53 protein-coding genes and 1 pseudogene (2 of these 54 only partly in view) are annotated in these 56,279 nt (G+C 70.2%); 24 read left to right on the top strand and 30 right to left on the bottom strand.

Annotated elements, in window-relative coordinates:
* Together AB0J06_RS06655 and AB0J06_RS06650 are read left to right on the top strand one after the other, a co-directional pair.
* Positions 1 to 88, top strand: partial view of a hypothetical protein gene (locus AB0J06_RS06655; RefSeq protein ID WP_357425363.1) — the final stretch only. The gene continues 467 nt to the left of window position 1, outside the view; only the last 88 of its 555 coding nucleotides appear in the window; the start codon falls outside the window, past its left edge; the stop codon is at positions 86 to 88.
* A gap of 251 nt (positions 89 to 339) precedes the next feature.
* A pseudogene (locus AB0J06_RS06650) lies at positions 340 to 1,503 on the top strand (MFS transporter); the annotation flags it as partial.
* 127 nt (positions 1,504 to 1,630) lie between these two features.
* Here AB0J06_RS06650 and AB0J06_RS06645 read toward each other — a convergent pair.
* The 5 genes from AB0J06_RS06645 to dnaA form a co-directional block, all read right to left on the bottom strand.
* Positions 1,631 to 2,194 (bottom strand): DciA family protein, encoded by a 564-nt coding sequence (locus tag AB0J06_RS06645; RefSeq protein ID WP_357425412.1) that lies wholly within the window; start codon positions 2,192 to 2,194, stop codon positions 1,631 to 1,633.
* Positions 2,195 to 2,219: 25 nt separating this feature from the next.
* Positions 2,220 to 3,353: a DNA replication/repair protein RecF gene (gene recF / locus AB0J06_RS06640; protein WP_357425361.1), complete on the bottom strand. Its 1,134-nt coding sequence runs from the start codon at positions 3,351 to 3,353 to the stop codon at positions 2,220 to 2,222.
* Between the two features lie 5 nt (positions 3,354 to 3,358).
* Complete coding sequence (gene gnd / locus AB0J06_RS06635; protein ID WP_357425359.1) at positions 3,359 to 4,234, bottom strand: phosphogluconate dehydrogenase (NAD(+)-dependent, decarboxylating); 876 nt, start codon at positions 4,232 to 4,234, stop codon at positions 3,359 to 3,361.
* A gap of 34 nt (positions 4,235 to 4,268) precedes the next feature.
* Positions 4,269 to 5,402: a DNA polymerase III subunit beta gene (gene dnaN, locus AB0J06_RS06630; protein ID WP_357425357.1), complete on the bottom strand. Its 1,134-nt coding sequence runs from the start codon at positions 5,400 to 5,402 to the stop codon at positions 4,269 to 4,271.
* 835 nt (positions 5,403 to 6,237) lie between these two features.
* On the bottom strand, positions 6,238 to 8,211 hold the full coding sequence (gene dnaA, locus AB0J06_RS06625) for a chromosomal replication initiator protein DnaA (protein ID WP_357425354.1): 1,974 nt from the start codon (positions 8,209 to 8,211) through the stop codon (positions 6,238 to 6,240).
* Between the two features lie 651 nt (positions 8,212 to 8,862).
* On the opposite strand from dnaA, the gene rpmH reads away from it, so the two are divergent.
* From rpmH to AB0J06_RS06585, 8 genes are all read left to right on the top strand, one after another.
* Positions 8,863 to 9,000, top strand: coding sequence for a 50S ribosomal protein L34 (gene rpmH, locus AB0J06_RS06620; protein ID WP_357425352.1), 138 nt, complete (start codon positions 8,863 to 8,865; stop codon positions 8,998 to 9,000).
* Between the two features lie 38 nt (positions 9,001 to 9,038).
* Positions 9,039 to 9,449: a ribonuclease P protein component gene (gene rnpA, locus AB0J06_RS06615; protein ID WP_357425350.1), complete on the top strand. Its 411-nt coding sequence runs from the start codon at positions 9,039 to 9,041 to the stop codon at positions 9,447 to 9,449.
* A gap of 44 nt (positions 9,450 to 9,493) precedes the next feature.
* Complete coding sequence (yidD, locus tag AB0J06_RS06610; RefSeq protein ID WP_357425409.1) at positions 9,494 to 9,742, top strand: membrane protein insertion efficiency factor YidD; 249 nt, start codon at positions 9,494 to 9,496, stop codon at positions 9,740 to 9,742.
* A complete protein-coding gene (gene yidC, locus AB0J06_RS06605) occupies positions 9,739 to 10,734 on the top strand; it encodes a membrane protein insertase YidC (RefSeq protein ID WP_357425348.1) in 996 nt (331 codons plus the stop codon). The genes yidD and yidC overlap by 4 nt, the downstream gene beginning before the upstream one ends.
* 119 nt (positions 10,735 to 10,853) lie before the next feature.
* A complete protein-coding gene (locus tag AB0J06_RS06600; RefSeq protein WP_357425346.1) occupies positions 10,854 to 11,546 on the top strand; it encodes a R3H domain-containing nucleic acid-binding protein in 693 nt (230 codons plus the stop codon).
* A gap of 7 nt (positions 11,547 to 11,553) precedes the next feature.
* On the top strand, positions 11,554 to 12,435 hold the full coding sequence (gene rsmG, locus AB0J06_RS06595; RefSeq protein ID WP_357425344.1) for a 16S rRNA (guanine(527)-N(7))-methyltransferase RsmG: 882 nt from the start codon (positions 11,554 to 11,556) through the stop codon (positions 12,433 to 12,435).
* A 387-nt stretch (positions 12,436 to 12,822) separates the two neighbouring features.
* Positions 12,823 to 14,196 (top strand): ParA family protein, encoded by a 1,374-nt coding sequence (locus tag AB0J06_RS06590; protein ID WP_357425342.1) that lies wholly within the window; start codon positions 12,823 to 12,825, stop codon positions 14,194 to 14,196.
* A 27-nt stretch (positions 14,197 to 14,223) separates the two neighbouring features.
* The gene (locus tag AB0J06_RS06585) at positions 14,224 to 15,282 is read left to right on the top strand and encodes a ParB/RepB/Spo0J family partition protein (RefSeq protein ID WP_357425340.1); all 1,059 of its coding nucleotides are present in this window, start codon (positions 14,224 to 14,226) and stop codon (positions 15,280 to 15,282) included.
* A gap of 1,682 nt (positions 15,283 to 16,964) precedes the next feature.
* On the opposite strand, the gene AB0J06_RS06580 is transcribed toward AB0J06_RS06585, so the two are convergent.
* Positions 16,965 to 17,090 (bottom strand): hypothetical protein, encoded by a 126-nt coding sequence (locus tag AB0J06_RS06580; RefSeq protein ID WP_357425338.1) that lies wholly within the window; start codon positions 17,088 to 17,090, stop codon positions 16,965 to 16,967.
* A 579-nt stretch (positions 17,091 to 17,669) separates the two neighbouring features.
* On the opposite strand from AB0J06_RS06580, the gene AB0J06_RS06575 reads away from it, so the two are divergent.
* On the top strand, positions 17,670 to 18,479 hold the full coding sequence (locus tag AB0J06_RS06575) for a hypothetical protein (protein WP_357425336.1): 810 nt from the start codon (positions 17,670 to 17,672) through the stop codon (positions 18,477 to 18,479).
* Here the strand turns inward: AB0J06_RS06575 and AB0J06_RS06570 are convergent.
* Together AB0J06_RS06570 and AB0J06_RS06565 are read right to left on the bottom strand one after the other, a co-directional pair.
* Complete coding sequence (locus AB0J06_RS06570) at positions 18,476 to 19,462, bottom strand: D-alanine--D-alanine ligase (protein WP_357425334.1); 987 nt, start codon at positions 19,460 to 19,462, stop codon at positions 18,476 to 18,478. The two genes, AB0J06_RS06575 and AB0J06_RS06570, sit on opposite strands and share 4 nt — an antisense overlap.
* 7 nt (positions 19,463 to 19,469) lie before the next feature.
* Positions 19,470 to 20,786: a PLP-dependent aminotransferase family protein gene (locus AB0J06_RS06565; RefSeq protein WP_357425332.1), complete on the bottom strand. Its 1,317-nt coding sequence runs from the start codon at positions 20,784 to 20,786 to the stop codon at positions 19,470 to 19,472.
* 268 nt (positions 20,787 to 21,054) lie between these two features.
* Between AB0J06_RS06565 and AB0J06_RS06560 the strand changes: the two genes are divergently transcribed.
* Complete coding sequence (locus AB0J06_RS06560; RefSeq protein ID WP_357425331.1) at positions 21,055 to 21,714, top strand: GNAT family N-acetyltransferase; 660 nt, start codon at positions 21,055 to 21,057, stop codon at positions 21,712 to 21,714.
* 34 nt (positions 21,715 to 21,748) lie between these two features.
* On the opposite strand, the gene AB0J06_RS06555 is transcribed toward AB0J06_RS06560, so the two are convergent.
* From AB0J06_RS06555 to AB0J06_RS06520, 8 genes are all read right to left on the bottom strand, one after another.
* The gene (locus AB0J06_RS06555; protein WP_357425329.1) at positions 21,749 to 22,912 is read right to left on the bottom strand and encodes an N-acetylmuramoyl-L-alanine amidase; all 1,164 of its coding nucleotides are present in this window, start codon (positions 22,910 to 22,912) and stop codon (positions 21,749 to 21,751) included.
* Positions 22,913 to 23,163: 251 nt separating this feature from the next.
* Positions 23,164 to 23,487 (bottom strand): thioredoxin, encoded by a 324-nt coding sequence (gene trxA, locus AB0J06_RS06550; protein WP_357425326.1) that lies wholly within the window; start codon positions 23,485 to 23,487, stop codon positions 23,164 to 23,166.
* Positions 23,488 to 23,519: 32 nt separating this feature from the next.
* Positions 23,520 to 24,473 (bottom strand): thioredoxin-disulfide reductase, encoded by a 954-nt coding sequence (trxB, locus tag AB0J06_RS06545; protein WP_357425324.1) that lies wholly within the window; start codon positions 24,471 to 24,473, stop codon positions 23,520 to 23,522.
* Positions 24,474 to 24,643: 170 nt separating this feature from the next.
* Positions 24,644 to 25,624: a hypothetical protein gene (locus AB0J06_RS06540; RefSeq protein ID WP_357425322.1), complete on the bottom strand. Its 981-nt coding sequence runs from the start codon at positions 25,622 to 25,624 to the stop codon at positions 24,644 to 24,646.
* Positions 25,621 to 26,334, bottom strand: coding sequence for an RNA polymerase sigma factor SigM (sigM, locus tag AB0J06_RS06535; RefSeq protein WP_357425407.1), 714 nt, complete (start codon positions 26,332 to 26,334; stop codon positions 25,621 to 25,623). Before sigM ends, AB0J06_RS06540 begins: the two co-directional genes overlap by 4 nt.
* A gap of 128 nt (positions 26,335 to 26,462) precedes the next feature.
* A complete protein-coding gene (locus tag AB0J06_RS06530) occupies positions 26,463 to 27,992 on the bottom strand; it encodes a protein kinase family protein (protein ID WP_357425320.1) in 1,530 nt (509 codons plus the stop codon).
* Positions 27,993 to 28,449: 457 nt separating this feature from the next.
* Positions 28,450 to 30,195 (bottom strand): murein biosynthesis integral membrane protein MurJ, encoded by a 1,746-nt coding sequence (gene murJ, locus AB0J06_RS06525; protein WP_357425318.1) that lies wholly within the window; start codon positions 30,193 to 30,195, stop codon positions 28,450 to 28,452.
* An 86-nt stretch (positions 30,196 to 30,281) separates the two neighbouring features.
* Entirely contained in the window at positions 30,282 to 31,292 is a 1,011-nt protein-coding gene (locus AB0J06_RS06520) for a hypothetical protein (protein WP_357425316.1), read from the bottom strand.
* A gap of 59 nt (positions 31,293 to 31,351) precedes the next feature.
* On the opposite strand from AB0J06_RS06520, the gene AB0J06_RS06515 reads away from it, so the two are divergent.
* Positions 31,352 to 32,821, top strand: coding sequence for a CCA tRNA nucleotidyltransferase (locus AB0J06_RS06515; RefSeq protein ID WP_357425314.1), 1,470 nt, complete (start codon positions 31,352 to 31,354; stop codon positions 32,819 to 32,821).
* Between the two features lie 70 nt (positions 32,822 to 32,891).
* Here AB0J06_RS06515 and AB0J06_RS06510 read toward each other — a convergent pair whose 3' ends face one another.
* Both AB0J06_RS06510 and AB0J06_RS06505 read right to left on the bottom strand, forming a co-directional pair.
* Positions 32,892 to 34,451 carry an SPFH domain-containing protein gene (locus AB0J06_RS06510; protein WP_357425312.1) on the bottom strand — a complete coding sequence of 520 codons (1,560 nt, stop codon included), beginning with the start codon at positions 34,449 to 34,451 and terminating at the stop codon, positions 32,892 to 32,894.
* Positions 34,452 to 34,483: 32 nt separating this feature from the next.
* Positions 34,484 to 35,008: an NfeD family protein gene (locus AB0J06_RS06505; protein ID WP_357425310.1), complete on the bottom strand. Its 525-nt coding sequence runs from the start codon at positions 35,006 to 35,008 to the stop codon at positions 34,484 to 34,486.
* A 116-nt stretch (positions 35,009 to 35,124) separates the two neighbouring features.
* Here AB0J06_RS06505 and AB0J06_RS06500 point away from each other — a divergent pair, with 116 nt between their 5' ends.
* Positions 35,125 to 35,604: a methylated-DNA--[protein]-cysteine S-methyltransferase gene (locus tag AB0J06_RS06500; RefSeq protein ID WP_357425308.1), complete on the top strand. Its 480-nt coding sequence runs from the start codon at positions 35,125 to 35,127 to the stop codon at positions 35,602 to 35,604.
* 53 nt (positions 35,605 to 35,657) lie between these two features.
* Here AB0J06_RS06500 and AB0J06_RS06495 read toward each other — a convergent pair whose 3' ends face one another.
* The 3 genes from AB0J06_RS06495 to AB0J06_RS06485 form a co-directional block, all read right to left on the bottom strand.
* Positions 35,658 to 36,104 (bottom strand): lamin tail domain-containing protein, encoded by a 447-nt coding sequence (locus AB0J06_RS06495; protein WP_357425306.1) that lies wholly within the window; start codon positions 36,102 to 36,104, stop codon positions 35,658 to 35,660.
* 236 nt (positions 36,105 to 36,340) lie between these two features.
* The gene (locus AB0J06_RS06490) at positions 36,341 to 37,420 is read right to left on the bottom strand and encodes an inositol-3-phosphate synthase (RefSeq protein WP_357425304.1); all 1,080 of its coding nucleotides are present in this window, start codon (positions 37,418 to 37,420) and stop codon (positions 36,341 to 36,343) included.
* Positions 37,421 to 37,443: 23 nt separating this feature from the next.
* Positions 37,444 to 38,070 carry a PadR family transcriptional regulator gene (locus AB0J06_RS06485; RefSeq protein WP_357425405.1) on the bottom strand — a complete coding sequence of 209 codons (627 nt, stop codon included), beginning with the start codon at positions 38,068 to 38,070 and terminating at the stop codon, positions 37,444 to 37,446.
* A 176-nt stretch (positions 38,071 to 38,246) separates the two neighbouring features.
* Between AB0J06_RS06485 and AB0J06_RS06480 the strand changes: the two genes are divergently transcribed.
* From AB0J06_RS06480 to AB0J06_RS06470, 3 genes are all read left to right on the top strand, one after another.
* Positions 38,247 to 38,726 carry a DUF5318 domain-containing protein gene (locus tag AB0J06_RS06480; RefSeq protein ID WP_357425302.1) on the top strand — a complete coding sequence of 160 codons (480 nt, stop codon included), beginning with the start codon at positions 38,247 to 38,249 and terminating at the stop codon, positions 38,724 to 38,726.
* Between the two features lie 197 nt (positions 38,727 to 38,923).
* Positions 38,924 to 41,767 carry a transglycosylase domain-containing protein gene (locus tag AB0J06_RS06475; RefSeq protein ID WP_357425300.1) on the top strand — a complete coding sequence of 948 codons (2,844 nt, stop codon included), beginning with the start codon at positions 38,924 to 38,926 and terminating at the stop codon, positions 41,765 to 41,767.
* 122 nt (positions 41,768 to 41,889) lie between these two features.
* On the top strand, positions 41,890 to 43,422 hold the full coding sequence (locus AB0J06_RS06470) for a glycosyltransferase 87 family protein (RefSeq protein WP_357425298.1): 1,533 nt from the start codon (positions 41,890 to 41,892) through the stop codon (positions 43,420 to 43,422).
* Positions 43,423 to 43,496: 74 nt separating this feature from the next.
* On the opposite strand, the gene AB0J06_RS06465 is transcribed toward AB0J06_RS06470, so the two are convergent.
* Positions 43,497 to 45,650 carry a hypothetical protein gene (locus AB0J06_RS06465; protein WP_357425296.1) on the bottom strand — a complete coding sequence of 718 codons (2,154 nt, stop codon included), beginning with the start codon at positions 45,648 to 45,650 and terminating at the stop codon, positions 43,497 to 43,499.
* A 32-nt stretch (positions 45,651 to 45,682) separates the two neighbouring features.
* Positions 45,683 to 46,459 carry a deoxyribonuclease IV gene (locus tag AB0J06_RS06460; RefSeq protein WP_357425294.1) on the bottom strand — a complete coding sequence of 259 codons (777 nt, stop codon included), beginning with the start codon at positions 46,457 to 46,459 and terminating at the stop codon, positions 45,683 to 45,685.
* 219 nt (positions 46,460 to 46,678) lie between these two features.
* Between AB0J06_RS06460 and AB0J06_RS06455 the strand changes: the two genes are divergently transcribed.
* The 5 genes from AB0J06_RS06455 to rplI all read left to right on the top strand — a co-directional run bounded on the left by AB0J06_RS06455 (position 46,679) and on the right by rplI (position 49,490).
* Positions 46,679 to 47,512 carry a hypothetical protein gene (locus AB0J06_RS06455; protein ID WP_357425292.1) on the top strand — a complete coding sequence of 278 codons (834 nt, stop codon included), beginning with the start codon at positions 46,679 to 46,681 and terminating at the stop codon, positions 47,510 to 47,512.
* A 321-nt stretch (positions 47,513 to 47,833) separates the two neighbouring features.
* Positions 47,834 to 48,124, top strand: coding sequence for a 30S ribosomal protein S6 (gene rpsF / locus AB0J06_RS06450; protein ID WP_357425290.1), 291 nt, complete (start codon positions 47,834 to 47,836; stop codon positions 48,122 to 48,124).
* A gap of 99 nt (positions 48,125 to 48,223) precedes the next feature.
* A complete protein-coding gene (locus tag AB0J06_RS06445) occupies positions 48,224 to 48,742 on the top strand; it encodes a single-stranded DNA-binding protein (RefSeq protein ID WP_357425288.1) in 519 nt (172 codons plus the stop codon).
* Between the two features lie 44 nt (positions 48,743 to 48,786).
* Positions 48,787 to 49,026, top strand: a complete 240-nt coding sequence (gene rpsR / locus AB0J06_RS06440; protein WP_007073789.1) for a 30S ribosomal protein S18 — start codon at positions 48,787 to 48,789, stop codon at positions 49,024 to 49,026.
* A 14-nt stretch (positions 49,027 to 49,040) separates the two neighbouring features.
* Entirely contained in the window at positions 49,041 to 49,490 is a 450-nt protein-coding gene (rplI, locus tag AB0J06_RS06435) for a 50S ribosomal protein L9 (RefSeq protein WP_357425286.1), read from the top strand.
* A gap of 64 nt (positions 49,491 to 49,554) precedes the next feature.
* Here the strand turns inward: rplI and AB0J06_RS06430 are convergent, their stop codons facing one another.
* The gene (locus AB0J06_RS06430; protein WP_357425284.1) at positions 49,555 to 50,535 is read right to left on the bottom strand and encodes a hypothetical protein; all 981 of its coding nucleotides are present in this window, start codon (positions 50,533 to 50,535) and stop codon (positions 49,555 to 49,557) included.
* A 43-nt stretch (positions 50,536 to 50,578) separates the two neighbouring features.
* Between AB0J06_RS06430 and AB0J06_RS06425 the strand changes: the two genes are divergently transcribed.
* The gene (locus AB0J06_RS06425) at positions 50,579 to 50,839 is read left to right on the top strand and encodes a hypothetical protein (protein ID WP_357425282.1); all 261 of its coding nucleotides are present in this window, start codon (positions 50,579 to 50,581) and stop codon (positions 50,837 to 50,839) included.
* 481 nt (positions 50,840 to 51,320) lie between these two features.
* Positions 51,321 to 52,727, top strand: coding sequence for a replicative DNA helicase (dnaB, locus tag AB0J06_RS06420; RefSeq protein ID WP_357425279.1), 1,407 nt, complete (start codon positions 51,321 to 51,323; stop codon positions 52,725 to 52,727).
* 137 nt (positions 52,728 to 52,864) lie between these two features.
* Here the strand turns inward: dnaB and AB0J06_RS06415 are convergent, their stop codons facing one another.
* The 6 genes in view from AB0J06_RS06415 to AB0J06_RS06390 are tightly spaced (at most 36 nt apart) and all read right to left on the bottom strand, a layout consistent with a single transcriptional unit that may run on beyond the window.
* The gene (locus AB0J06_RS06415; RefSeq protein ID WP_357425277.1) at positions 52,865 to 53,266 is read right to left on the bottom strand and encodes a zf-TFIIB domain-containing protein; all 402 of its coding nucleotides are present in this window, start codon (positions 53,264 to 53,266) and stop codon (positions 52,865 to 52,867) included.
* Between the two features lie 22 nt (positions 53,267 to 53,288).
* Positions 53,289 to 53,924 (bottom strand): phosphoribosyltransferase family protein, encoded by a 636-nt coding sequence (locus AB0J06_RS06410; RefSeq protein ID WP_357425275.1) that lies wholly within the window; start codon positions 53,922 to 53,924, stop codon positions 53,289 to 53,291.
* Between the two features lie 36 nt (positions 53,925 to 53,960).
* Positions 53,961 to 54,335: a fluoride efflux transporter CrcB gene (gene crcB, locus AB0J06_RS06405; RefSeq protein WP_357425273.1), complete on the bottom strand. Its 375-nt coding sequence runs from the start codon at positions 54,333 to 54,335 to the stop codon at positions 53,961 to 53,963.
* Positions 54,332 to 54,754, bottom strand: a complete 423-nt coding sequence (gene crcB, locus AB0J06_RS06400) for a fluoride efflux transporter CrcB (protein ID WP_357425271.1) — start codon at positions 54,752 to 54,754, stop codon at positions 54,332 to 54,334. The genes crcB (AB0J06_RS06405) and crcB (AB0J06_RS06400) overlap by 4 nt, the downstream gene beginning before the upstream one ends.
* Positions 54,751 to 56,091: a glycosyltransferase 87 family protein gene (locus AB0J06_RS06395; RefSeq protein WP_357425403.1), complete on the bottom strand. Its 1,341-nt coding sequence runs from the start codon at positions 56,089 to 56,091 to the stop codon at positions 54,751 to 54,753. The genes crcB (AB0J06_RS06400) and AB0J06_RS06395 overlap by 4 nt, the downstream gene beginning before the upstream one ends.
* Positions 56,091 to 56,279: the 3' end of a bifunctional diguanylate cyclase/phosphodiesterase gene (locus AB0J06_RS06390; RefSeq protein WP_357425269.1), read on the bottom strand. The gene runs 2,358 nt beyond the window's last position; 189 of the gene's 2,547 nt are visible here — the last part of the coding sequence; the start codon falls outside the window, past its right edge; it ends in the stop codon at positions 56,091 to 56,093. Before AB0J06_RS06390 ends, AB0J06_RS06395 begins: the two co-directional genes overlap by 1 nt.

Raw genomic sequence — 56,279 nt, 5'->3', positions numbered from 1 at the left:
GAGTTTCCCCCGATCCGAGCTGGCCGTGCTGTCCGGCTTCTACCGCCGCTGCGCGGACCGCGGTTTCGCCGTCTACGCCGACTTCTGAGCCCCGATCGCCGGATCGGCGCGCTCGGCGCAGCGCCCCTGACCGACCGTCGCCACCCTCTCCCCCGATCATCGCCGCCCGGTCACCCCGACGGTCCTCGTCGCGCCTGAACTGCGTGAGCCGGCTCACCGAGTCCCCACAAACCCGACCAGTCGGGGCCAGAATTGCGCCCGCTTGCCGAGATCCGGCAGCGAATTCAGGACGTCGTGGGCGCGTGCGCCGCCGTCCGAAAGTGAGGTCGGACGGCGCCGATGGGTACCACGTTCGCTGCCCTGCGGCATCGCAACTACCGGATCTGGGCGGCCGCCGGGTTCGTATCGATCATCGGCACGTGGATGCAGGTGCTCGGGGTCAACTGGTACGTGCTGCAGGAGACCGGGTCAGCCACGAAGATGGGCTTCGCCGTGCTGCTGCAGGCGCTGCCCACCCTGCTGCTCAGCACCTGGGGCGGCGCTCTCGCCGACCGACTTCCCGCGCGTCCGCTGCTGATCGCCAGCCAGGTGATCCACACGGCGCTGGCCGCCGGCCTGGCCGCCGTCGCCTGGTCGGACAGCGCCGGGCTCACCCTGGTCTACGCCATCTCCCTGGTCAGCGGCGCCGTCTCCGCCATCGAGGGCCCCGTCATGGGGCGCTGGGGCTCCACTCTCGTCGACCGGGCAACCCTCGGCAACGCCCTCGCCCTCGGCTCGCTCACGAACTCGGCCGGTCGCATCCTCGGCATGAGCGCCGGCGCGGTCGTCGTCGCCGCCGCCGGTCCCGCACCACTCTTCGCGATCAACGCGATCAGCTTCGTCGCGGTCGTCCTCGCCCTACTCGCCGTTCGCCAACAGGAGCTGCACAGCCACGACGTGGGCGACGCGGACCGGGCGCGCAGCGCGGCCGGAGTGCGGGCCGGCTTCGCGTACCTGCGGCGACAGCCGGTGATCCTCACCGCGCTCGGGCTCTCCTTCGTCCTCGGCAGTCTGGGACGCAACTACCAGGTCACCATGGCGGCGATGAGTGACGGACCGCTCCGATCGGGCGCCTCCGGGTACGGCGCGCTCTCCACCGTCTTCGCGGTCGGCACCGTCGTGGGCGCCCTCTTCGCCGCGCGGCGAAGAGAACTGACCTACCGCACCCTGGTGGGCGTCGGCCTGCTCGCCAGCCTGCTGCAGATCACCGCCGGTCTCGCGCCCGGCACCGGGAGCTTCGCCGCTCTGATCCTGCCGATCGCAGCCGGCGCCGTGGTCATCGACACCACCGTCGGCACCCGCGCGCAACTCGACACCGACGGCATGATGCGCGGCCGCGTGCTCGCCGCGCTGGCGGTGACCGGGTCGATCTCCGCGGCCGTCGGCGCGCCGCTGCTGGGGTGGCTGTCGGATCACATCGGGCCGAGGCAGACCCTCGTACTGGCCGGTGCCGTCGCGGCGGTGGCGACGATGCTGGCCGGTGCGATGCTCGGACGCCAGCGCGGGCTCGCGGTGCGGCCGGTGCAGTTGCGCATCACCCTGCGCGAGTCGATGGGCTGGGACGCCGCCCGTCTGCGGGATCGCGCGACGATCAGCCGTACGTGTCCCGCGGGCCACGTCCCCGCACCCGTCGCGGTCCACGCTGCCAGGAAGGCGCAGCCGGCCCATGAATGTGCAGCTTGCGCACCACGTTATGACCGACCTCGCCGGCGATCCGTCGCAGCAGCGATGCCGCCAGCAGCCGAAGTTGGGTCGCCCAGGCGGTAGATTCGGCCTCCACCGTCAGCTCGCCGTTCTCCAGCTTCACCGGCCGGCTGTGCTTCGCCACGTCCGGCCCGACCACCCGTTCCCAGGCGCCGAACACCGTCGCCTCGGCCGCGGGCTGCTGCCACCCGCGCGCCTTCATCAGCCGGTTCAGCACATCGCCGAAAAGCTGCGGATCGCGAGGATCCGGACCCGGTCCGGAGTAGCCGCGCAGGCGCCGCCGGGGCTGGCCGTCCGTGCCCGGCTCGCCGTCGCCCGACCCCCCACCCGGGGTACGCCGTCGTGGCCGGTTTCCGTCACGTCGAGCCTTCGCGGCGTCGATGACCGCCCGGGCGAGCTGTGGTCCGGTCGCCGGCGGGGGCAGGTCGACCCCCTCGGTCGACGGTCGCACCGGAACCTGCTTCTCCGGCCTGTCCTCATCCGGCACGGGACACCTCCCCCTCGCGTACCTCGAATCGGGCACCCCGCAACGCCGCCGGCACGTCTTCCGCGACAGCGCACGTCACGAGCAGTTGACTCGCCCCGCCGACGAGCTCGGCGAGCCGTTCCCGACGCCCCGCGTCGAGTTCGGCGAACACGTCGTCGAGGGCGAGCACCGGCTCGATCCCGTCCGCCCGCAACAGGTCGTACCCGGCCAGCCGCAGCGCCAGCGCGTACGACCAGGATTCCCCGTGGCTGGCGTAGCCCTTCGCGGGCAACGGCCCGAGTGTGAGCGTCAGATCGTCGCGGTGCGGCCCCACCAGCGTCACCCCCCGTTCCACTTCGGAGGGCCGGGCGTCGGCGAGCGCCGCGCTCAGCGCGCTCTCCAGCATGGCGCGGTCCGGCACGGGCTCGGCGAGCTCGAGCGACGGCCGGTACGTGACCCCGGCCGCACCCTTGCCGGCCGCCACCGCGTCGTACGCCTTCGTCACGTGCGGGGCCAGCGCGGCGACCAGCTCCAACCGGCCGGCGAGCAGCTCAGCGCCGTGCTGCGCGAGATGCGTGTCCCACACGTCCAACGTGGACAGGTCACCACCCCGCGAGCCGCCCGTCTTGCGGGCCAGGTACGCCGTGCGCAACAGAGCGTTGCGCTGTTTGACCACCCGGTCGTAGTCGGCGCGTACGCCGGCGAACCGGGGAAGCCGCGCGACCAGCAGATCGTCGAGGTAACGGCGGCGCTCTGCCGGGTCACCGCGAACCAGTTCCAGATCCTCTGGAGCGAAGAGCACGAGCCGGAGCGCGCCGAGCACATCGCGGGCCCGACGCACCGGCGACCGGCCGAGCCGTGCGCGGTTGGCCCGCCCGGGCACGATCTCCAACTCGACCAGGAGTTCGCGTCCCTCATGGGCGATCTCGCACCGGACCACGGCCGAGGTCGCACCGGCCCGGACCAGCGGGGCGTCCGTGGCGACCCGGTGACTTCCGAGCGTCGCGACGTAGCCCAGCGCTTCGACCAGGTTGGTCTTGCCTACCCCGTTGGAACCGATCAACACGTTGGCGCCGGGCTCGAACTGGAGCTCCACGCGCTCGTAGGAGCGGAAGTTGACCAGTTCGAGCCGCCGGACGTACATGCGAGCTACGGGTTCTTGTGGATGGCGTGCCCGCCGAACTGGTTGCGCAGCGCGGCGACCGCCTTCATCGCGGGCGAATCTTCCTGGCGCGAGGTGAACCGGGCGAAGAGCGAGGCGGCGATGACGTTCATCGGCACCGCGAGCCGGATAGCCTCCTCGACCGTCCAGCGCCCCTCGCCCGTGTCGTCGGCGTAGCCGCGCAGGCCGGCCAGCCGCGGGTCCTCGTCGAGAGCGGCGTCGAGCAGGTCGAGCAGCCACGAGCGGACGACGGTGCCCTCGCGCCATGACTTGATCACACCGGGCACGTCCGTGATGAGCTCGGACGCGGCCATCAGCTCGTAACCCTCGGCGTACGCGTGCATCAGGGCGTACTCGATGCCGTTGTGGACCATCTTCGAGTAGTGCCCGGCGCCGACCGGTCCGGCGTGCACGAAGCCGAACTCACCCTCCGGCTTGAGCGATTCGAAGATCGGCATCAGCCGCTGCACATGCTCGGCGTCTCCGCCCACCATCAGGGCGTAGCCGTTCTCCCGGCCCCACACGCCGCCGGAGACGCCGGCGTCGACGTAGCCGATGCCCTGCGCGGCGAGCCGCTCGGCACGCGGCCCGTCGTCGCTGAAGCGTGAGTTTCCGCCGTCGACGATGATGTCGCCCGACGAGAGCAGACCGGCGAGCTCGTCGATGGTGGCCTCGGTGACGCCCGCGGGCACCATCACCCAGACGGCGCGCGGCGCGGCGAGTTTGTCGACCAGCTCAGCGACGCTGGCGACATCGCTCACGTCCGGGTTGCGGTCGAAGCCGAGCACCTCGTGCCCCGCCGCGCGCAACCGCTCGCGCATGTTGCCGCCCATCTTGCCGAGCCCTACGAGGCCGAGCTGCATCTGAGTCCCCCTCCACTTCGCCGGTTCAACGCGCTCAGCGGGTTACCCGGATTGGCATGATCAGGTAACGGTAGCCAGGGATGATCTCCCCGTCCTCGTCGCACGGCGAGATCACCGCGGGCTTGAACGCGTCGACGAAGGAGAGCACCGCGGTCGGCGCGCCGAGGTTCTGCAGCCCGTCGATCAGGTACTGGGGATTGAAGCCGATGGTCAGCGGCTCACCCGTGAACGTCGCCTCCATCGCCTCGCTGGCGCGGGCCTCCTCCGTGCCGCCCGCCTCCACGACGAGGCCGTCGGAGCTGAAGCTCAGCAACACCGGGGTGGTGCGCTCGGCGACCAGTGCCACGCGACGGACGACCTCGATCAGCGCGGCGACGGAGACCCGGGCGTCGGCGTTGTGGGTGCTGGGGAAGAGCGAACGCACCGGCGGGTAGTTGGCGCCGTCGAGCAGCCGGCTCGTCGTGCGGCGGGTGCCCCCCGCGAATCCGATCATGCCCTCACCCGCAGCGCCCTGCGCGAGCGCCATCGTCACCACGCCGCCGAGTGGACCCATGGTCTTGGCGGTGTCAGCCAGGGTGCGGGCCGGCACGAGCGCGTTGAGGCTCACGTCCGGGTTGTCGGGGTGCCACTCGATCTCGCGCAGGGCGAGCCGGTAGCGGTCGGTGGCGAGCATCGCCAGCGTCGACCCGTTGAGTTCGATCCGTACGCCGGTCATCATCGGCAGCGTCTCGTCCCGGCCGGCGGCGATGGCGACCTGCTGCACGGCGGTGGCGAAGGCGGCGGCGTCGATCCGGCCGGCGCTGGCCGGCATGTCCGGCAGGCTGGGGTAGTCCTCGACGGGCATCGTCGGCAGCGTGAACCGCGCGCTGCCGCAGACCAGCTCGAGATGGGATCCGACCGCGGCGATGTCCACCGGCTTGGCGGGCAGCGCCTTGGTGATCTCGGCGAGGAGGCGGCCGGAGACCAGCGCGGCGCCGTCGGCGTCGCCCTGCACCTCGACCGTCACCTGGCTGGACACCTCGTAGTCGAAGCCGGAGACGTGCAGGCTTCCGTCGACGACCCGCAGCATCACACCGGCAAGCACCGGCACCGATGGACGGCTGGGCAGGCTCTTCGCCGTCCACGCCACGGCGTCGGCGAGCGCGTCGCGTTCCACTCGGAACTTCATGCCATGCCTCCGGGTCGACTCAGGGGGTCTGCCTCGTGTGCCGGCCCGTGTGAAAACAGGCGGCGAGCCACACGGGCCCTATTTAACTTTAGGGCGCGGGGTCAGCGGGCGCGCGCCCGGCCCCGGTGATTTGGCCTTTCGGTTGCATCCCGGTGGCCCACCTGTCCGGTGGATCCACAGAATCCCCAACCCTGATGATTGTTTTTTGTTTCTTTAGAAGAAATATCTCATCGTCTTCATCGGGGCTGTGCGAACTGTGGAGAACGTGAGTTTCCCCAGGCCAGACCCGTTATCCACCGGTGAGTTTCATGTGGAGAACCAGGGTGATAACTGCCGAAGATCTCCACAGGTAGCGGTGGTCACGCAGTTGTCCCCAGTTGTCCACCGGTCATCCACCGGTTATCCCCTGGGTTTCTCCCCACCTGTGGGGATGATCCAGCGGGCCGGGCGACAGTCATCCCCAGAACCTTCAACAGGACACCCACAGGCACAAGCGTTTCGTGGACAACTGATGTCATGGAAGACACTCGTCCCCAGAACCTTCAACAGCTCGCACACAGGCTCGTCCCCGCCCGTGGATATGTCGTCGCAGCCGTCGACCGTCCACACGTTGTCCCCAGGAGTTGTCCACAGGTTGTGGGTTGTGCGGAGAGACGGCACTACCGGTTGTCCACGGATGGTGGATAACCGGTAGTGGATAACGTGTGGACGGCTGTGGACGGCGGCGCGCGCAGTACGTCCGTCATGTGCACAGCGAAACGTGGAGCGGCGCCGCCACCGGAATCCGGTGCGGCGGTCAACGACTGACGCCGGGTGTGACGGAGCCGGGCGGTGGCTACGTGTTCTGCTTGATCCTGTTGGTCAGCTCGGCGATCTGGTTGTAGAGCGAGCGCCGCTCGGCCATCTGCTGACGGATCTTGCGGTCGGCGTGCATCACTGTGGTGTGGTCCCGGCCACCGAACGCCTGCCCGATGCGGGGCAGGGAGAGATCGGTCAACTCGCGGCACAGGTACATGGCGACCTGCCGGGCGTTGACGAGCACCCGCGAGCGCGAATGACCCTTAAGGTCGTCCATGCTGACGCCGAAGTAGTCGGCGGTGGTGACCATGATCTGGTCAGCCGTGATCTCCGGGCCGGCGCCGTCGGGAATGAAGTCCCGCAGCACCTCCTCGGCCAGGGCCAGTTCGACCGGCGAGCGGGTCAGCGAGGCGAACGCGGTGACCCGGATCAGCGCGCCCTCCAGCTCCCGGATCGAGGCGGAGATCCGCGAGGCGATGAACTCCAGCACGTCCGGCGGGGCGAAGAGACGTTCCTGCGCCGCCTTCTTCTGCAGGATCGCGATCCGGGTCTCCAGATCGGGTGGCTGGATGTCGGCGAGCAGCCCCCACTCGAAGCGGGTGCGCAGTCGGTCTTCCAGCGTCGCCAACTGCTTCGGCGACCGGTCCGACGTGATCACTAGCTGCTTGTTCGCGTTGTGCAGCGTATTAAAGGTGTGGAAGAACTCCTCCTGCGTCCGTTCCCGGTTCTCCAGGAACTGGATGTCGTCGATCAGAAGGATGTCCACGTCACGGTAGCGACGCTGGAACGCGCTGATCTTGTCGTCCCGCAGGGAGTTGATGAAGTCGTTGGTGAACTCTTCCGTGGAGACGTAACGCACCGACCGGGCGGTGCCCAGCGTCGTGGCGTAGTGCCCGATCGCGTGCAGCAGGTGTGTCTTGCCCAGCCCGGAGTGGCCGTAGATGAAGAGCGGGTTGTAGGCCTTCGCCGGCGATTCGGCGACCGCCACCGAGGCGGCGTGGGCGAAACGGTTCGACGATCCGATGACGAACGTCTCGAACATGTACTTGGGGTTGAGGCGGTTACCGCTGCCGGCGCTCTCCGTACCCGATCCGGGCCGCCGATCGTCGCGCCCTTGCTGGCGGTGATCGGCTGGCCCGCTGCGCCCCGGGCCACTGTCGGTCCGGCTGTCACGCGACAGGTCCCGCTGCATCGGCTCGTCACGGTGGCGGCGTTGCGTCTGATGCACATCCTCGCCGTAGCGGCGGTCCGGCTGCCGGTAGTCCACCCCACCCCGGTCGATGCCGTGATCCGCGTCGCGCGGCCCCATGCCCCGATGATCGCCGCCGTGCTGGTTCGGACTCCGGTGATCGCCGCCGTGGTAGTCGGGGGCGGGATAGTCCGTCGGCTGGTAGTCGTTGGGCGGGTAGTCCGGTCCGCGGTGGCTGTTCGCCCGGCGGTCGCCGCTCTCGCCGCCGTGCTCACGGCCGGGTGCGTCCGGTGCCGGGTACGGCGCCGCGAAGAGGGTGTCCTGACCGTTGCGGGCCGGCGGCACGACGCCGGCCGGGCCCATCGCCGCCGGCTGCGGGGCAGGGTGCGGCGGGCCGCCCTCCCGGCCGCCCGTGTGGGGCGGCTCGACCGGCTCGCTCTCCGCCCGGTGCGGTTCGGTCGTACGACCCGGTGCGTTCTGCGGGTAGCCGGGTTGCGTCGGGAATCCGCTGTCCGGGCTCACCGTGCCGTAGACCGTGCCGGTGGGCCGACCCTGGCCGTCTTCGGGTGGGCGCACGGTGACGGCCACCTGGATGGCGCGGCCGAGCCGGCGCGAGAGCGCTTCGGTGATGGCCGGCCGGAGCCGGGACTCGATGACGTCGCGGGTGAAGGAGTCCGGCACGGAGAGGAGCGCGGTGTCCTCGACGATGGCCCGCAACCGGGTCATGCGCAGGTAGGCGCGTTGCTGAGCCGAAACGATCTCGTCGGCGAGCTCGTCGGTCGCCGCCATCCACACTGCGGCAAGGTCAATCGTGTCGGCCACCGTCGCGCCACCCCCATCGCTTCCGATTTCCCGACCGCCGTTGCGCAGCCGAGGTGGCCATTTCGGCGCCTGCCCCGCTATCTACCAGGCACGACGCTTCGTGCCGCGGATTGCTCCGGACTGTTGTCCACAGGTTATCCACACCCTGTGTACCGACTGATCTCGGCCCCCGCCCGACGCTGACCTGCCGGTGGCTCGTCCGGTCCTGAAGCAGGTTCACCTTTCGAACGATCGACTGCCTCATCAGGTTCCGCTTCCGTGGAGGCGGGACCTGTGCTCTTGATGTCGACCGCAAACGGGCACGCTAACAGCGTTGTCCACAACCCTTCAACCGCTGGCCACGTCGCCCCTTGTCGGCATGCGCGAAAACCACCTTCGCGGGCGTACGCTGGTGGGCGGCGGATCCCACGGCGTGTCCCACCGTAGCGGTGTTTGACGGTGGTTGTCGCGGTGCGTAAGCTAGAGCGGCTGCTCCGTTGCCCTCTGATAGGGTGACGGTTGTTTGCTGCTCACGGCCGCATGTCACCGCAGCCGAGCGGCAAGGAGCACGGACATCATCGCGGCGGTCCGTCCCGGTGCAAGGGCCGACGCCAGACCACCACACGATCCCGGACGGCAGCGTTCGGGGCGTACGAAGACGGAGAGCCTGACGTGAGCAAGCGCACGTACCAGCCCAACAACCGCCGGCGCGCAAAGACCCACGGCTTCCGGCTGCGCATGCGCACCCGGGCCGGCCGCGCCATTCTCTCCGCCCGCCGCGCCAAGGGCCGCGACACCCTGTCGGCCTGAGGCCCGACGGTGTCCGGCCCGGGGAAAAAGTAGGCATCATGCTGTCCGCCGCTCAGCGACTGCGGCGCAGCATCGAGTTCGCCGCGGCGGTCCGCGGCGGTCGACGTGCCAGCCGGGGCGCGGTGGTTGTCCACCTCACCCTCCCGGACGCGGAACAACACGGATCATCGAAGCCGGCGCCTGTCGGGAGCGAAGCGTCACAGCTCCCCACACGCGCCGGCTTCGTCGTGTCCAAGGCTGTTGGCAACGCGGTGGTGCGCAACAGCGTCCGACGGCGGTTGCGGCACCTGGTCCGGGAGCGGCTCGCCGAACTGCCCGCCGGCGCCACGGTCGTGGTGCGTGCCCTCCCGCACGCCGCGGGCATGCCGTACGACCGGCTCGCGGCCGACCTCGACGCGGCGCTCGCCACGGCCCGCAGCCCGCGCAAATCTGCGAGACGTCCACGGTGACCGGCAACACGCCGCCGCCGCGGCCCACGACACTCGGTGGCCGCATACTGGCCGGACCCATCATCGCGTACCGTCGTTGGATAAGCCCGGCACTGCCGGCCCGCTGTCGGTTCTATCCGTCGTGCAGCGCCTACGCCCTGGAGGCGGTCGCGCGGCACGGTGCTCCCCGGGGAGCCGTGCTGGCGGTCCGGCGGCTGTTGCGCTGTCACCCTTTCCACCCTGGTGGGTATGACCCGGTGCCGCCGCCGGGCCGCCGCCACCCTCGTGCCGATGTGACTGGAGCCCCGAATTGAGTCTCGACTGGGTCTACTGGGCGATCTCGTGGATCCTGCTGATGTGGCACTCCGCGTGGGACGCGATCGGCGTCCCGGTCGGGGCCGTCCTGGGCACCAACTGGGCCTGGATCCTGTCGATCATCTTCCTGGTCGTCACGCTCCGGGTGATTCTCTTCCCGGTCTTCGTGAAGCAGATCAAGTCGCAACGCGCCATGCAGGCACTGCAGCCCAAGGTCAAGGAGCTTCAGGAGAAGCACAAGGGTGACCGGGAGACGCTCCAGAAAGAAATGATGGAGCTCTACCGGAAGGAGAAGGCCAATCCCCTGATGGGCTGCCTCCCGATGTTCCTGCAGATCCCGGTCTTCCTCGGGCTCTTCCACGTGCTGCGGCGGCTCGACCCGGCGAAGCAGGCGAAGGAGCTCTACGGCTGGAGCACGGAACAGTTCGACAGCGCCGCCACCGCGAAGCTGTTCACCGCGCCCATCGCCGGCAAGTTCGGCTCCACCGCGGACGAGCTGGCCCGCCTCGGCGCGAACGGCACCACGGTCAAGATTATCGCCGGGCTTCTGGTCCTGATCATGATCGCGACGACCTACCTGACCAGCCGCCAGATGATCCTCAAGACGGGTTGGGCCGAGGACCCGCAGCAGCGGATGATCCAGAAGCTGATGCTCTACGGCATCCCGGCCTCGTTGCTGGTGTCCGGTGCGATCTTCCCGATCGGCGTGATCATCTACTGGGTCACGAACAACCTGTTCACTCTCGGCCAGCAGCAGTGGGTGCTGCGGAAGTTCCCGCCGCCGCCGGTGCTCGGCAAGGACGGCAAGCCGATCCCCGCCCCCGCCCGCAAGACGGCGCAGCCGGCCAAGCCCGGCCTCTTCGGCCGCTCGAAGCCGACCGCCGAGCAGCCGCAAACCGCCGCGACGACCGAGGGCAAGGCGCTCGCCCCCAAGCCGGGCGCCAAGCCGGTGAACCCCAAGAAGAGCCGCCCGGCCAAGCGCCAGGGTTGACGCGACCGGTGCCGGCCGGCAGCCCTGTGCTGCCGGCCGGCACGGGGTCCGGGCCGAACGCGCGACCCGCGCGAGGCCCGGCCCCCGGAAACCGTGGCGCTCCCCGTCCGTCGCAGTCGATGGGCGAGCCAGAAGACGTGCCCGCGGGCATCGGCGATCTCCCGCCGGCCCCCGGGAACCAGCGGACCGTCCAGGTCCGGCCGAGCGAGTACGGAGATGAGACCGTGACGGACACCAGCCTTCCCAGCGCCGAGCAATCCCTTGATGAGGAGAACGCCCCGACCACGGTCGTGGTGCAGGACGACGACAGCGACGTCGAGGAGACCGCCACGGAACCGGCGGGCAAGACCGACAGCGACCTGTTCCGGCAGAGTGAGATCGCCGCGGACTACATCGAGGGCCTGCTCGACATTCTCGACTACGACGGCGATATCGACGAGCTGGTCTCCGCGGGCCGTCCGGTCGTCGAGGTCGTCGGCGGTGGACTCCAGGCGCTCGTCGGCCAGCGCGGCGCCACGCTGGAAGCGCTGCAGGAGTTGACCCGGCTCGCGGTCTTCCGCCAGACCGGCACGCCGAGCCGGCTCCTGCTCGACGTGGGCGGTTACCGGGCCAATCGCCGCAAGGAGCTCGCCGCGGTGGCGAAGAACGCGGTGGAGAAGGTCAAGGAGTACGGCGAGCCGGTCCGCCTGGAGCCGATGTCCGCGTTCGAGCGCAAGTGCGTGCACGATGTGATCAACGCGCTCACCGGGGTGGAGAGCGAATCCGAGGGTGTCGAGCCCAACCGGCGCATCATCGTCCGTCCGGTCGACTGAGATCGCGATGACCGCACCGAATGAACGAGCGGCTGGTGCCGCGTCCGGCCCGGGTGGCAGCAATGCACCCGGGCCGGTCCCGTTGTCGACTCCGGCAGACCCGCCGCACCGTACCGACGACGACACCGCCGTCCGGCTGCCGCCCGAACTGTCCGACGCTGCACGCGCGCTTTTCGGTGATCGGCTTGGACTGGCGGCGGCCTACGCGCAACTGCTCGCCACCGAGGGAGTCGTCCGCGGGCTGATCGGCCCGCGCGAAGCGCCGCGGATCTGGGACCGACACCTGCTCAACTGCGCCGCCGTCGCGGAGCTGATCCCGTCCGGAGCGTCGGTGACCGACGTGGGATCCGGGGCCGGGCTCCCCGGTCTCGTTCTCGCGGTGGCGCGGCCCGATCTCTCGGTCACCCTGGTGGAGCCGCTGGCACGGCGGACCGCCTTCCTGTCCGAAGCCGTGACGGCGCTCGGCCTTGAGGCGACCGTGACGGTGCTCCGGGCGCGCGCCGAGGATTGTGTCCCGGGTGGTCCCGTCGCTGATCTCCTCTCCCCTGCCGACATCGTCACCGCGCGAGCCGTCGCGCCCCTCGACAGACTCGCGGGGTGGTGCCTGCCGCTCGCTGTGCTCGGCGGTCGCATGCTCGCGATGAAGGGCGCGTCGGCGGCAGATGAAGTGGCGGAGCACCGTGACGTAATAGATCGCTTCGGAGGTGGCACCCCGGTCGTTAGGTGGTGCGGGGCCGAGTTGATCGAGCCACCGACGACCGTCGTGGAGATCGTTCGAGAACGCGACGTCGTGCCAGCACGTGCAGGGTCGTCGCGAAAGGCGGCCCGTTCGGGTCGCCGCTCCGGATCGGACGGAGGGCCCGGACGCGGGAAAACGCGGAGGGGCTAAATGGTCGGGTGGGGAACACCGGGCAGTGTCGGAGCCTCACCCACGGCGTCTGACGGTGATGTCGGACACGCGAACAAGACGCGGGCAGCGGACGTCGGGTGGCCGCCCGACGCGCCCCCGCGATGCGGCGGGACGCTGGGACTTGTGGGCGGTTTTCTCGTTTTTGTCCGTTCATCTTCGACCGTCGATCGAGCTCACGTGGCGGACACCCGTGGCCTCACGAGCCCATCGGCCGTAGGCTGGCCGCGCGTCGATAGTGTGGTTCGGGCGGCGGTGGGCAGAGGGATCGAGCCCCCGCCGTTTCTTGCCGGACCACACGCTTCGCCCGATAGCGCGGACGGAAGCGCTGCCGGTGCCGATCCATCCGAAGCGGGCAGGGATGACACGGTGCATGACGACGGTAGGTACGACGAGCAGGGGGTGACTGTCGGTGGTTACCGAGCTGCCAGTGCCCCTGTTTCACGTGAAACTGACTATGGCAGGCAGCCGGGCGTCCAGAGGGGCGCACAACACCCGACAGAGGGCGCAGACGATGTCGCGGCAGTGCCCCAACCGCGGGCCGGCAACGGCTACTCCGGACCCGGCAACCCGCCGCGGTCGAACTACCACGACACGCCCGATACACGTGTAGGCGCTCGGAGCGCGGCGTCGACCGGATCGCGCGACAGCGCCCCCGAAGACGAGGTTGCCGACGGCGACCGCGCGAAGCCCCGGCGGCCCGCACCGTCCCCGCGACCACAAGTGGGCTCGGCGCGCGTCCCAGCGGTGCACGTGACCCCGAACGGCGGCGAGCGCCCCGACACGCCAAACGTCGCAGCAGGACCCTTCCCCGATGAACCAGTGGCTGACGGATACGTTTCACGTGAAACTCCGTCGCGTGAAGAGGATGATCCCCCGTTGGCTATGGAGGCGTTGCGTGCCGTGCAGATCCTCAACCCGAGCGGTGAGGTCATGATGCCCCGCCCAGACCGGTCGCGGATCATGTGCGTCGCGAACCAGAAGGGTGGCGTGGGCAAGACCACGACCACCGTCAACCTGGCGGTCGCCCTGGCGTTGCACGGCAACCGAGTTCTGGTTGTCGACCTCGACCCGCAGGGCAACGCCTCGACCGGCCTGAACGTCCCCCACCACGCGGGCGTCCCCGATGTCTACGACTGCCTCATCGACAACGTGCCGCTCGTCGAGGTCGCGCAGGCTGTCGAGGGCATCCCCAACCTCTGGTGCGTCCCGGCGACGATCGACCTCGCCGGCGCCGAGATCGAACTCGTCTCGGTCGTCGCGCGCGAATCCCGGCTCGCCCGTGCGATCGCCGCCCACCCCGCGCAGTTCGACTACGTCTTCATCGACTGCCCCCCCTCGCTGGGCCTGTTGACCGTCAACGCCCTGGTTGCGGCCCAGGAGGTGCTGATCCCCATTCAGTGCGAGTACTACGCGCTTGAAGGGCTCAACCAGCTGATCAACAACATCAACCTGGTCAAGCAGCACCTCAACCCCAACCTGGACGTCTCGACGATCCTGCTGACGATGTACGACCGGCGGACACGGCTCGCCGACGCGGTCGAACAGGACGTGCGCAACCACTTCGGTGACAAGGTGCTGCAGGCGGTCATCCCCCGAAACGTCCGCGTCTCGGAGGCTCCCAGCTACGGCCAGTCGGTCATGACCTACGATCCCGGATCGCGGGGTGCGACGAGCTACTTCGAGGCAGCTCAAGAGATTGCCGAGCGCGGGGTCACGGCACCCCTCGGCCGCAATGCGTAGGCGGGCAACAATGGTGGGAGGCGTGGCATGAAGAACCGTCCGCGGGGCGGCCTGGGTCGAGGGCTGGGGGCACTGATCCCCACGGCCCCCGTACAGGCGGCGGGGGTGGCCACCGTCGAGGCGCAGCCCGTCCAGCCCGATGTGCCCGCGCCGACGCCAGCGCCGGAGCCGGCAGCGGTTCTGCCGGCTCCTCCGGCTGCCGCTCCCCCGGCCGAACCGGAGGTCGAGCCGGAACCGGTCGTCGAGTCGGGACCGGAACTCGCGCCGGTGCCGGGAGCGCGCTTCGCCGAGCTTCCGGTTGACTCGATCGTCCCGAACTCGAAGCAGCCCCGGCAGGTCTTTGACGAAGAGGCGCTCGAGGAGCTGAAGGTCTCCATCCAGGAGGTCGGCTTCCTCCAGCCGATCGTGGTGCGTCAGCTCGAAGGCGAGCAGTACGAGCTCGTCATGGGTGAACGTCGGTGGCGGGCAGCGCAGGCGGTCGGCCGCGAGTCGATCCCGGCGATCGTGCGGGATACCCGCGATGACGCGATGCTCAGAGACGCGCTCCTGGAGAACATCCACCGGGCAAACCTCAACCCGCTCGAAGAAGCGGCCGCATACCAGCAGCTGCTCGACGAGTTCGGCGCGACGCATGAGGAACTGGCCCGCCGGATCGGACGGAGCCGGCCGCAGATCTCCAATACGATTCGCCTGCTCAACCTGCCCGCTCCCGTTCAGCGCCGGGTGGCGGCGGGCGTGCTGTCGGCCGGCCACGCGCGCGCACTGCTCGGCCTCGAGGACGCCGCGACGCAGGAGGCGCTGGCACTCCGCATCGTGGCTGAAGGGCTCTCGGTGCGCGCGACCGAGGAACTCGTCTCGCTCGCACTCGCGGACGGACCGGCGAAGGACGCCCCGAAGCGGAGAGCCAAGCCGCACGCCCCCGCGCTGACCGATCTCGCCGACCGGCTCTCCGACCGGTTCGACACCCGGGTGAAGGTCGATATCGGCCGCAGCAAGGGCAAGATCACGATCGAGTTCGCCACCGTTGACGACCTTGAACGCATCGTCGGCATCATCGGCGTACAAGACCGGCAGCCGGAAGACTGACCACCCGACAGCGGGCGGCGATGGCCGCGGACCTTCACGGGTCCGTGGCCATCGCTTTTTCTCGGCAAGAAGAGCCCGCGTTTCACGTGAAACGCCGGAGGCCGAAGCGTACCCGGCGTCGTGCTGTCGACCGTTCCGGACTCCCGCCACTACAGCTGACATCCGGATCGCGGGCCGCGCTCCCCGACCGGGCCGCACTACCCTGGCTTCCCCGGGCGGTGTCCCCGTCCGCCGCTCCCCGTGGCGCTTGTAGGCACCTGGCTCCCTGACTCGGGTGCCGTGGCGCCGGCGGGTTCGAACCGCAGCGGACGCGCGTCCCGAGCCGTTTCCGCGGGGTCGACGGCGGCGCGGCGGGGTGCTCGTGCAGGGCCGTCCGGTCTCCCGCCTCGCGCAGACCGTCTACACCAGGACGATCTCTTGGGGTGGCGAATCCTGCGCGATGCTTGCTCTCGCGCGTTGGCGTCAGAGCCGAATCGCGGGATGAGTGGGTAGCGCTGTCGTGGGTGGTGGCACGGTCTCGTTGGTCCGTTGTACCTGCTACTCCGCCTCGCCGCTGTCCGGCCCGCGAGGTCGTGTCTCAGGCGGACATGTGCTGGCAGCCGACCGCTCGTCGTGTTGGCCAATGAGGCGTCAGTCGACGGGCGGATGGGGCTCCGGCGCGGAGTCTGCGCCGAGGTCGTTGGCGAGTTGCGCCCGGGTCCGGTCGGGCAGCGGCGCGACCGGGGCTGGGTCCCGGGTGAGGTGACGTCGGAAAGAACGCGCAGGGCGCCTGTCCTTCAGTACCGGATTGGGAGTCGCGGCGCTTCCGCCGAACCTGATGGACCGCGCACCATCGCCCGTCTCGCCGCGCTTCCCCGCCCGAGCCGGGGGTGTCACGGTGCCGCCGACCGGATCCATGCCCGCAGCGGATGATGTCATCGACCGGCGCCGCCGCGCGGGCCGGCTCGGGCGGTAACGGCAGGCGGGCACGCGTCTCGTACCGTGCGACGCCTCCGGCGAGCGCGCTTCATCGTCCCAGCCGGGTTGCCCGCTCGCGGGCACCGTGCGACTTGCATTCCCCCGCAGGGGACATGATCCGGGGGTGTCACCGGGGCGGGCCGGGCCCGCGTCGGTGGCACGGTTAGCCGAGCCGGTCCAGCAGGTCCTCGTGCAGCTCATGTTCTGCCTCCACCGATCGGCGCAGACACTGACGCGAGACACGGTCCCTCGGCTGGATCTCTCTTCGTGGCGTGACTGTCGCCAGTCAGCGCCGGACGAGACTGGCTCATCTCCAGCGTGCGCCGGAAAGATGCACAGCGGGTACACCGTTTGCTGGACCTGGACGGCGCTGAGGATGGCCAACATGCGGTCGGGCTGGCGCCGGACGACCCTGGTTCACACGGGTATCGGGACTGAGCGGCCCCGCATCCCGCGTCCGGATTCTGCATCCAGAAGTCGGGGCACGGAGCGACCCGGCGACAGCGCATCGGCATCACCCCGGCGACTCCGCTGCCTTCGCCACCCTGCGGGACCCGCTATGCCGCGTCCATTGGGACCGCCGGAAGAACGCCAGCCACCACCACGCTCCCTCATCTGGCGGGCCGTCGCAGAGCACCGCCCTGTTCGTCAGCCGACGCCGTACGACGGCGCGGCGTGCAATGGCGCGAGCTGAGCGTTGCGTGGAAACCTCACCGCGGGCCTACCTACGACAAGTCGGCCGCCCGGTCGACTGCACGACGACGGACCGCGAACCACCCCTGCTCGTGCGGCGCAGCGGCGAAGCGGAGCTTGATGTCGCCGACCTCGTCACCGGGGCCGGTCGAGAGCATTCACTGCAAGCTGTCGGACGCCGAGGATCTCAGCACGTGCCTCGATAACCTGACCCTCACTGCGCCCGCGGCTCCGTCGATTCCGACCGGTGGCCCTCGGGACTCCCCTCCTCGGCGAGGAGGGCACCCGGATGTGCGCCTCAGAGCGCCGTCGGGAACCGCCGAGGCGCTGGCGTCGTAGCGACACCCGTTCCACGTGAAACGGCGGCGATCAGTCGAATTCCGCTCCCACGATCGCGACCTGGTCATGCGAACGGCTGTGGCGGGAACGTCGGTCGGGTTTGTTCCTGGCATCGGTCCCGAACCCGATTGGCCGTCGCCGCCGACCGCCAGGCGAGCTGATGCGTCATCCACAGGCGTTGTCCACAGGCAAGCGCGTTTCACGTGAAACCGCGCGTAAATCCCGGTCTCAGCCTGTGGATGACGGGGTCTGCGGCGGTGTTGCGGGGACGTTCTGGGGGCTCCCGACGGAAGGTGAGAAGCGGCGAGCATTGCTGCGCCGCCGGCTCCCTTTCCCGCTGACCCGACCGTCCGAAACGGGGAAGGACAGCCGTCACCGACTCGGTTAGGGTCAGCGTCGTGTCCCACACCCCCGGCTCTGTTCCCGACTTCGCCAACTGGCCCTCCTTCCCCTTCGAGGGCGACCTGCGCGTCAAGCAACTCGACGATCCGGTGGCCGTCGAACCACCGCGAAAGGGCGAGGACTCCACCGAGTGCATCGCCTGCAGCGCCCCAGACGAGGCGTACATCTGGGTGAGCGACCGCTGGCGCGTTCGCGCGATGGACCGCCCCACCGGGCTGCCGATGGTGCTCATCCTGGAGTCGCGGTCCCACCTCGACCTTGGCGACCTGCCCAACCTTCTCGCAGCGGAACTCGGTGTCATGACCGTACGACTGGAGCGGGCGATCCGATCGCTCGACGGCGTCGCCCGGGTGCACGTCAACCGCTGGGGCGACGGATCCGCGCATCTGCACATGTGGTTCCTGGCGCGCCCCTACGGCCGACTTCAGCTACGGGGCACTTTCCTATCGCTGTGGGACGACATCCTGCCGCCCATCTCCGAGGCGCAGTGGCGGGAAAACCTCGCCCTTGTCGCCGCCTGGCTCGCCGAGTTCGGCGGCCGGCCACTGGCGGAACCACCGCGCATCGAATGGCGGGCGCCGGCGAATCTGACGGAGCAGTCGGCGGAGGCGGCGAACGTAGCGGCGGCGAACGTAGCGGCGGCGGAGGCAGCGGCGGCGGACGCAGCGGGGGCCGAGGCAGCGGATGCGGACGGAGCGGCGGCCACGAAGAACAGTGAGAGCGCCTCCGTGGCCACCGCCGAGGCACCGGCCGGAAAGACCGACGAGCGACCGGTTTCGCGCGAACCGGAGCCGGCGGGCAGCTAAGGCCGGCGGCCGGCCGCGCGCGAAACCATCGTGGTGAGCATCGTGCCGAAGTCGAGCCCGGCGGCCTGCACGGCCAGCGGCAGCAGCGACGTCTCGGTCATCCCCGGCGAGACGTTGACCTCGAGCACGTGCGGCTGTCCGGCCGGGTCGACGATCAGGTCGACCCGGGAGAGGTCCCGCAGGCCGAGGGCGGTGTGCGCCGCCAGTGCCGTCTCAGCCACCTGGGCCGCCACCGCGGGATCGAGTCGGGCCGGGGCGTGCCAGGTGGTCAGTCCGGCCGTGTAGCGGGCCGCGTAGTCGTAGACACCGTTGCGGGGAACGATCTCCACAGCGGGGAGCGCCCGCGGCCCTTCCCCGAGGTCCACGACGGTGACCGCGACGTCCATCCCGGCGACGTAGCGCTCGACGAGCGCGGTCGAGTCGTACGAGAAGCAACCGACCATCGCGGCCGGGAGGGACGCGGCGTCGCGCACCACGGCGGCGCCGAGACCGGAACCGCCGTGGGCGGGCTTGACCATGAGGGGCAGATTGAGCCGCTCGGCGATCCGGTCGAGTACGGCGACGGCACCGAGTTCCGAGAACCGGTCATGCGGCAGCGCCACCCAGTCCGGCGTGGGGATGCCCGCCTCACGCAACACCGTCTTCGCGGACGGCTTGTCCCACGCCAGGCGGGAGGCGCGGGCGTCACAGCCGACGTAGGGGACGTCGTAGAGGTCGAGAACGCCGCGGAGTGAACCGTCCTCCCCGGTCGCACCGTGCAGGGCGATCACCACCGCATCCGGCGGGTCGGCCTGCAGAGCGGGAAGGAGCGCCGCGTCGGCATCGCGGAGTTCCGCGTCGACTCCGCTGGAGCGCAGCGCGTCGATCACGCGGCGGCCCGACCTGAGCGACACGTCCCGCTCGTACGACAGGCCTCCGGCAAGAACGAGGACCCGGACATCAGAGATCGGGGCCGGGGTCTTTGAGGTGGGTAGAGCGCTCATGCCGAGATCATGCCAAGTCGGGACCCGGGGTGTCCGACCCGGCCTGCCCCCGACGGCGACCCGTCGGACCGCCCATCGCACCGAAAACCTGGCGCATCGCGATCTCCTGCTCCATCACGCCCGCGAGCCGCCGCACACCTTCGCGGATGCGATCCGGTGGCGGGAAGGAGAAGTTGAGGCGTATGTGTCCCGCGCCGTTGCCGTCGGCGTAGAAACCGGTGCCCGGCACGTAGGCCACGCGGGCCGCGATGGCGCGCGGCATCATCGCCTTGGAGTCGAGACCCTGGGGCAGCGAGGCCCAGACGAAGAGACCGCCGCGTGGCTGCGTCCAGGTGGTGCCCGGCGGCATCAGGTCCTCCAGGGCGGTGAGCAACGCGTCGCGGCGCTCGCGGTAGATCTCGCGGTACGTCTTGAGCTGCTCGCGCCACGGCATGGTGGCCAGATAGGTGGCGACCGCGGCCTGCGCGTAGGCGCTCGGGCAGAGAATCTGGGCCTCGCTGGCGATGACAAGTTTGTCGCGGACCGCGTGCGGCGCGAGGATCCACCCGACGCGCAGCCCGGGGGCGAAGGTCTTGGAAAAGGTGCTCAGGTAGAAGACCCCGTCGCGACGGCGGGCGCGCAGCGGCGCCGGGGCGTCGCCGTCGAACCCGAGCTGCCCGTACGGGTCGTCCTCGATCACGAGCAGTCCTGCCCGCTCGCAGATGTCGAGCACGCGTTCGCGCCGCTCTTCGCTCAGCGTCACGCCGGCCGGGTTCTGGAAGGTGGGGATGGTGTAGAGGAACTTGGCGCGGCGGCCGGATCGCGCCACCTCGGCGATCGCCTGTTCCAGCGCTTCCGGCACGAGCCCGTCGGCGTCCATGGGCACGTGTACGACCTGCGCCTGTGCGGCCTGGAAGACGCCGAGAGCGCCGACGTAGGTCGGCCCCTCCGCGAGGACAACGTCGCCCGGGTCGAGGAACAGGCGGGCCACGAGGTCGAGCGCCTGCTGCCCGCCCACGGTCACCACCACGTCCTCGGGGGATGCGCCGCTGCCGGCGTCGATCCCGGAGAGCGCCATCACCTCGCAGATCCGCTCGCGCAGCTCGAGGGTGCCCTGACCGATGCCGTACTGCAGCGTCGTGGCCCCGCCCTCGCTCGCGAGTCGGCCGAGCATTTCGCCGACGGCGTCGAGTGGCAGAGCGGCGATGTACGGTGCGCCACCGGCGAGCGATACGACCTCGGGACGGCTGGCGACGGCGAACAGGGCGCGGATCTCCGACGCCGTCATGCCGCGTACCCGCCGCGCATAGCGGTCGGTGTAGTCGTCGAGTGTCGTGCCGGTCATGACATCACCTCGGTCGAGCGTCCCACGCGGTTGTGCCGGCGGCAATGGCGGCAAAAAGGGCTGGTTGGTCGATCGTAGTCCGGCGTGTCGGTGGCCGCGCCCGGATAGCGTGTCGGCTCACATCGCGGACACGCGGCGATTGCGCACTCTGCGCGACCTCTCCCCCGGCGCGAGGTTCCGGCGTACGATCCGACGTTGGGGACAAGGAGGCGGCGCGTGGCACGACTCGCGGTGTTTCGACACTCGACCGGTTTTTGAGGATGCGCCGATGTCGCGACGTTTGGTCAGTTTGACGCTGGACACGCTCGAGGACCTGCCGCGACCGTGCCGGCGATGCGTCTTCTGGGAGCTGGACCCGGTCTCCGCCGAGCGGGCGTGCGCCGCGGGGGACCCGGGGCTGGAGAAAGAGGCGTGGGTTTCGCAGACCCTGCTGGAGTGGGGTTCGTGCGGCAAGCTCGCCTACGTCGACGGCATGCCCGCCGGGTTCGTGATGTATGCGCCGCCGTCTTACGTGCCGCGGTCGCTCGCGTTTCCCACCTCACCCGTCTCCGCTGACGCCGCGCTGTTGACCACCGCGCACATCGTGCCGTCCTTCGCGGGTGGCGGGCTCGGGCGGATGTTGGTACAGGGGGTGGCGCGCGACCTGACGAAGCGCGGCATCAAGGCGATCGAGGCGTTCGGTGACGCCAAGTTCGGTGAGGTTGGCGAGGGCGAGCAGGGCTGCGTGGCGCCCGCCGACTTCTTCCTCTCGGTCGGGTTCAAGACGGTCCGGCAACACCCGCGCTATCCGCGGCTGCGGTTGGAGCTGCGTACGGCGCTGTCCTGGAAGTCCGATGTCGAGTACGCGCTGGAGAAGCTGCTCGGCTCGATGAGCCCGGAGACGTTGCTTCGCCCCGTCCGGCCGGCCACCCGTACGACGACGGTCTGACCGACGCGCTGCCGGCGGCGGCAGCGCGCCGTGTTCAGTCGAGCGCGCCGGCGGCGACCGCCGCGCGCAGCGTGCGCACGTCGATGGAGCCCGTGGGCACATCCTGCTCGACCGGGAAGTACATCCGCTGCACCGCTGCCACGATCGCGTCTACGACCTGGTCGCGGAAGAGCGGGTCGACGAGGCGGGCGCGGTCTGCGGGCGAGGTCAGGTAGCCGACGTCGACGCGGACCGCGGGCATCCGGGTCAGCCGCAGCAGCTCCCAGGTCTTGGCGTGGATGTGGCAGTCGCGCAGTCCCGTGCGGACGACGATCTCGCGCTGCACGAGGTTGGCGAGCCGCTCCCCCACCGTCGACGTCACGCCGTTGTCGGTGCCGTAGTGGTAGGTCGCCACCCCGTCCGCCTCCGGGTTGGCGTGCCCGTCGATGTGCAGGGAGATGAACAGGTCGGCGCCGAGGTCGTTGGCGAGCTGCGCCCGGGTGAGGTCGGGCAGCGGCGCGACCGGGGCCGGGCCGCGGGTGAGGTGCACGCGCATGCCCGCTGCCGCGAGCCGTCCCTCCAGCCGGGCGGCGAGGTCGTACGCCAGGTCGGCTTCCGTCCAGCGCAGCGGACCGTCCGGCACGACGATGCCCGGGTCGGCGGAGCCGTGCCCCGGGTCGACGATGACTGTCTTGCCAACCAGGTTCGGGCCCGACTCACGCAGGGCGTCGGCTTCCCGCAGCCACTGCGGTCGGCCACCGATCACCTTGCGGCCGAGCCGGCGCAGCGCGTGCATGGTCTGCGGCCCACAGGACCCGTCCGGCGACAACCCGACCTCGCGCTGGAACTGTGCCACGGCGCGCGCGGTGCGGGCGCCGTAGATGCCGTCCGGGCGGCGCACGTCGTATCCCATTTCGAGCAGGCGTTCCTGGAGTGTGCGGACGTCCTCGCCGATGAGCGGTTCGGGGATCGCGTGGAAGAGAGCGCGATCGCCGAGCCGCCACCGGGCCGCGTCCAGCGCGCGCCACGTCTCGGCGCCGACCTGGCCGTCGATACTGAGTCCGCGGCTCTGCTGGAAGGTGCGAACCGCCCGCTCCGCCTCCGCGTCGAAATCGTCGGCCCGGATCGGATCGGTGGGCCCGAGCAGGTCGAGACCGACGAGAACGGCTCGGATTTCGGTGACCGCGGGTCCGCGGTCACCGCGTCGGATCGGACGCACGTACGACCTCCCTCTGCGCGCTGTGGCGTGCTTGGCGGACCAATCGGGTGCTTGGCGGCCGCAGGGGGTCGCGGCTCCACCTTCGGTGAGAACGCTTCCGGAGCGTACCGTGAGCGCCTGCCCGGTGCCCTGTTGTTGAGGCTATGCTGACCGCCCAGACCCGGGGTATCGGACCCGGTTGTCGACCCCAGGACGAACCGCGCCCCGCATCCCACGGATGCGAGGCGCGGCTAGCCTGCGGACCGACGGTGCTACAGCGCCGCCTCGATCAACTTGACCAGATCGCCCTTCGGGCGGGCGCCGGCCACGGACTGCACCGGCTGGCCCCCCTTGAAGACGGTCAGGGTCGGGACGGACATCACGCGGTAGGCGCGGGCCGTCTCCGGGTTCTCGTCGATGTTGAGCTTGACGATGGTGACCTTGTCGCCCATCTCGCCGGCGATCTCCTCGAGCAGCGGCGAGACCTTGCGGCACGGCGCGCACCACTCGGCCCAGAAGTCGACCAGCACCGGCTTGTCGGACTGCAGCACGTCACTGACGAAGTTGGCGTCGGTGACTGCCTTGGTTGCTCCCACTAGAACCCTCCCTCGGGCACCCGGTTGGGTGATCAGACTTCCAGAGTTGCGATGAACCGCTCCGCGTCCAGCGCCGCCGAGCAGCCGGTGCCGGCGGCGGTGATCGCCTGACGGTACGTGTGATCGACCAGGTCACCCGCGGCGAACACGCCGGGGATGCTGGTGCGGGTGCTCGGGGCGTCGACCTTGACGTAGCCGCTCTCGTCGAGCTCGACCTGGCCGTGGAAGAGTTCGCTGCGCGGGTCGTGGCCGATCGCGACGAAGACCCCGGTCACGTCGAGCACCTTCGACTCGCCGGTGTGGGCGTTGCGCACCCGGACGCCGACGACCTTTCCGTCCTCACCGAGGATCTCTTCGATCACGGTGTTCCACTCGACGCGGATCTTCTCGTTGGAGAGGGCGCGCTCGGCCATGATCTTGCTGGCCCGGAACTCGTCGCGACGGTGGATGATCGTCACGGTCTCGGCGAACCGGGTGAGGAAGGTCGCCTCCTCCATCGCCGAGTCACCGCCGCCGATCACCACGATGTTCTGGCCGCGGAAGAAGAAGCCGTCGCAGGTGGCGCAGGAGGAAACGCCGTGACCGAGCAGCTCCTGCTCGCCGGGGACGCCGAGCGGGCGCCAGGCCGAGCCGGTGCTGAGGATGACGGCCTTGGCGCGGTACGCCGTCTCACCGACGTACACGGTGTGGGCCGCTCCCGACCCCGGCACACCGGTGTCAACGAGCTCCACACGGGTGGCGTCGTCGGTGATGAACTCCGCGCCGAAGCGTTCCGCCTGCTTGCGCATCGAGTCCATCAGCTCCGGACCCATGATGCCGTCGGAGAAGCCGGGGAAGTTCTCGACTTCGGTGGTGGTCATCAGGGCCCCACCGGATTGCACACCCTCGATGACGAGCGGCTTGAGGTTGGCCCGCGCGGCGTACACCGCGGCGGTGTACCCGGCCGGTCCCGAGCCGATGATGATCAGGTTGCGGACCTCGTCCACTGCCGACTCCCGATAGTGTGTGTGCGCCGCGCGGTGGTGGGCCGGCGACGGTCTGGTCGCCGTCCGCACTTCGCCAGGCGGCAACTGCAGTGCAGAACGTCATGTTACGAAGCGGGGATTCCCGAACCGGTCAACTGGTGGGTCACGTCACGTACCCGCCGACCGTCATTTCACCCTACCCGTGCGATGTAACGCGTGTCCGGGCCAGTTTCGTCGCTTCCGCACTGCGGTCCCGCGACCCACACCCACCGTTCCGCGGCGGCGTTCGCGAAGGCCACGATGAGCGCCGGTGAGCCCTGGAACGACGCGTAGTCGACGAGATCCACACTGACCGGTCCGCGACCGTGCGCGGTGGTCAGCGTCCCGAGGCAGGCCGACAGCGCGCCGGGGTCGGCGAGCCGCCGCAGTGCCGGTGGCACCGCGGGCAACGACGGAGCGGTGGACGCATCCTGCGCGGTCAGCGGGCGCGGGGACGAGTCCTTCGAGAAGGCGGCGACGCTGGTGGGAAGTGTGGTCGGCCCGTAGTCGGTGCCACTGCTGACCACCTGCCGGGTGGAGGGCGGCGGCGCAGTCCGCGGCGCGTCGGCCGAGGATCCGGACGCGATGGCACTCTCCCCCTCCGGCATGCTCTTCCGCTGCCCGGGCTCGCTGCTGGGAGCGGCGGCGTCGGTCTGCTGGATGTTGTCGCGGGGGGCGAACTGGGTGATGCCGAAACCGGCGACGACCGCGACACCGGCCGCGACCGCTGCGGGCGCCGCCCAGCGCGACCACCGCCGACGGACGCCACCCCGGGCGGGTCGTACGCCGGCTGGGGCGCGACGCACGCCGGCCTCGTGAGGTACGGCGGTGAGCGCCGCCGGCTTCCGTGCCGCGCCGTCGGAAGCGGCGTCCGTGCGGGCCGCGTCGGCGAGGGCGGCGGTCAGCCGGTCGGTGATCTCCAGCGGCATCGTCTCGGGCGTTGCGCCCCACTCCGCCAGACCGGACCGTACGGTGCCGGTGGCCTCGGCGAGATCGCTGTGCGCCGCTGCCCACGCCGGATCGTCCATGATGAGCCGCCCCACGACCACCTCGTCGGGCGTGCCGTCCAGCGCGCCACCGACGTAGTCGGCGAGCAGGTCGGGATCGACCTTTCTGAACTGGCCGGCGTTCACTCTTCCTCCTGGCTGCCGTCGCCCGCTGCGCGGCTGGACCCCGATGGGACGTCAGGATCGGCTGCGAGGTTCCCTGGCGTGACGGACGGCACGGCCGCGGGTGACTCGCCGGACGACGTCGGCTCCGCTGCCCTGGGACGTAGGTACCCGAGGAGCAGTGCGAGTTTCGCCCGGCCCCGGGCGCACCGGCTTTTTACTGTCCCTTCGGCCACGCGGAGGATACGCGCCGCCTCGGCCACCGGGTAGCCCTGCACGTCCACGAGGATGAGTGCCGCGCGTTGTTCGGGAGGAAGCTGGGCGAGCGCCTGCCGGACGACAAGGACCGTGTCGTGGTCGGGCGCCGGAGCCGCGGGCTCCACGCCGCCGGTCGCGTGACCGGGTTCAAAACGTCCCGTGTGGCCGTGCCCGGTGCCGTCGGGAAGCGGGACGGTCGGGTGGGCCTGGCGGCGCCGGATCCGGTCGAGGCAGGCGTTGACCACGATGCGGTGCAGCCAGGTGGTCACCGCCGAGTCGCCCCGGAAACGCGCCGCGGCGCGGTGCGCGGAGAGCAGGGCGTCCTGTAGGGCGTCCGCTGCCTCTTCACGATCGCCCACGGTGCGCAGCGCCACGGCCCACAGCCGGTCGCGATGACGGTGGAAGAGTTCGGTGAAGGCGTCCGGGTCGCCCTGGACGTGCGCACGTAGCAACTCGTCATCGGCGAGATCGGCGATGGGTTGCGTGCCGGTGACGGGCGGCTGTGACGGCGGGCGGGTGGACCCGCCGTCACTGCGCGCTGCTGAACCGGTCACGGCTGCACCCTAACCGAGCTATTGCCGGTCGAGGGGGCGCCGTTGTCCGGTCACAGCCCCTCGACCCTGATCTCCTGAACGCCGATCTGATACTTGCCGGGATCACCTTCGGGCATTTCCGTGATCCATACCAGGAGGTAGCGGTAGGTGAGATCGGGAGAGAAGCCGCTGAAGGCCATGGTGGTGCCGGTGTGGTTCTCGAACGGCTCACCGATGCGGGTTGGCTTGAACGTCTTGTAGAGCTGGTCGTCGCCGCTCTTGCTGGACCCCGGATCGGTGGGGCCGGTGAGCAGCTCCGCGGACGCGCCGGGCGCGGAGAGGACCACCTGCACCGAGGTGACCGACCGCGCCTCCTTGAGGTCGATCAGGATCCCCATGCCGCGCTTGAGGCCACCGAACTTGGGGTTCGTCACATACGCGTCGGTTCTCCAGCCCGTGTTGGCGTCACCGTCGACGACCTCGGCAACCCCGTCGAGTTCGTCCCGCTGGCCGTCCGGGTCCACGACACGCACCTGTCCCGCGGCGACCGTGATTCTCTTCGGCTTGCCGGCCGGGGCGGCGGTGCCCTCGCCGCCCGCGGCTGAGACGTTGGGCTGGTCGCCGGGGCTCGTCGGCTTGTCGCCGCCGTCGCCCAGCGCGGAAATGCCGAACAGCAGCCCGGCGAGCGCGATCACCACCAGACCGGCGACCCCGGCGGCGATCTTCCGGTTGGATGCCCGGGGCACCTCGCTCGGTTCGTCGGTGGAGGCGAACCGCAGCGGACCCGCGTCCTCCAGGTACTGCTCCTCCGCCGCGGCGTCGAGCCGGCCGAGCTCCGCGGCCAGCACGTCCGAGGACGGGGGTGCGACCTGCGGATCGAGCAGGTCCATGGTGAGGTCATCCAGATAGGCCGGGATTCCCGCCCGCACCTGGCGCGGAGCCGCTATCGCTCCGCTGGCGTCCCGTACGGCGTCGGGGAGAGTCGAGGTCGCCAGCTCGGTGTGCGGCCAGTGCCCGGTCAGCGCGAAGTAGAGGACTCCCCCGATCGCGCGTACGTCGGTGTCCCGGGTTTCGCCGCCGTCGGCGCGGGCGTCCGCGAGGACCACCCGTCCGTCGTGGCCGACCATGACGGTGCCGGGGTGGATGTTGCCGTGCACCATGCCCGTGGCGTGCACGGCGGCGACCGCACCGGCGATGGAATGCGCGATGCTCGTCGCGCGGGCCGCGTCCAGCGGTCCGTCGGTGACCAGCTCGCGCAGCGCGTCGCCGTCGACCCACTCGCGGACGACGTAGGCCCGCGCCCCCTCGTCGATCGCGTCGTAGACGCCGACCAGGTTGGGGTGGATGACGCGACTCGCCGCGACGGCCGCCGTCAGCATCTCCATCGCGGAGTCGCCACCGGGATAACGCAGTACCACGGCGACCGGTCGGCGTAGCACGACGTCGACCCCGCGCCACACCTGCCGGCCCGCACTGTCGTCGTTGATGTGTTCGGCCAACTCGTACCGATCGGCCAGGATTTCACCGACGGTAGGTGCACCGAAGGTCACCACGGGCGGTGCGACCTGCTCCGCCTCCTGACCTTCGCCGACCTTGGTCACCAGTCCTCCCTCGGTGATCGTCTCGATCGATGGTCCGGTGCTGTTTCAGGCTGTCCGCACTTCGCCGACAGCAACACCGCCCGGCGAGCGACGCTCCATAGCCTAGGCGCTGCGCGCATCGGCCGAGAGCGACCTTACCTGTGTTCGACTCATACCCAACATGTCATCTTCGCGCCGCGCCCGTCCCGATGCCAGTCGCCACCCGATGATGATCCCTTGTGTGCCTCATCATCCCTAAAAGGGCTTGCGGAGCGGATGTGTCATTGCGAGGGATTTGGATGGCTGTTCGCGCGTGGCATCGAGCCGACCGAAGGGAGTTGCGAAACGGTTTCGGCAAGGCCGTAACCGTTTGACTACTCATAGCGTTATCCACAGGGCTATCCCCTAGTTGGGAGCGCTCAAGGCTGCGTTATCCACAGGAAGATCCCCAGGCTCGGCGACGGTCGCGCTCGGCAACTCAGCGTCCGATCTTGCGGCGGACCATCGCGACGACGTCGCTGATCTCCCGTACCCGGAGTGCGAGCGCCAGTCCGAGATACGTCGCGCAGATCGCTGCGCCGCCGATCGCCAGCCGGATGAACGCCTCGAACCGGGTCGGGGTCGCGGACCCCGGGAGCAGGTTGACCACGACCAGGCCCACGACTGCGGCCCCCAGCGCGGCAATCAGGACCTTGCCGAGGGTCATCATGATCGTGCCGAGCCCGAGCCGACCGACCCGGCGACGCAGCAACCATGCCGAGATCACCGCGGCCGCCACGTACGACACCGCGTTGCCGAGCATGAGCCCGGACGCGGTGAACTCGACGGAGAACGCGGCGAACAACCCGATCTGCACCAGCACCCGCAGGGCGACGACCGGAATGTTGATCAGCGCCGGGGTCTTCGTGTCGGGCAGCGCGTAGAAGGCGAACGTGAAGAGCTGGCTGATCGCGAACGGCACGAGTGCCAACGCCGCGACCAGCAGGACGAGAGACGTCGCGGTGGCATCCTGCGTGCTGAACGCGCCGTAGTTGAAAAGAGCGACGGCGATCGGCGCGGCCAGCACGGCGTAACACACGGCGATCGGGGCCAGCACAGCGCTGACGGTACGGGTGCCCCGCGAAAGATCCTCTGCCATCGCCGCGAAACGGCCATCCGCCGCCGCCGCGCTCATCCGCGGCATGAGCGCCGTGATGATCGACACCGCGATGACACCGTGCGCCATCATCAGCAGCAGGAACACGTTGTTGAAGATGAGCGGGCCGGCCTGTTTCTCGTCCCCTGCCCGGTTCAGCAGGTTGAAGACGACGACGAGCCCGATCTGGCTCACCGCCACGTAGCAGAACATCCAGGCGCCGAGGCGGGCCAACTCACGTAGGCCCAGTGCCCCGAAGTCGAAGCGCCACCGCCAGCTGAAACCGACCTTCCGCAGCGCCGGCACCAGGCCGGCGGCCTGGATCATCACCCCGAGCAGGGTGCCGCCACCGAGAAGCACGATCCGGCCGGCGGTCATCTCCTCCGGCTCAACGAGCTTCGCCCCGTAGACCAGGATGTAGATCCCGACCGTGCCGATGACCACGAGGTTGTTGAGGATCGGCGTCCACATCGGGGCCGCGAAGTGGCCGCGGGTGTTGAGCACCGCGCTGATCAACGCCGACAGGCCGGTGAAGAAGATCATCGGCAGCATCAGGTACGAGAGCGTCGTGACGAGGTCTCGGTACGCGCCATTCGACTTGTCGCTGGCGTACAGCCAGGTCAGCAGTGGGGCGGCGACCATCGCGGCCAGCGTCGCGGCGCCGAGTGCCAGCACCGCGAGCGTGAGCAGGCGCTGTGCGTACGCCTGGCCCTGGTCCGGGTCGGTCTTGCGCCGCCGTACCAGCACCGGCACGAGCACGCTGGTCAGGACGCCGCCGAGCAGGAACTCGTAGACCATGCCCGGGAAGATCTGAGCCGTCGTATAGGCGTTGCCGACGAGGAGCCCGCCCAGTGCGGCGGTCAGCACCAAGGTCCGAAGGAATCCGGTACCGCGACTGACCAGGCTGCCGATCGCCATGATCGCGCTGTTCCCGGCGGCGCTTCCCTCCCCCGGCGGTTCGGGCGTCGCGGCGTTGGTCTCCACGATCGGCTGGTCGACGGGGTCGACGGAGATCAGCGTGGCGCCGTCCTCCGGCGGGAGGCCGCCGTCGGGCGCCGAGTTCGCGCTCCGGTACAGCCCGTCACTCATCCGACCTCCTGAGGGAAACGGCGGACCGGCAGCGCCCGCCAGACGCAGACCCGACCTTAGTCGCCGCGCTCACGCGCGGGCGCGGGTCATCCGCCGGCCGGACGGAAATGCCGTCGGGCCATGGTTCCCGGTTCCGCCCAGACCAGCGTCTCGATCACCCAGCACGCTTCCGCCGGGACCACCGGATCGGTCAACGCGTCCATCACGGTCGGATGGTCGCAGCCGGCCTTCTCCAACGCGGAGACGAGCGCCGGTACCTCGGTGAGGTCCCCGGTGTCGCAGATCCGCCGGGCGAGCGGGAGCACCGTGTCGGGGTCCCGCCAGGGTGCGTCGAGGACGGCGGCGAGGCGACGGCGGGCATGCCGGAGCAGCTCGGTCAGCTCCCAGAACGGGAACGCCTCGTTGCCGCTGACCCGTGCCCCGCGCGGATAGCTGCCGTCGTCCGCCGGCTCGTTGACGGCCGCGACCCAACCCCACCCGTGCCGGTGCCGCCAGGCGAAGCCGACATCCCGGCCGTCGTTTCTGCGTACCTGCGTCGCGATGCGGTCCTCGTCGAGAACCGCCCCGGGCTCGGTCGGCGGGGCCGGCCACCAGCGTGCGTCCTCGAAGAGCGCGAGCGGCGGCTGCTCCGGCCCGGTGTGCCGCATCGGGGCCTCGGGTTCGGGGCGGCGCAGGGAGCGCAGCGCGGCCGCGAGGAACTCGGCGGCGACGGCGCCGTCGTCGCCGATGGCGGTGGGCGCGTACCGGAAGAGCAGCGCCAGCGGCAGCCCGGGGTGCGGCAGTGAGGGATCGTCGAGGGCGATCACCCGTCCGATGAGGTCCAGTTCGGCCCAGCGCAGCGCGTACGGGCGCGGGTGTGTCCGGTCGACCCGGGCGAGCTCGATCGGATCGGTGGCGCCGGGTTGGCGCAGCCCGAGCCGGTTTTCGCCGTACGGCAGATCGAAATCGAGCACGAGCCCGTACCCGCCCGCCACCGGAAAGGTGACGCGAAGGTCGGCGGGGAACCCCGCGGGATCGGGCGGATCCTCCTCGAAGAGGAAGGCTGCCCAGAAGTCGCTCTCCTGGCTCAACGTCCGGAGGATCTCGGGAAACGGCACGGTCGACCATCCTGCCCGCCGGGCCGCCCGCAGGCCAAGACCGATAGGCTGGCGATCCCATGTCCGAATCATCCGCTGCGAGCGCCGCAGACCGGCGTGACCTCACCGCCGTCCAGCGCAACGCCGTCACCGAACTGTTGCGCGTCTCCCCCGTCGCCGACGAGCTGGGCCGCCGGTTCGCGGCCGCCGGGCATGAGCTGCACCTGGTCGGCGGGTCGGTGCGTGACGCCCTGCTCGGCCGGCTCGGCAATGACCTCGACTTCTGCACGGACGCGGAGCCGGACGAGACGCTGCGCGTGCTCAAGGGGTGGGCCGAGGCGACCTGGGAGACCGGTCGGGAGTTCGGCACGATCGGGGCGCAGCGGCACGGCCTGCTGCTGGAGATCACGACCTTCCGTGCGGAGGCGTACGACGGGGTCAGCCGCAACCCGGTCGTCGCGTACGGCACGAACCTCCTGGACGATCTGCGGCGGCGTGACTTCACCATCAACGCGATGGCGGTGAGCCTGCCGGACCACCGCTTCACCGACCCGTACGGGGGCGTGGAGGATCTCGCGGCCAAGGTGATCCGTACGCCCGGCACGCCGCAGCAGTCGTTCGGTGACGATCCGCTGCGGATGCTCCGCGCCGCCCGGTTCGCCGCCCAGCTGCGCTTCGTCGTCGACCCGGACGTGCGGGCGGCGATGGTGAGCATGGCCGAGGATCTTGACCGGATCACCGCGGAGCGGATCCGTGACGAGTTCACCAAGCTGCTCTGCGGCGCCGACTCCGTGGGCGGACTGCGTCTGCTGGTCGACACCGGTCTCGCCGACCGCTTTCTGCCGGAGCTCTCCGGGCTGAAGCTGGAGATCGACGAGCACGCCCAGCACAAGGACGTCTACGAGCACACGCTGACGGTGGTCAGCAATGCGGTGTCGATGGAGGAGAACGGCTGCGACTTCGTGCTGCGGATGGCCGCGCTGATGCACGACGTCGGCAAGCCGGCCACGAAGGCCGTCGGCCCCGACGGTCGGGTCAGCTTCCATCACCACGAGGTGGTCGGCGCGCGGCTGACGAAGCAGCGGATGAAGGCGCTGCGCTACCCGAAGGACGTCGTTTCGCAGGTCGTCGAGCTGGTCGGGTTGCATCTGCGCTTCTACGGCTACGGCCGGGGCGAGTGGACCGATTCGGCGGTGCGCCGCTACGTCACGGACGCCGGTGACCTCCTCCCCCGGCTGCACAAGCTCACCCGGTCGGACTGCACGACCCGCAACCGGCGGAAGGCGGCGCAGCTCGCGGCGGACTACGACGCCCTGGAGGAGCGCATCGCGCGCCTGCAGTCCGAGGAGGATCTGGCGCGGGTACGGCCGGACCTCGACGGCAACGCGATCATGGAGCTGCTCGGGGTGCCGCCCGGTCCGATCGTCGGCCAGGCGTGGCGCCATCTCAAGGAGTTGCGTCTGGAGCACGGCCCGCTCGACCGGGATGCGGCGGAGGCGGCCCTGCTCCGCTGGGCGCGCGCCGAGGGAATCGTCGTCGACGGGCGGTAGGCCCGGATAACGGAAGATCGCCGCTCCGCGAAGGTGCTCCTGCGCGGGCGGCGATCTCCGATCGATCCGGCTACTGCTGCGGCGCAGCCTCCACGGCGTTGCCGTCGACGGTCCGGGCCGGCTTCGGCGTGGCCGGGTCGGTGATCCTGCCGTTGCCTTCCTCGCCGCCGATCCCGCCGAGCTTCGCCAGCAGCCCGGCGAGGTCGATGCCGGTCAGATCGGTCCCGAGCTGCAGCCCCTGGGCGACATTGCTGGCGACCGACCTGGTCAGCGACGACGCGCCGTCGGTGGAGATGACCGTCATCTTGTCGATCGCGCTCATCGGCGCGCTCGCCGCCTCGACCACCTGCGGCAGGACCTTGACGAGGAGGTCGAGCACGGCGGCCTCGCCATACGCGGCGAACGCCTCGGCCTTGCGGGCCATCGCCTCGGCCTCGGCCTGGCCGCGCGCCAGGATGGCGGCGGCCTCCGCCTGCCCCTCACGCTCGATCGCGTCGGCGATCGCGGTACGGCGACGCTGCTCCGCCTCGCCTTCCTTCGCGCCTTCGATCGCGTTGGCGTCGGCGAGCGCGGCGCGGCGGGCCCGCTCGCCCTCACCGGTGAGCCGGGCCTGCTCGGCGACGGCCTGGGCGGCGGCGATGGTGGCCTGCCGTTGGGCGTCCGCGGCGAAGACGGCGGCGTTGCGGGCCGCCTCGGCCTCCTGCTCCACCTTGTAGCGCTCGGCGTCGGCCGGCTTGCGCACCTCGGTGTCGAGCTGGCGCTGCTTGAGCTCGGCGTTGCGCTCGGCCACCTTCTGCTGCTCGGAGAGGATCGCCTGGTCGCGTTCCGCCTGGGCGAGCGGCCCGGCGGCGGCCGACTTGGCCTTCGCGGCGTCGATCTCGGCCGCGATCGCGGCCTGCTTGAGCGACAGGTTGCGGTTCGCCTCGGCGATCGCCTCCTCGGCGAGGAGCCGCTCCTGCTCGGCGGCCTGCCGTGCGCGCGCCTCCGCGATGGCCGCGTCCTTGAGCACCCGTGCGGCCTCCGGCCGCCCGAGGTCCTGCAGGTACGAGCCCTCCGCGATGATGTCCTGCAGCTGGAAGGCGTCGAGCACGAGCCCCTGGTTGGTCATCGAGTGTTCGGCTTCCTCGGCCACGGCGCTGGCGAAGGCGGCCCGGTCGCGGATGATCTCCTCGATGGTGAGTCGGCCGACGATGGAGCGGAGCGCGCCGGCGAGCACCTCGCGGGTGAACTCCTCGATCTCGTCCTGCTGGTGCAGGAACCGCTGGGCGGCGGCGCGGATGGAGTCCTCGGCGCCGCCGACCTTGACGATCGCCACGCCCTGCAGGTCGGCGCGGATTCCCTGCTTGCTCACCGCGCCCTGGATCTCGACGTGGATCCGCCGGCTGGACAGGTCCAGCGACTGCAGCTTCTGCACGACCGGCAGGACGAAGACGGACGCACCCATGACGACCTTCTGGCCGGACATGTCGGTGGACCGGGAGCCGTCCGCGCCGTGGGTCGTGCGCCCCTTGCGTCCCGTGACGATGAACGCCTCGTTGGGGCCGGCAACCTTGATCCGGGAGAGCACGAACAGAATGAGCACGACGACGAGCAGTACGCCGCCGCCGATCGCGATGAGCAGTGGGGTCATCGATCAGTCCTTCATGGAGGGGTGGAGCGGGGTTATCGCACGTGCTGCGTCTCCTCGACGATGACGCTCGTGTCGGAGACGGCTTCGACGACGAAGATCTGCGCGCCGGCCGCGATCGGCGCCGACGACCGGGCGTACAGCTTCACCGGCTGACCGCCGAGGCGTACCCGGACCTCGCCGTATCCGGTCGCCGAGATCGGGGTCACCACGACGCCGAGCGATCCGACCAGGTCGTTGCGGGTGGGGGTGGCGTCGGTGGGCATGTTGCGCGCGGCCCGGGCGAGGCGCAGCGCGAGCCACGCGGTCGGCGCGGCCGCGAGGACGCCGACGCCCGCGGCTGCGGCGATCAAACCAGGGGTACGGGCGCCGAGCAGCTCGCTGGCGATCGCTCCGGCGAACCCGAAGGCGCCGGTGAAGCCAGCGACCGCCTCGACGGAGACCGGGCCGTCCACATCGGGATGCCCGATGTGGAGGAGCTCGCCGCCGAGCAGGCCGAGGGCGAGCACGGCCACGCCCAGGCCGCCGAGGATCAGAAACGCCACCGTCGCGGTGCTCATCGCGCTTCCCCCTCCCCGCCTGGTGTCGCCCGAGGGTAACGGGGGTGCGCCACAGTGATCGTCCGACGCCGCGCCAGCGCGTGCCGGACCCACTTCCGACCCGCGACAATGAGCGCATGCTCTGGGCACTGCTCGACTCGCCGATCGGTGAACTTTCGGTCGCGCTCGACGACCTCGGCGTGTGCGGGGTGCGGTTCGGTCGGGCCGAACCAGTGCCGGAGCCGGCGGCGGGCGAGCGGCTTTCCTCCGTCGCGGAGGAACTTCGCCGCTATTTCGCGGGTGAGTTGACCCGGTTCACCGTGCCGCTGTCGGTGCATCGCGGCAGTGCCTTCGAGCGCGCGGTCTGGACCGAATTATCGCGTATCCCGTACGGCGAGATGCGCACGTACGGGGAGATCGCGGCAGCGCTGGGCGACGCGGGGGCGGCCCGGGCTGTGGGTACCGCCTGCAACCGCAATCCGATCCCGGTGATCGTGCCGTGCCACCGTGTCGTCGGCGCCGGCGGGAAGCTGGTCGGGTTCGGCGGCGGTCTGTCGCGCAAGCGCTATCTGCTCGAGTTGGAGGCGCGGGTCGACTTCGCGCGGGCCTGGAGTTGACCGGGGCGGGATCGCCGCGCGCTGGGCCGCGGGCGGCGATCCCTGACGACGGATCAGCAGTAGGTGTAGCTGCCCTTCGAGCGCCACGAGCACGAGTCGACCGACCTGCCGGCCTTGTTGCGCACGTACGCGGCGTCGCCGGTGTTGTTCCAGATGTACGCGCGCGAGCCCCAGTACCGGTGGGTCGCGGAGTTTCTGCCCTTGCCGGTGTGGATGGTGACGGACTTGCCGGCACCGAGGTAGAAGGTGCCGGTGAACTTGTAGACGTGGTTCGACTTGTCCCGCAGGGTCCAGCCGGAGAGGTTGAGTTTGCCGCGGGTCGTGTTCTTCAGGACCACGTACTCCGCGTTGAGGCTGGTGTTGGAGCGGTTGTCACTGCCCGGCGAGTTGTAATACACCTTGGTGATCTGCACCGCCGGGGCGGCGGCCTGGGCCGCGGTGGCGGGTACGAGCACGGTGCCGAGCACGGCGGTGACCAGCACGAACATGCGGAGACGCAAGTTAACCCCTCAAGCTTCTGAAATCCGGAAATACCGTACGAGAACGATATTCTCGTACGGTGATGAGACGTTAACGTTGCGTCAGTTGTGACAACAATCACCTTAGCGGGCGGCTTTTCCGCAGCTCGGCTGTGGTCGCTCCGACGGACGGGCGTCTCCCCTCGGCGGCACGCCCGGCGTACGCGACGAAGGGTCGGACCCGCGGGCCCGACCCTTCGATGTGCGGCTGTTTGTCGCTACCGCTCGATCTTGCCGGCGATGAAGTCCTCCACGGCCTGGTGGGCGTCGTGGTCGGCGTACTGCACGGGCGGGGACTTCATGAAGTAGGACGAGGCCGAGAGGATCGGCCCGCCGATCCCCCGGTCCAGTGCGATCTTGGCGGCGCGGACCGCGTCGATGATGACGCCGGCCGAGTTGGGCGAGTCCCAGACCTCCAGCTTGAGCTCGGCGTTCAGCGGAGTGTCGCCGAAGGACCGGCCCTCCAGGCGGATGTACGCCCACTTGCGGTCGTCGAGCCACGGCACGTGGTCCGACGGGCCGATGTGGACATCGCTCCTGGACATCTCGTGCGGGATCTGTGACGTCACCGACTGGGTCTTCGAGATCTTCTTCGAGACCAGCCGCGTGCGCTCCAGCATGTTCATGAAGTCCATGTTGCCGCCGAAGTTGAGCTGGTACGTGCGCAGCAGCTCGACGCCGCGGTCTTCGAACAGCTTGGCGAGCGCCCGGTGCACGATCGTCGCGCCGACCTGGCTCTTGATGTCGTCACCGACGATCGGCAGCCCGGCGTCGGTGAACTTCTTCGCCCAGACCGGGTCGGAGGCGATGAAGACCGGCAGGGCGTTGACGAAGGCGCAACCGGCCTCGATCGCCGCCTCGGCGTAGAACTTGGCGGCCTGCTCGGAGCCGACCGGCAGGTAGCAGACGACGACGTCGACCCGCGCGTCGCGCAGCGTCTGCGCCACGTCGACCGGCGCCTGGTCCGACTCTTCGATGATCTCCCGGTAGTACTGCCCCATGCCGTCCAGGGTCGGGCCGCGCTGCACCAGCACGCCGGTGGGCGGCACGTCGCAGAGCTTGATGGTGTTGTTCTCGCTGGCGACGATCGCCTCGGCGAGGTCCATGCCCACCTTCTTGGCGTCCACGTCGAACGCCGCGACGAATTCCACGTCTGATACGTGGTAGTCGCCGAAGGTGACGTGCATGAGACCCGGGACGCGGTCGTTCGGGTCGGCCTTCCGGTAGTACTCGACGCCCTGGATCAGGGACGAAGCGCAGTTACCGACACCGACGATGGCGACGCGAACGGAGCCCATTGCGTTTGCCTCCTTCTCATTCATCACGGCCGCTCCGGCTCTCTCCTGGACTGCCCAGGCGGATGCGGGCTGTTGTCTTCTCGTGGGCCGCCCACGTCGGGGGCCCGGCCGGAGCGCTCGTTGGCGATGAGCTCCTCCAGCCAGCGGACCTCGCGCTCGCAGGCGTCGAGGCCGTGGCGCTGAAGTTCCAGGGTGTACGCGTCCAGGCGCTCGGCGGCGCGGCTCAGCACATCGCGCAGACCTTCCCGGCGCTCCTCGACCTTGCGCCGCCGGCCTTCGAGGATCCGCAGGCGGGTGGCACGGTCGGTGCGGGCGAAGAACGCGAAGTGCACACCGAAGCCGGTGTCCTCGTACGTCTCCGGTCCGGTCTGGGCGATCAGCTCGGCGAACCGCTCCTTGCCCTCTGCCGTGATCTTGTAGACCACTCGACCACGACGGCTCGTCAGCGGCGGGACTTCCTCCGCGTCGGGGGGCGTCTCGCATGCCTCGGTGATCCAACCGGCCGCCTGAAGCCGGCGCAGGGTCGGATACAGGGAGCCGTAGCTGATCGCCGCGCGGATCGCACCCAGCTTGGCGGTGAGCTCTTTGCGCAGCTCATAGCCGTGCATCGGGGACTCCTGAAGAAGGCCGAGGATGGCAAGCTCGAACATTCGCCTCCGCCCCCTTGCCCGCTCGCGCCGGGCGTTAACCACGACGATGTATCGGTTCGATACATCGTCACCGTAAACTGCCGGAGCGGCGGGGGCAAATACCAGCTCCGCATGCACGGCGTGACACAGAGTTACCTTGGTCGCCTCTCCCCGCTGGACCGCGTACCCTCGTGCGCATGCGTACGCAGCGCCAGGTCGTCGACTACTCGCTCCAGAAGCGGGCGCTGCTGCGTGAGGTCCAGTCCGGCCGGGTCGGCACGTACGAGGTCTGCGATGCCTCGCCCTACCTCAAGAACGCTGCGCGCTTCCACGGTGAGGCCACCGAGGAGCGGTGCCCGATCTGCCGTCGCGAGAACCTCACGCACGTCCATTACATTTACGGCGATGAGCTCAAGCAGTCGGCCGGGCAGGCCCGCACGAGCGCGGAGTTGTCCGTGCTCGCGATGACTGTGCGTGAGTTCCAGGTCTACGTGGTGGAGGTGTGCCGCGGCTGCGCCTGGAACCATCTGGTGGAGCAGTTCCTGCTCGGACGGGACGGCCTGTCCGCCGGCGACGCCGAGTCGCGACACGGCGGGGCGGTGGCGGCGTCCGGCTCTGCCGGCCCGACGCGGGGAGACTCGCGGGCGGCGAAGCGAAGGCGAGAGGCGAGACGGTGACTCCGGTCCGCCCGGCCAGTTTTTCGCCAGATCGACGTAGCCGAGCCGAGTGGACGATTTTTACTGGGATAAGTCCGGTTATTTTGGATCCGGCAATGCTCGACCGGTCCGTCCGGTTCGAGGCAGAGCGTGGCCTAACTCACGGCAACCCGGTGGTGTCGCATACGCGCATCACCGCGACCGGCAGGGTGTGACGAATGAACTCGTACGGCGACCCCAGTTCCGCGCGCGGGCGGGCCAACATCCCCGGCCAGAGCCCCGACCACGGACCCGAGGCCGACCCCTGGGGGTCCGCCCCCGCCGCCGGCGCCTACCGGGCGTCGGCTTCCGCCGGCTCCGGCGGCGGTTGGGGGGCGAACGGCGGACACGAGCCCACGCCGCCCCGGGCGGCCCCGACCGGTGGTCGGGCCTCGGTCGGCTCGGCGCCCGCGGGCCGGGCGACGGTCGGACGCGCCGGGATCCCCTCTCCCGCCGGTCCCGGACCGGACGAGTCTTTCAGCGCCGCGGATCGCCCCGCGGGACGCGCCGTCGTCGGTGCTGCCCGAGTCGGTGCGGCGGGGAGCAGCGGCCGGGCGGCGGTCGCCCGGGCCAGTGTCCGTCCGGTGTCGCCCGGCGGACCGGGCGCGGGCGGTGGCGCCGGCGGCGGCCCGAACGGACCCGGCGGCAAGGGCCCCGGCGGTGGTCGGGGTGGTAACGACGGCAGGGGTGGCGGCAAGGGCGACCCCGCCGACCTGAGGAAGGCGAAGAAGCGCAAGCGGATGAACCTGATCATCGCCGCCTTCGCCGTGGTGATCATGGTCATGGGCGTTGGGGTGGTTGGCTTCACCTGGTTCTCCACCACGGTCAAGACGCCGACCGACTTCGCCGAGCCGATCCCGACGACGATCATGTACAGCAACGGGAAGCAGCTCGCCAAGCTGGGCCAGCAGAACCGGACCATCGTGCCGTGGGAGAAGATCAATCCCGACGTTCGGCACGCGGTGATGGCGGCCGAGGACAAGAACTTCGAGAACCACGGCGGCATCGACATGAAGGGCATCGCCCGGGCCGCCTGGAACAACTTCACCGGCGGAACGACCCAGGGCGCCTCCACCATCACGCAGCAGTACGCGCGGCACGTCGCCGATCTGAGCGGAATCAACTACGCGCGGAAGCTCCGCGAGGCGGTGCTCGCCTCCAAGCTCGAGCAGGATTTCAGCAAGGACCAGCTTCTCGGCTTCTACCTCAACGCCATCTACTTCGGTCGTGGGGCGCACGGCGTCGAGGCCGCCGCCCAGGCCTACTTCGGCAAGTCCGTCACGACCCCGCCGGGTCAAAAGGGCGCGATGACGCCGGAAGAGGCAGCGGTGCTCGCCTCGGTCATCAAGCAGCCGGAGCCGGACGCGAACACCGGGCACAAGGGCTACGACCCCCAGCTCAACCCGGGAGACGCCCAGGAACGCTGGACCTACACGATGAACAACATGCAGGAGAAGGGCTGGATCGCGCCCGAGAAGCGGGCGGCGGCCAAGTATCCGGCTGTCCAGAAATGGGATCCGAAGAAGAATTGCGCGACCAACTGCGGTCTCGACACCCCGTCCGGTAACGTCGTCAACTACGTGCGCAGCGAGCTCGAGGCGAAGGGGATCACCAACTGGAAGGAAGGTGGTTACCGGATCACGACCACCATCGACCAGCGGGCGCAGGCGGCCGCGGAGAACGCGGCCCGGCAGAGCAGCAAGAGTTCCCCGATGAACAAACTGCCGAAGAACTACATGGCGGCGCTCGTGGCGATCGACCCGTCCAACGGGCGGGTGCTCGCCTACTACGGCGGTGACAATGCCTCCGGCACGGACTACGCCGGCCTGAACACCGAGCCGGACGGGCGGGTCATCGGTGGGCACGCCCCCGGCTCGACCTTCAAGGTCTACACCCTGGCGGCCGCGCTGAAAGCGGGCATCTCGGTCGACTCCCACTGGGACGCCACCAAGACCAAGGATCCCGAGACCGAGTTCGAGATCTCCAACGCCGACCGCACCAACCTCAACTGCGAGAACGGCGGCAAGTGGTGCAGCCTCGACAAGTCAACGGTCGAGTCGTACAACGTGCCGTTCTACTGGATCACCAAGCTGCTCGGCCCGGACAAGGTCGTCGAGGCGGCGCGCGACGCGGGCATCCGGACCATGTTCACCGACCGAACGGAGCGCGTGGACCTGGCCACGGCCGAGCCCTCGAAGGTTGCCCCGGCGAAGTTCGACAAGCAGGTCGGTTACGGCCAGTACGCGGTGACGGTGCTCGATCATGCCAACGGCATGGCGACCCTCGCCAACCGCGGCGTGTACAACAAGGCTCACTTCATCGTCTCGGTGGAGAAGTACAACCAGCAGACCAGCGAGTGGGAGAAACAGGACGGGGAGCAACGCAAGCCGAAGAAGGTCTTCGAGGCGAACCAGATGGACGACCTCAACTCGGTACTCAAGAAGATCCCCGGTGGCAGTAACAAGAACCTCAAGAACGGCCGTCAGTCGGTCGGCAAGACCGGTACCTGGGAGCTAGACAAAAGGGACAACGGCGACGCCTGGATGATCGGCGCGACCCCGCAGATCGCCAGCGCGGTCTGGGTCGGCACCACCGGCAACCGGACGGCGATCCGAGAGGTGGGCGGCAGCCCGATGTTCGGTGGCGGCACACCGGCCGCGGTGTGGAAGAAGTTCATGGACGACGCCCACACCGCCATGAAGCTCAAGGAAGAGACCTTCCCGGACAAGAAGGGGACGGGCGACCCGAACTACCCCGAGGCCGACGGTGTGTCGCCGAGCCCGGTCGCGCCGAAGCCCGAGGAGAACAAGCCCTGCACCAACCCGCTGCAGCTCTTCTGCCCGCCGGGGAGTGGCGAGAACCGCGGCGGGGGCACCAACCCGAACCCGGGTGACGTGCCCAATCCGGGCGGTAACCAGCCCAACCCCGGCCTGCCCCCAGGTGGCGGCAACCCCGGTGGCGGCAACGCACCCTTCAGCGGCCGCAACGGTGGGACGAACCCCACCTCAGCTCCGCAACGCTGATCCGTTCACTCGCGCTGGCGGTCGGGCTGATGCCCGGCCGCCAGCGTCGTGTTGACCACCGGAATCCGACACGGTGCTCCTGAGCAGACGCGGCCCGGTGTCGTGCGGCAGGATGCCTGTTCATGACGGTGCAGCAGCCGGTGGAGTTCGACGAGGCTGAGAAGCTCGACCACCCGTCACGGAGCGACGGTTTCGTGCGGGGGCTCTCCGAGGCGATCGGGGGGCCGCTGGGCGAACACGCGGTCGGTTACGACCGACCGTGGAGCCGGTGGCGCGGCCGGTTCTGGACCGCCTCCCGGATCGTCCTGGCGCTGACCTGTCTCACCCTCGCGCTGCACTGGGTGCAGAAGTCGCCCTGCCGCGACGGCGCCTGGCAGAACAACGTCCAGTACACCCGGTTCTGCTACACCGACGTGCTCGCGCTCTACTACGCCGAGGGACTGAACGAGGGGAAGGTTCCCTACCGCGACCACGCGGTCGAATATCCGGTGGTGACCGGCTATTTCATGGGGGCGCTCGGCCTGCCGGTGCATGACCTGGGCACCGCGCGGCCCGAGATCAACCAGGCGACGTGGTTCTACAACCTGAATGCGGTCGTCCTGGGTGTCCTCGCCGTCGCTACCGTCGCTGTCATCCTCTCGTTGCGCCGGCGTCGACCCTGGGACGCGGCGATGTTCGCGCTCTCCCCCGCGCTGCTGCTGACCGCCACGGTCAACTGGGATCTCCTCGCCATCGGTTTCGCCGCGTTCGGGCTCTACGCCTGGGCCAGGCAACGGCCGGTGCTCGCCGGCACCCTGCTCGGGATCGGGTGCGCGGCGAAGCTGTGGCCGCTCTTCCTGCTCGGCGCGATCTTCGTGCTCGCCGTCCGCACGAACCGATGGCGGGCGCCGCTCACCACGGTGGGGGCCTTCGTCGGCACCTGGCTGGCCGTCAACCTGCCGGTCATGATCCTGTACTACGAGAGTTGGAACCGGTTCCGGGAGCTCAATTCCACCCGGGCGATCGACTGGGGCACGCTGTGGTACATCGGTCGCTATCTCGACGGGAAGTGGAACACCGGCGTTCCCGGTGACCAGGGTCCCTTCCAGTGGCTGAGCAACAACATCCCGACGCTCAACACGCTGTCGTACGTCCTCTTCGGGCTGGCCTGCGTCGCGATCGCCGCGCTTGCCGTGCTCGCGCCGCGCCGACCGCGGCTCGCCGCCCTCGCGTTCCTCATCGTGGCGGCGTTTCTGATCTTCAGCAAGGTCTGGTCGCAGCAGTTCGTGCTCTGGCTGCTGCCCCTCGCCGTCCTGGCCCGTCCGCGCTGGGGTGCCTTCCTGGCCTGGCAGGTCGCCGAGGTCTGCTACTTCGTGGCCTTCTACGGCGAACTGCTCGGCGCCACCACGCAGAAGCCGGTATTCCCGGAGGGCGTCTTCGTGCTCGCCTCGACGCTGCGGTGGGTCACCGTCGCCGTCCTCTGCGGACTGGTCGTCCGGGACATCCTGCGGCCCGAGCGCGACGTGGTGCGCCACACCTACGACGACGACCCCGACGGTGGCGTCTTCTCCGGTGCGCCGGACGCGGGTTGGCTGCGCCGCCGGCGCGGCTCACCCGGCGCGGAGGAGCCGCCTGCGGTGCCCGCCGTCGGCACGCCCGCGCCGCTGACGGGCTGACCCGCGAGGCGCCGGCGCGTCCGCGGTGCCGACGGGCTGACGCGCGGGGGGTGGCGCGGCCGCGACGCGACCGGTCAGAGCCGGAAGACGATCGTGTCGCCCAGCTCCTCGCGCTGGATGCCGAGGGAGTCGACGGGCAGGTCTGCCGCCCCCTCCCAGGGGGTTCCCGACACCCGGCCGCGCAGCAGGACCACCGTCCGCACCCCGCGCTGACGCAGCTGGTCGACGCTGGTTGCGTCGGGGAAGCTACGGACGGCCTCGCGGACGTCGGCCAGGCTCTGCGGCGTGAAGCCGCTGCCGCCGTTGAGCACCGGCTGAAACTCGCTGGTCGACCAGAGCATGACGTTCTGGTCGGTGTTCTGGTCGCTCGGCAGCACCAGGATCGGCCCGTCGACGGTGGCGAGCGCGGCGGGCTGGGCCGGCACGATCGGGTGCTTCGTGACGTTGAGCCCCTCGGCCAGGATGAGGATCACCGGTAGCAGGCTGGCCAACCGCAGCCACGCGCCGGGCCGCGGCGGCACCCACTCGGCCGCGATCTCCTCGGCCCGCGCCACGAAGGCGGAGACCGCGCCGGCGGCGAGGATGCCGAGCAGCAGCGTCGTCCAGAGCATCAGCCGCCCCGGCGTACGCAGCCCGTCCCACCCGGGCAGGTAGTCGAAGAGCGGGCGGTAGGTGAAGGTGCCGTGGAAGAAACGGGTGCCCATCGCCAGCACCCCGGTGACGAGCACGCCGGCGAGCAGCAGCAGCCGCTGGCGTACGGTCCAGATCGAGAAGACCAGACCGGCCAGCGCGAGGGCGTAGAGCACGAAGCCGGGAAGCAGGGTCATCTCCGGATGCCACGGCAGCCCATCGCGCGCCCGCTCGTGCAGGTCGCCCCAGATCCGTGACTCGGCGGGCGCGGTGAAGAAGCCGCTGACCGGGGGTGAGTAGAGCCCGATCTCATCGATCGTGCGTTTCGCGTAGGGATGCAGCTCGATGACCTTGAAATAGGGGATCGCCAGCAACGCGCCGGTCGCCGCGAAGACGGCGCCGCCCCACAGGTCGGCGAGGAGCAACCGGCCCCCGAAGGGACGCTTCACCGCCCAGAACCAGGTCCGCCGGATGTACCAGGTGAGGGCGGAGACGACCACGATCAGACCGAGGATGTACGCGAACGGCAGGCCGATGCCGAACCCGAGGCTGATCTGCCAGGCCGCCACCAGCCATCCGGTGAACGCCCAACCCGCACGGCGGCGTTCCGGACGGAACCCGTGCCGCAGCGACCACCCGTGCCCACGGGCGAGCATGGCGAGCGCGAGCGGGATGCCGCCGTTGGAGATGACGTGCAGGTGACCGGCCTGGGCGAGCAGCCACGGGGCGCAGGCGTACGCCGCACCGGCGGCCGCGGCTCCGGTGCGCCCCGCGCCGAGCTGACGGACCAGCGCGTACGACCCGACGAGGGCGAGGGCGTGTGCGAGCACGAACATGATGTTGTAGCGCAGGACCGCGGCGACCGGGCCCGTCCCGATCATTCCGGCTGGGGCGTAGCCGAGCAGGGTGTCGGAGAAGGCGAAGCTCCACGGCTCGGGATAGAACGTGTTGGACTGCCAGAGCTGTGCGGGGTCGGTGAGCAGGATGTGTCCCGACCAGGCCATCTGCCAGGCCTGCAGGGTCGGGTCCCAGATGTCCTGCGGGATGGTGTGCAGGGGGTAGCGCAGTGTCGGCCAGGTGATCAGCACGGCGATCACGAGTGCGCCGACGCAGGCCAGGGTCCACTCGTGGATCAGCACGCGTCCGACGGCGCGGGCTGCCCGCCGGGCGCGGGTCGGCACGGGCTCGGGCGCCGGGGCGAATGACGCCCACGGATCGCTCTCCGTCTTGTCGCCCGGGGTGGCGTCCGGCTTTGCCGCGTCCTTCTTGCCGCTGCCGCTCGGCGTCGAGGCGTCGGCCGGCTCCGCCTTCGGTGCTGTCTTCGCCGCTCCGTCCGTGACTGTCTTCGGCGCTGTCTTCGCCGCCGCTCCGTCCGGGCCCTTCTTCGCAACCGCCGGGTCGTTGTCCCGGCCGGGAGCCGCGTCGCCGGTGGCCGGCTCCCGGCTCCCGCTCGGCTTGCCGTCGGCGGTCGGCTCCGCGCTCCCTGTGCGGCGGGCGTCCGTTGTGCCGTTATCGATCACGGTGGCCGCCGGCTCGCCGTTGTCGGCACCATCCCGGGTGTCGTCCGCGGCGGTGGCCTGCGGCTGCTCCGTACTCATCGAGGATTCTTGTCCTAACCGGCCGACGCGCGTTACTGGCCCACTCGGTCCCGCAGGTACGTGATGTCGGCGGCCTGCCCGTCCGCCCCACCCGGCGTTTCGACGATCACCGGGGCGTCGGCGGCGCGGACCACAGCGACCACAAGTTCGGGATCGATCATTCCGTGTCCGAGGTTGTCGTGTCGATCCCGCCCGGTGCCGAACGCGTCCTTTGAGTCATTGGCGTGGATCAGATCGATCCGTCCGGTGATGGCCTTGACGCGATCCACCACATCGAGCAGATCCTCGCCGGCCGCGTGCGCGTGACACGTGTCCAGGCAGAACCCGACGCCGTATTCGCCGACGGCGTCCCAGAGCCGGGCCAGGGCGTCGAAGCGCCGCGCGCACGCGTTGTCACCCCCGGCCGTGTTCTCGATCAGGACCTGGGTGGCGAAGCCCCCCGATTCCGCCGCGTAGGCGAAGGTCTTTCGCCAATTGTCGAAACCGACCTCGACATCGTCACCCTTGTTGACATGTCCACCGTGGACGATGAGACCCCTGGCCCCGACCGTTGCGGCCGCCGCCGCGTGGCTGACGAGAAGCTTCCGGCTGGGGATGCGGATCCGGTTGTTGAGGGTAGCGACGTTGATGACGTACGGGGCGTGGATGTAGATATCCACCTCGGCCGCGCGTAGTGCCTCGGCGTCCGCCCGCGGTTCCGGCGCCTTCCAGCCCTGCGGATCACTGAGGAAGAACTGCACGGTCTCCGCCTTGCGGGCGGCCGCCTCCTCCAACGGGTCGGCGGAATCGACGTGGGCTCCGATGCGCATGGTGGCGAGCCTACGTCGCCGTGGCGACGCTCCGATCGCTGCCTGGACGGAGCGACGTTCGGCACGTACGCGGCAAATCGCCCATCTCTCCCGCGTCACCGCCGGCCCGGCCGCGTCGTTACTCCGATAGATCCTCGTTACGTCCGGTAGATCCACTGTTCTGTCTCCGGGAACCCGTCCGCACCATTCGAACGCGTTACCGAGCTGGGGAGATGGTGAATGTCGCAGCAGCTTCGACAGCGCTCCGTCGCCACCGGGATCGCCATGCTCTTCGCCGCCGCCCCGGTGCTGGCCGCGAAGATCGCGTACGCCGATCCCGGGCCCACGCCCGGCGCCCCGGTGCAGGAGAGCGGGCAGGAAGTCGTCTTCGCCGGTGACAACGTTCTCGGCGTCTCCTGCGCGGCCACCCCGAGCGCCACGTCGGTGACGGTGCCGGCGGAGAGCACGTTGCGCGTCGTGAACCAGACGGGTCGGCGGGCCCGACTGCTGATCGACGGCGACACGCAGGGCGAGATCGCGCATGGCGCGGCGGCAGAGGTGCTCTTCCACCGCGGCCCGGTCTCGCTCGCGCTCAAGCCCAACTGTGTGGTCGCCGAGGAGTCGTCGATCCGGGTGGAGGTGGTTCCCGGGAGCCCGGTGACCCCGTCGGCGGGCTCCACCGCGCCGTCCGGCCCGACAGGACCGGGGCGGACCCGCCCCGCCACGCCGGGCACCGACCATCGGCGTGGCGGCGACGAGTCGACGACGCGCGACCCGGCGGAGGAAACCACCCGGGCCGTTCCGGACGGACCGGATGCCTCCCGCGGTGCGGAGGGCTCGTCGACGGGGTCCGCGGACCCGGGCGACCCGACTGCCGTGGGCGCCGCCGAGCGGCCGGCCGGTCCGGACGCCGACCGTATCGCGGCAGAGCCGATGGCCTCGGTTGAGCCGGTCCAGAACGGCGGATCGGTGGCACTTCTAGCCCTGATCGCCACAGTTACCATCGTTGGCGTATCAGCCGGGGCTATTCGGGCTATTCTCGCTCAACGTGTAACCCGGACTTCTCCGGCGTAAGATAACTACAAACAGGCTCCGCGGGGCGCCTCTTATCCAACCTCGTCGGTGTGGTCGTTCCTCCCCAGGTCCCACCCAAGGAAAGCGGATAGGTCGCGCCCCGCGGCTCTCGTCAGACGGGGGTCTCGTCCGGTCGCCACGCGGCGCGGAGGAGACCCCCGTCGACGCGCGGCGGGGGTCGGCGACGGCTCTCGCCGGAATCCCGGTATTCTGGTCAGGTTGTGCGTGTCGCCGGGGGGCTTCCCCGGTCGTCACGCGCACGACGCAGACCTCCTGTCACGGAAGGACCGTGACCGCTAGCCCAGAGGAGGTGAGTACGTCTTGCGTCATTACGAAGTCATGGTGATCCTCGATCCAAGCCTCGAGGAGCGCACCGTCGCCCCATCGCTCGACACGTACCTCAACGTGATCCGGACCGCGGGTGGCTCGGTGGAGAAGCTCGACGTGTGGGGCCGCCGGCGCCTCTCGTTCGAGATCAATAAGAAGGCCGAGGGCATCTACGCCGTCATCGATCTGCAGGCGGAGCCTGCGGCGGTGGCCGAGCTGGACCGTCAGCTCCGACTCAACGAGTCGGTGCTGCGCACCAAGGTCATCCGGCCGGAGATGCGCTGAGGCGCATTTCCCGGCACGCCCGGACCAGCCTCATCGGCGCTGTCGTAGGGCTCTGGCAGCCTTACCGCAGGCAACGATGAGTGCGCGAGGAGATGGCTCATGGCAGGAGACACCACCATCACGGTCATCGGCAATCTGACCGATGACCCCGAGTTGCGCTTCACCCCGTCGGGTGCGGCGGTCGCCAAGTTCCGGGTCGCTTCGACGCCCCGGTTCATGGACAAGGCTTCCAACGAGTGGAAGGACGGCGAGCCGCTCTTCCTGGCCTGCACCGTATGGCGGCAGGCTGCGGAGCACGTCGCCGAGTCGTTGCAGCGGGGCGCCCGTGTGATCGTTTCTGGTCGGCTGCGTCAGCGGTCGTACGAGACGCGTGAGGGCGAGAAGCGCACCGTCATCGAGCTGGAGGTCGACGAGATCGGCCCGTCGCTGCGCTACGCCACGGCGAAGGTGCAGAAGATGTCCCGCTCCGGTGGCGGCGGTGGCGGCTTCGGCGGTGGCGGTGGCGGCGGTGGCCAGGGCGGCGGAGGTAACTTCGACGACCCGTGGGCCACGGCGGCTCCCTCTTCCTCGCCCTCCGGTTCGGGCGGCGGCAACTTCGACGAAGAGCCCCCGTTCTGATGCCGGCCCCCAGCGGCCGGGACCGCAAACCAGGAGCAAGATCAATGGCGAAGGCTGCGGCACTGCGCAAGCCGAAGAAGAAGGTGAACCCGCTCGACAAGGACGGGATCACCTACATCGACTACAAGGACACCGCGCTGCTGCGCAAGTTCATCTCCGACCGCGGCAAGATCCGCGCTCGGCGGGTGACCGGGGTTACCTCCCAGCAGCAGCGGCAGATCGCTCGTGCGGTCAAGAACGCCCGTGAGATGGCGCTCCTGCCGTACACGGCCACGGCACGCTGAGAGGAGGCACCGACATGAAGATCATCCTGACTCAGGACGTGTCCGGCCTCGGTGCCCCCGGCGACATCGTTGAGGTCAAGGACGGCTACGGCCGTAACTACCTGATGCCGCAGGGCCTCGCGATCGGCTGGACCAAGGGTGCGGAGCGTCAGGTCACGGTTATCCAGCGGGCCCGGTCGGCCCGCGAGATCCGCGACCTGGGCCACGCCAACGAGGTCAAGGGCCAGCTTGAGGGCCTCAAGGTAAGCCTGGCGGTGCGTGCCGGAGACGGCGGGCGCCTGTTCGGCTCGGTCACCCCGGCCGAGATCGTCGCCGCGGTGAAGACCGCCGGCGGGCCGATCCTCGACCGGCGCCGCCTGGAGCTGCCCGGCCACATCAAGTCGGTCGGTTCCTACCCGGTGAGCGTCAAGCTGCACCCGGAGGTCACCGCCAAGTTCAACCTGAACGTGGTCAAGGCCCAGTAGCACGACCTGCGAAAGGGGCGACGCGCCGACCGGCGCGTCGCCCCTTTCGTCGTCGTCATGGCGGTCAGCCAACGGGCTGCCCCGTGAGGGCGCTGAAGACCACGGTGGAGAGACCGCCGCCGACGACCGCGGCGGCGAGGCCGACGCTCGCCGCGCGCCACGTCCCGCTGGCCCACCGCAGCACGATCGCGACCACCAGGCTCGCCAGCAGAGCGGCACCGAACTGCGGCGCCCCACCGACCACCGACGCGATCGCCTGGGCGCGCTCCGACTGGCACCCACCACCGGTGACGTCGGTGACGCAGCCGGCCGGTGGCGGGGTGTTGTCGAGCGTGAACGTCCACAGCGCGAAGAACAGGACCGGTACGGCGTACCAGAGCGCGGTGTAGAGGAGCGAGGCGACGTGTCCGCCGGGATCGAAGTCCAGCAGCTCCTCGTCGGGGCCTCTGCCCCGTCCGCGTCGCACGGGCGGACGGTAGACCTGCCGGACGGGTGGCGGCGCCGGACGGCTGCGCGGCGGCCGCGGATAGGCGACGGCGGGTGACCGGGGCGCCGACACGGGCGTCTCCACCCAGCGCGGGTCGTCGCCGGCCAGCCGCGTGCCGGACCAGAACGTGTCGTCCGAGTCCCGCCAGGAACTCTCCGTCTCGACCGGGCCGCGCGGCTGCCGTCCGGGCGGCTCGGTTCGCGGCCAAGCGCCCGCATCACTGGTGGCGCTCCAGCTACCGGTGTCGGTGATCCGGTCGAACTGGCCGGTGTGTGCGCCCTGCCGCCACTGCCCCGCGCTCGTGTCGTCCCGCCAGTCGCGCGGGTAGGGGTCGCGGCTCCACTCGGCGCTGTCGCCCGGTTCGGACCAGCTCGACGCGTGCGGGTTGCGCCATTCGCCGGTGTGCCCGGCACGGGTCCACTCGCCGGTGTCGTCCGACCGCTGCCACTGGTCGGTCTCCGGAGTGCGCTGCCATTCCCCGGTGTCGGCCGGCCGGTCCCAACGGCCGGTCGGCGCGCTCTGCCGCCAGCCGCTGCTGGACACGGGGCCGCTACTCATCGGGCCACTGCTCATCGGCCGGCTGCTGACCGGACCGCTGCTGATGGGGCCACTGCTCATCGGCCGGCTGCTGACCGGACCGCTGCTGAAGGGACTGCTGCTGACCGGGCCGCGAGCCGCCGGCTCCGGCAGGTCGCCGTCATCGCGATGCCGCCCGCTGCCGCGTGGCGCGGGAATCGCCGAGCTCGGTGCGGGGGTCGCCGAGGTCGGCGCCGGCGCGGCTGAGCTCGGTGGCGTCCAGTACGCGTCGTCGAAGCCGCTGTCGGTCAGGTCTGTCCTCCCAGATTGGCGCCCGGAGCGGTAGCTCTGGCCCCAGGACGTGCCGGCGGACAGATCGTCGGCCGCACGCGGCTCGTCGTCACCAGCCCACGACGTCGCCGGACGGCGCTCGTACGGGGTGCGATCGCCGTACCCCCAGTCCCGGTAGTCCACCGCCGGAGCGTGACCTTTCTGATACCGAGTCGCAATCGGCCATCTGGACAGATTCGTCGTTGGCGATGATAGCCGGTCGTCGTCAACGACACATGTCCAGATTTCTTTCCTCCACATGCTGGGGACCGAGAAAGCGCAGTTCAGACCGGGTGTGCGGAGAAATCCCACGACGTTGTGCACAGGATGTGCACAACCCTGCGCACATCCGTGAGGCCGCTGTCCACAGCTTCTCCCGAACTTCGTCCACCGCGGTGTTTGGGGCTGTGACCTCGGGTTTCGTATGGTGGCGGCGGACAGAAGTGTCGTACCCCGGCGGTTCGCTACGGGCACAGTCAATCGAGCGGAGGCTCCGGGTGTCGATCACGGACGATGTGCGTGCCGAGGCGAGGACTCCCAGTCCGCCTCCAAGCGCCCCGATCCAACCCGTCGGCCAGTTCGACAAGACCCCGCCGCAGGACATCGCGGCGGAGCAGTGCGTGCTCGGTGGCATGTTGCTCTCCAAGGACGCGGTCGCCGACGTCGTCGAGATCCTGAAGTCGAATGACTTCTACCGGCCGATCCACTCGGCCGTCTTCGACGCGATCCTGGACCTCTACGGCCGGGGCGAGCCGGCCGATGCCATTACCGTGGCCGCGGCCCTCTCCGACTCCGGTGACCTCGGCCGCATCGGTGGCGCCCCCTACCTGCACACCCTCATCGCCAGCGTGCCGACCGCGGCCAACGCCTCCTACTACGCGCGCATCGTCGGCGAGCGGGCGGTGTTGCGCCGTCTGGTCGAGGCGGGCACGAAGATCGTCCAACTCGGATACGGCTCGGCGGCGGGTGGCGGCCGTGACGTCGACGACGTCGTCGACCTCGCCCAGCAGGCGGTCTACGACGTCACCGAGCGCCGGGTCCGGGAAGACTTCGCCAGCCTCGCCGACATGCTGCAGCCCACGCTCGACGAGATCGAGGCCGTCGGCGCGCAGGGCGGGGTGATGACCGGGGTGCCGACCGGATTCACCGACCTCGACCGTCTGCTGAACGGGTTGCACCCCGGCCAGCTGATCATCGTGGCGGGCCGCCCCGGTCTCGGTAAGAGCACCGCCTCGATGGACTTCGCGCGGAACGCGGCGATCAGGGCCAACTGCGCCAGCGCCATCTTCTCGCTCGAAATGAGCAAGGTCGAGATCGTCATGCGACTCCTCTCGGCCGAGGCGCGGGTGCCCCTGCACGTGCTCCGCTCCGGGCAGCTGTCGGATGACGACTGGTCCAAGTTGGCGCGCCGGATGGGCGAGATCAGCGAAGCCCCGATCTTCGTCGACGACACGCCCAACATGAACCTGATGGAGATCCGGGCCAAGGCGCGTCGGCTCAAGCAGCGACACGACCTCAAGATGATCGTCGTTGACTATCTCCAGCTGATGAGCTCACCGAAGAAGACCGAGAGCCGTCAGCAGGAGGTCGCCGAGCTGTCCCGTGGTCTCAAGCTGCTGGCCAAGGAGGTCGAGTGCCCGGTCATCGCGGTCAGCCAGCTGAACCGTGGCCCTGAGCAGCGCACCGACAAGCGTCCGCAACTCTCCGACCTGCGTGAGTCGGGATCGATCGAGCAGGACGCCGACGTGGTGATCCTGCTGCACCGCGACGACTACTACGACAAGGAGTCGCCGCGGGCCGGCGAGGCGGACTTCATTGTCGCCAAGCACCGAAACGGCCCGACGGACACGATCACCGTCGCGGCGCAGCTCCACCTGTCCCGCTTCGTCGACATGGCGGTCTGAGCGCGTCGGTCACGACGACCGGCGGGGGTTGTCCGCTCCGGGCGTTCAGCCGACGAGGGGAAACCGCACGTCGGGGCCGCGTCGAGCGCCGCCGGCCGAGGGGGTGCGCGTCCTCGGCCGGCGGCGTCTCACGCGGATCAGTCGAAGAGTTCGCCCAGGAAGCCGCCCTTGCGGCGCTTGTTGCGGTAGTGCCCGTGGTAGCCGTAGTGGCCGCCGTGGACGGGAGCCGGCGGATAGCCGTGGGTCACGGGCGGCGGTGGCGGGACATGGGCCGGCGGGTAGCCGGGCTGGTGGTGCTGCGGCGGGGGCGGCGGCACGTAGCCACCGGCAGCGGGCGCGCCGGCGTGACCCGGCTGCGGCGCGGGCGGCGCCGGTGGAGCACCGTGCTCCCGGTTCCAGCTCGCCTCGGCTTCGAAGAGCTTCTCCAGCTCACCGCGGTCGAGGAAGATCCCGCGGCACTCGCCGCACTGGTCGACAATCACGCCGCTGCGCTCGTACTGGCGCATGTCGCCATGGCACTTCGGACAGGTCATCTGCATTACTCGACGGTACCGGCTGCTGTCACCCCCGCCCGGACAGCGTCGCCGTGACCTCGTCGTCGGAAACCTGCTCGAAGTCCTCGTAGAACTGTCCGACCGCGCGGAAATCTGCCGGCCGAAGCAGGCAGAGCAGTTCATCGGCCACCGCCGACACGGCCGAGCACGCCCCGACGGAGCCGACCGGTACGGCCACCATGATCCGATGGGCACAGAGCCGGCGACAGACCATCACGGCCGCGCGGATGGTCGCCCCGGTCGCGAGTCCGTCGTCGACGATCACCACCGTGCGGTCCCGCAGATCGAGCGGCGGGCGACCCGGCCGGTAGAGCTCCGCACGTCGCTGCAGCTCCTCGGTCTCCGCCCGGACGACCTCGGCGATCTCCTCGGGGTCGAGCCGCCCGGCGACCTCGGCATTGAGCACCTGCACGCCGTCCGGGCCGATCGCTCCGAACGCCACCTCGTGTTCTGACGGAAGCCCGAGCTTGCGGATCACCAGCACGTCCAGCTGCACCCGTAGCTCGGCGGCCACCACCGCCGCGACCGGGATCCCACCGCGGACGAGACCGAGCACCACGACGTCCGGCCGGTCGGCCAGGTGCTTCAGCCGGCTGGCGAGCGCCTCACCGGCCGCGACCCGGTCCCGGTACGGCGTCTCCATCCCTCTGGTGTACGCCTGATGGCGGGTGCGCGTTGCTCAGACGGCCAAGCTCGACGTGAGCTGCCAGCCGAGCGCGGCTGACGTCAGTCCCGCCGCCACGGTGACGGTGACGTTGAGCAGCGCACGCGCCGCTCCGCTGCCGCCCTGGCCGGCGAGGCGCACGGTCTCGTAGCCGAAGGTGGAGTAGGTGGTGAACGCGCCGCAGAAGCCCGTACCGAGGAGCCAACCCAGCGATCCGGGCAGTGCGCTGCCGGACCCGGCCAGGAGACCGAGCAGGAGCGACCCCGCCACGTTGACGGCGAGTGTGCCCCACGGCAGTGTCCGGCCCCATCGGGCGGTGACCGCCCGGTCGACGAGGAAGCGGGCGGTCGCTCCCACCGCTCCGCCGACCATCACCAGCACGAGCGTCACGATGGGTGCCGCACCGTCGGGAAACCGAGCCACCGCACGATCAGCATCCCGAGCCGGACCGCGAGGAGCGCGCCGACCAGCGTGCCGAGGACGTACGCGGCGGCCAGCGCGGGCCGACCTGCGGCGAGCAGGGACCGGCTCTCCACCGCGTAGGTCGAGAATGTGGTGAAGCCGCCGAGCACCCCGGTGCCGAGGAACGGCCGGACCAGCCGGTGCGGGGCGATCCGTGCCGCGATGACCTGCATGAGCGCCCCGAGCAGAACGCATCCGCTCACGTTGGTGAGCAGGGTCGCCCACGGAAAACCAGCGACCGGGGTGGGCCAGGCCAGCGCGAGCCCGTACCGGGCCGCCGAACCGATCGCGCCACCCGCCGCCACCGCGACGACCACCCCTCGGGCCGTCTCCTCGATCGGCGTCATGATGTCGCTGCCGCCGCCGGTCGTGACCGATGGTTTTCCTCGACGGCCGGTGCGGGGACCGCCATCCGCAGGGCCGCCGCCCAGGCCAGGAAAGCGACCGGATAGAGCAGGTAGCCGAAGCGGGTAGACGGCATCAGCGCGATGGCCGCGAGTAGCCCGTATCCGCAGACGAGCGCGGCTTCGGCGGGCGTGCGGGGCGGACGGCGGGCGAGTCGGACGGCGATCGCCAGCCCGGCGCCGACGAGCAGCGCCGCAGCGATGATCCGACCGCCGGGCAGTGTCGCGGCGATGAGATAGCCGGGGAACGGCGACTGCGCGGGGCTGTGGACCAGCCCATGGCCGAGCGGAAAGTGCACGACGTTTTCGAGCAGCGCGCCGGAGTCGACGAGCTGCGCGGGCAGCAGCGCCGCGATCGGCAGGCCGACGGCGCCGACGCCGAACCGGATCGCGGCGCGGCGGCCGCGGGTGCCGGCGTACCCGAGAAGAACCAGCGCGACCGGCCAGGCGAAGAGTTTGAGGGCCGCGGCGAGCCCGACCGCGAGGCCGGCGGCGCCGGGTCGGCCGCCCGCGAGGAGGGCGAGGGCGAGGAGACAGAACGCGAGTACGGGGATGTCGTCCCCGCCGGTCGCCAGGGTGAGCGCGCAGACGGGCAGCACGGTGGCGAGCTGAACCGCCCGCAGAACGGCGCGGTCGTGGGCGGCCGTCTCCGGCCGCGCCACGGGGCTGCGCCGCAGCACCGCGACGGCGGCCACGAGCGCGGCCACGGTGGCGAGACCGAACCAGACGCGCGCGTCGGTCCACCAGGCGACGCCAACGGTGGCGCGCGGCAGGCCGAAGAGCGCCATCCCCGGCTGGTACGGCAGGTAGCCGAGCAACTGTTCGCCGGCCGGCAGGGCAGCGATCGCGTCGCGGCCCAGGTAGGGGCTGCCGTGTTCGAGCAGGCGCAGGCCGCCCTGCTCGACGACGATCACCTCTTCCTGGGCGCGGTCGACGCGGCCGGCGGCCCGTTGCACGCACTGCACCACCATCGGCAGCAGCGCGCTCGCGGTCCAGGCGAAGACCGTGATCGCGGCACGCGCGCCGATGCCGGTCAGCCCCGACGCGCTCCCCCGCCAGCGGGCGACCATCTGCGCGGTCACCGCGACGGCCGCCGTCGCGTAGCCGACCGTGGCCACCGCTCCCCACGCCCGATGCGGCGCCAAGGTGGAGGTGAGCGCCGTGACGGTGGCGAAGACGGCGGAGAGTCCGTACAGCAGGAGATCGACCGTGAGGCCCCCGGCCGCTCGGTCCGCGCTCGACCAGGTAGCGGAGAGGCCGGTCGGGGCCTTGGGGACGATCACGCGGGCAAGTGTGGCAGACGGTCCGGGCGGGTGCGGGCGGCTGCCCGCCGACCCGGCGCCAGGCGGATCACCGCCCCCTCGTCGTGCAGCGGCGGCGCGAGCACGCCGGGGCGGCCACCGGAGCCGCGGCGCAGGGCGGTCAGCAACCGGGATGCCGGCATGGGTCGGGCGAAGAGATGGCCCTG

Origin of the sequence: Micromonospora sp. NPDC049679, assembly GCF_040659735.1 — a bacterium.
In the GTDB taxonomy this organism is placed as follows: Bacteria; Actinomycetota; Actinomycetes; order Mycobacteriales; family Micromonosporaceae; genus Micromonospora_I.
The sequence above is the reverse complement of the archived record's forward strand: the minus strand, read 5'-3'. Positions and strand labels throughout refer to the sequence as shown.

Excerpts from the sequence above, each read along its gene's own strand:
- murJ (WP_357425318.1), bottom strand. The coding sequence starts at position 30,195 with ATGAGTGACGGGCTGTACCGGAGCGCGAACTCGGCGCCCGACGGCGGC.
- AB0J06_RS06560 (WP_357425331.1), top strand. The coding sequence starts at position 21,055 with ATGTCGCGACGTTTGGTCAGTTTGACGCTGGACACGCTCGAGGACCTG.
- AB0J06_RS06570 (WP_357425334.1), bottom strand. The coding sequence starts at position 19,462 with ATGAGCGCTCTACCCACCTCAAAGACCCCGGCCCCGATCTCTGATGTC.
- AB0J06_RS06430 (WP_357425284.1), bottom strand. The coding sequence starts at position 50,535 with ATGAGTAGCGGCCCCGTGTCCAGCAGCGGCTGGCGGCAGAGCGCGCCG.
- AB0J06_RS06500 (WP_357425308.1), top strand. The coding sequence starts at position 35,125 with ATGCTCTGGGCACTGCTCGACTCGCCGATCGGTGAACTTTCGGTCGCG.
- AB0J06_RS06510 (WP_357425312.1), bottom strand. The coding sequence starts at position 34,451 with ATGACCCCACTGCTCATCGCGATCGGCGGCGGCGTACTGCTCGTCGTC.
- rsmG (WP_357425344.1), top strand. The coding sequence starts at position 11,554 with ATGACCGCACCGAATGAACGAGCGGCTGGTGCCGCGTCCGGCCCGGGT.
- gnd (WP_357425359.1), bottom strand. The coding sequence starts at position 4,234 with ATGCAGCTCGGCCTCGTAGGGCTCGGCAAGATGGGCGGCAACATGCGC.
- AB0J06_RS06585 (WP_357425340.1), top strand. The coding sequence starts at position 14,224 with ATGAAGAACCGTCCGCGGGGCGGCCTGGGTCGAGGGCTGGGGGCACTG.
- AB0J06_RS06480 (WP_357425302.1), top strand. The coding sequence starts at position 38,247 with ATGCGTACGCAGCGCCAGGTCGTCGACTACTCGCTCCAGAAGCGGGCG.
- rpsR (WP_007073789.1), top strand. The coding sequence starts at position 48,787 with ATGGCGAAGGCTGCGGCACTGCGCAAGCCGAAGAAGAAGGTGAACCCG.
- AB0J06_RS06455 (WP_357425292.1), top strand. The coding sequence starts at position 46,679 with ATGTCGCAGCAGCTTCGACAGCGCTCCGTCGCCACCGGGATCGCCATG.
- dnaN (WP_357425357.1), bottom strand. The coding sequence starts at position 5,402 with ATGAAGTTCCGAGTGGAACGCGACGCGCTCGCCGACGCCGTGGCGTGG.
- AB0J06_RS06600 (WP_357425346.1), top strand. The coding sequence starts at position 10,854 with ATGGGCGAGCCAGAAGACGTGCCCGCGGGCATCGGCGATCTCCCGCCG.
- AB0J06_RS06490 (WP_357425304.1), bottom strand. The coding sequence starts at position 37,420 with ATGGGCTCCGTTCGCGTCGCCATCGTCGGTGTCGGTAACTGCGCTTCG.
- recF (WP_357425361.1), bottom strand. The coding sequence starts at position 3,353 with ATGTACGTCCGGCGGCTCGAACTGGTCAACTTCCGCTCCTACGAGCGC.
- AB0J06_RS06425 (WP_357425282.1), top strand. The coding sequence starts at position 50,579 with ATGGGGCCACTGCTCATCGGCCGGCTGCTGACCGGACCGCTGCTGAAG.
- AB0J06_RS06515 (WP_357425314.1), top strand. The coding sequence starts at position 31,352 with ATGTCCGAATCATCCGCTGCGAGCGCCGCAGACCGGCGTGACCTCACC.
- AB0J06_RS06445 (WP_357425288.1), top strand. The coding sequence starts at position 48,224 with ATGGCAGGAGACACCACCATCACGGTCATCGGCAATCTGACCGATGAC.
- AB0J06_RS06415 (WP_357425277.1), bottom strand. The coding sequence starts at position 53,266 with ATGCAGATGACCTGTCCGAAGTGCCATGGCGACATGCGCCAGTACGAG.
- rplI (WP_357425286.1), top strand. The coding sequence starts at position 49,041 with ATGAAGATCATCCTGACTCAGGACGTGTCCGGCCTCGGTGCCCCCGGC.
- AB0J06_RS06505 (WP_357425310.1), bottom strand. The coding sequence starts at position 35,008 with ATGAGCACCGCGACGGTGGCGTTTCTGATCCTCGGCGGCCTGGGCGTG.
- crcB (WP_357425271.1), bottom strand. The coding sequence starts at position 54,754 with ATGACGCCGATCGAGGAGACGGCCCGAGGGGTGGTCGTCGCGGTGGCG.
- AB0J06_RS06410 (WP_357425275.1), bottom strand. The coding sequence starts at position 53,924 with ATGGAGACGCCGTACCGGGACCGGGTCGCGGCCGGTGAGGCGCTCGCC.
- AB0J06_RS06565 (WP_357425332.1), bottom strand. The coding sequence starts at position 20,786 with ATGACCGGCACGACACTCGACGACTACACCGACCGCTATGCGCGGCGG.
- rnpA (WP_357425350.1), top strand. The coding sequence starts at position 9,039 with ATGCTGTCCGCCGCTCAGCGACTGCGGCGCAGCATCGAGTTCGCCGCG.
- AB0J06_RS06470 (WP_357425298.1), top strand. The coding sequence starts at position 41,890 with ATGACGGTGCAGCAGCCGGTGGAGTTCGACGAGGCTGAGAAGCTCGAC.
- AB0J06_RS06460 (WP_357425294.1), bottom strand. The coding sequence starts at position 46,459 with ATGCGCATCGGAGCCCACGTCGATTCCGCCGACCCGTTGGAGGAGGCG.
- AB0J06_RS06580 (WP_357425338.1), bottom strand. The coding sequence starts at position 17,090 with ATGCTCTCGACCGGCCCCGGTGACGAGGTCGGCGACATCAAGCTCCGC.
- AB0J06_RS06465 (WP_357425296.1), bottom strand. The coding sequence starts at position 45,650 with ATGAGTACGGAGCAGCCGCAGGCCACCGCCGCGGACGACACCCGGGAT.
- AB0J06_RS06485 (WP_357425405.1), bottom strand. The coding sequence starts at position 38,070 with ATGTTCGAGCTTGCCATCCTCGGCCTTCTTCAGGAGTCCCCGATGCAC.
- AB0J06_RS06475 (WP_357425300.1), top strand. The coding sequence starts at position 38,924 with ATGAACTCGTACGGCGACCCCAGTTCCGCGCGCGGGCGGGCCAACATC.